The following is a 57,671-nucleotide window of genomic DNA, read 5'->3' on the forward strand; positions in this document are numbered from 1 at the left end:
CTGGCGATTGGTGCATATGGCTTAACTCAGGCGCTTTTGCAGATTCCCATGGGAATTCTGTCAGATAAATTTGGCCGTAAGCCAATTATTTTAATTGGTTTGGTTGTGTTCGCTATTGGTAGTGTTGTCGCGGCGATGTCTGAATCAGTTTATGGTGTAGTGTTAGGTCGAGCTTTACAGGGGATGGGAGCAATAGCGAGTGCCGTTTTAGCCTTAGCCGCAGATCTTACCCGTGAAGAGCAACGCCCTAAAGTTATGGCAACCATTGGCATGTTTATCGGTTTGTCTTTTACTGTTGCGTTAGTGGTAGGGCCTATTGTTGGTGAGAGTTACGGGTTAAGTGGACTTTTTTGGTTTACTTGTATTTTAACGATCATGGCAATGTTTATGATTCAATTTATGGTACCTAACTCGGTCCATAAAGCACCCAAAGGTGATAATGTCGCGGTTGTCACCCAACTAACCAGTTTAATTAAACACCCGCAGTTATTTCGTTTAAACATGGGCGTATTTATCCTTCATATGGCACTAACGGCGTGTTTTATCTTTTTACCGACGCGCCTACTCGCGAGTGGTTTAGTGCTAGAACAACATTGGCAACTTTATTTGCCGACCTTACTTTGTTCATTTTTCTTTATGGTGCCATTTATGATTTTCGCCATAAAAAAACAAAAAGAAAAAGAGATGTTTATGGCGGCAATTACCTTGCTAGCTATAGCTTTGATTATGTTTGCTACCTTACCGAATGACTTATCAACTTTAGTTGCGCTCGTGATGATGTTCTTTGTGGCGTTTAATTATTTAGAAGCAACTATGCCTTCTATTTTATCGCGTATTGCACCCGCGGGTGTAAAAGGTAGTGCTATGGGTATTTTCTCTAGCAGCCAGTTTATGGGAGCATTTTTTGGTGGCGCCATCGGTGGTTGGTTAGCAAACGATTTTGATCAAAATATGGTATTTATGGTGATGGCTGGCGCTGTAGTTATTTGGTTGATGCTAGCAAAAGGCATGAAACGCCATGCTAAATCAAAAAGTTTTAGTTTTAAAACGGCATTTGAGTCTGAGCAAGATGCGGATGTTGCCGCGGAAAAGTTAATCAATATGCCCGGTGTTGTTGAAGCTACACTAGTTTATTCCGAAGCGGTTGCTTACTTAAAACTTGATGATAAGGTTGCTGACATTAATGAAATTAAATCGTTGCTTCAGCCCTAACTACTAAGAAATAGTGCAGAGTATCGAAAAAACCACCGATAAATCAGGTGGTTTTTTTATGCGCTAGCTTAACGTGAAATATCAAAACTGTTATCTAATCAATTTTTAGTGTCACATCGTAGTTGTATTGGCGTGTTGATGCTAAATCTGTCACGCTAATTGACCCTATGCTTTTAATCAATTTTGCGGTTGTTTTCTTAGCACCATATTGCTCAGCAAAGCTAATTAAGTCTTGACCATTACACATCACATTCAGCGACATTAGTCGGTAGCTCCAATCATGTTTTTTCATGGTTGAGTGCATTTGGTGTAGTTGGTCTTTAGCTGCAGTTTTACATACTTTTACCAATCCTTTTTCAACGGTAGGTGTAAGGTAACTTCCTTCAGCCATCACTTGGCCACTTAATGAGATTGCTGCAATAGGTAATAGACACCTAGTGAATTTATTCATGTTTCTCTCCTTTTCTTCCTAATTACACCAACAGGCCTTAGTAGGAATTGTCAAGCGGTGTACAAACTGTCAATTGCCTGACTAAGGGGTTGGTACATTGTCGTGCATCCGTACTACTTGCTCTTCGACATGAGTAACTTTAATCGATAGTGACTTTAATACTTGATGAAAAGCGAATTGAAGCGATATGAAAAGCTGATGAAAATCTAATGGAATTTTAAAACTAATATTAACAATGCTTTATGTAGGGGTTAGACAGATATTTTTACCATTGTTTTGGCAATAACTTGGAAACGCTGTGGCTTGCCAAAACTCTAATAAGCCTAATTTTTTAACAAGTGCAGGAAAACGAGGGTGTTGTATTAGCTTTTCGCTATGCAAATTAATCAAAGAAAGAAAGTTAAATTGATAATTGTCGATTAAAGAAAGGGCTACATCATAGTATTTGTCAACTAAACCAAGCGAACCATACATAAAGAGCAATGTGCTTGCTAAAATTTCACCGTTTTCTGTGGCTTTTTCAAGTCGGCTTAACGCCAAGTAGTCGGGTGTTTTTTGTTGATAGAGTTTTTCTATATCTGATTGATATTGTATTGGAACCCCTAAATATTCATAACCCGACCAAACCAGTTGTTTTCCGCCATTTAAGTCGCCGAATTCAATGCATAGCTGTCCTAAAGCAATACCGTGAAATTGCCAGTTGTATGTCGCTTGAATTATATTAGTTTGTGCTAAGTAAGCTGCTTTGTGTTGACCTGACAATAGATAAAGTTGGGTCAGAGATAATAAGTAATAGCGATCTAATGGCTCATTTTGATGTGCATGCTGAAAATATGTAATTAACGATGGACTAGCCTGACCTGAGATCATTTTCATTTCGGCTTGCATATCGTCAAATCTATGATCAAGGTTTGCAATGCTTGATTGTGCTAAGGCGACGGTTTCACTTGCCGCGCTCCAGTTATACTGCAAAGCGTGAATTCTCATTAACAGTTGATACAGCTCAATGTCGGTTGGAGATATAACAGCAGCTTTTTCTAAAACCCGAATTGCTAAATTACTATATGGTAAGTTTTGATAACCTAAAGGCCACATAGTTTGAGTTAAAAAGCGTGCAAGTGCTTTAAGTGCAACAACCGATTCCGAGTCTATGTCGACAACAGCCTTGGCAACCAAAGTAATAATTGGTCGATGTTGCTGCCAGCTTTCTGCTGGGTTAAATAAAGCAGATGCTGATTCAACAATATAATTCACGTGTTCTTCGGTGTTATTGGCATACAAAGTGTTGCCCAACGTCGCAATAATGTCGGTCATGACTATTTGACTGCTAGTCATCAATGATTGTAGTTTTAGATTCAATTGCTTACTTAATAGAATATCGCCAGTTTGAGCATCGACAAGTTGCCACTGCAAAATGTCACGCGTTTGCGAATGCTTTATCTCTCCAGAAACAATAAATTTAGCCGAATATCTGGCACCTATTTCCCTGTTTGATAGGTGTATAGTGTTATCTAATTCACTTTCGGCCACGGTCGTATGATAAGGGTGATTAGCAACCTTTCTTCGTATTGCATTAGCCAAAGGTTGGTAATTTGAAAGCCCTTCATTTTTTGTTGCGAAAGGTAAAATAATAATTCGCTGTGCAGTTAGTGATGATGAAACTTGTAATGGTTGAGTTAACCAAAAGCTGAGTATCGTAATTAAGCAGAAAACAACGGCAAAACTTATGGTCGCCAACTTTGATGGCCATACTTTAACTCTTTTAGTTGCAGAGGGGGCATGTGGCCTATTCATGCATTCTTGCCCATCGATTGAGGGTTCTGTTTGAATTTGATTGCCTAGTCCATTACTTCTTATATTTTTCTCGGGTGCATCTATTTCATCAATAGTTAAATGAAAGCCTACTTTAGGATGCGTTTTGATTACCACATTAAGGTCGTGTTGCCTGAATATCTTTCTTAGCATGGCGATACAGCGATTTAAACTGTCGTCAGATACTGTCATGTTTGGCCAGACTGTGTCGAAAATGGTTTGTCGAGTAACCACCTGATTAGGAGAGATTGCTAGGCATTGTAGGACTTGACTGACTTTTCTTTCAATATGAATTTGTTCGCCAGATGACTTTAGATGAAGCTCGCCGATTTCGGCGTAGAAAACGATATCACCAAGGTCGTAGATAGCCGACTTAAGGTTGTCCGTTTTGTTCGTTTGGTGTAGTACTTTTCTATCCATACATAACCTTAAATTGCTTAATCCATTTTATTAAGCAATAGCGCTAAGTATAGTTAATAATGCAAAGTTTGCTGGTTTAACAAAGAGAAAATTATTACAAGTTATGTCAGTAAAAATAGCGTGCCTGATATTTGCTTATCTTTAAATGATAGCGGTTACATAACCGGATTGATTAGTGCCTGTATTTGTTAACAAAAAGTCATCGTCGATCGATTTTCCTAATAGTGCTTGGCATATCGGGGCGCTAGGTGTGATGACATAAATTGTTTTATTTTTAGAGAAAACTTGTATTCCTGCTCCGCTAGGTAAAATAAGAAAATGCTTAATTTCACCATCGTCATATTCAACGGAAACTAATGCACCTAACTCAATATTATCTGATGGATGAAGGGTGAGTTGTGATAATAGTGTGATTTGCGATTTAAGCGTTTCTATACGCCTGCTTTGACCTTCTGCTAAGTAAGCGGCTTCAATTGCTAGCGTATCGTATTGAGTTTCAGCTTTAGATTGATCGTCAATAGCAGCGTTGTGTGCGTTAGTTGCCGCCGTAATTGCTTGAGACAATTGGTTTTCTAACTCGCTTATAACAAGTGGTAATAAATCTTTCTTATTCATCAAGTTAGTATAACTTAAATTATAATTAATTATCGTTAAACCAAAAAACAATCTGACAGGTGTCAAAATTAACTTGAGTTTTGTTAGATCACCACGTATTTTATATAGTAATACTGGTTTGACCAATAGCATTTGGTTAAGTAAATAGGGCACACAATTATGACGACAGCAAATCCATATCCGCACCTTTTAGAGCCGCTAGATTTGGGCTTTACTACGCTAAAGAACAGAACCTTAATGGGTTCAATGCATACTGGTTTAGAAGAAGAAAAAGGCGGCTTTAAAAAGTTAGCTGCTTTTTACGAAGAGCGAGCCAAAGGCGGTTGTGGCTTAATTGTTACTGGTGGTGTAAGTCCAAATACTCGTGGTCGTGTCGCGCCTTTCGGTAGTGAAATGAGTCGATTCTGGCATGTAAATAAACATCGCGAGGTTACGGATGCTGTACATAAGCACGGTAGTAAGATTTGTCTGCAATTGTTGCATACAGGTCGGTATGCTTATCATCCATTTAGTGTTGCACCAAGTTCAATTAAGGCACCAATTAACCCTTTTAAACCGAAAGAAATGTCGACTAGGCAAATTTTAGGCACCATAAAAGATTATGCAAAAGCGTCGCGTTTAGCGCAAAAAGCTGGCTATGACGGCGTCGAGATTATGGGCTCTGAAGGTTACTTAATTAATCAATTTAGCTGTAAGCGCACCAACCATCGTACAGATGAGTGGGGTGGTTCGTTAGAAAACCGTATGCGTTTAGGTGTTGAAACTGTGCGTGCAACGCGTGAAAAGGTTGGACCTAACTTTATTATTATTTTCCGCCTATCAATGCTTGATTTGGTTGAAGGTGGCAACGAATGGCATGAAGTCGTAGAAATGGCTAAAGCCATTGAAGCGGCGGGCGCGACCATTATTAACACCGGTATAGGTTGGCACGAAGCGAGAGTACCGACTATTGCAACTTCAGTACCTCGAGCGGCCTTTACTTGGATCACTGAGCGTATGAAGAAGGAAGTCAATATTCCTTTAGTGACCACTAATCGCATTAACACCCCTGAAGTTGCCGAAGAAGTGCTAGCCAATGGTCATGCAGACATGGTGTCTATGGCACGTCCTTTCCTAGCCGATGCTCATTTTGTGAATAAAGCAGCGGAAAATAAAGCGGATGAAATTAATACATGTATTGGTTGTAACCAAGCGTGTTTAGATCATGTATTTATGCAAAAGCGTGCGTCATGTCTCGTTAACCCACTAGCTTGTTATGAGACAGAGTTAACTTTCAGTAATACCAAAAACCAAAAGAAAATTGCTGTTGTTGGTGCTGGCCCAGCTGGTTTGGCGTTTAGCGTTTATGCATCAGAACGTGGGCATTTAGTTGAAATTTTTGATGCATCGAACGAGATTGGTGGTCAATTTAACGTTGCAAAACAAGTACCGGGTAAAGAGGAATTTTTTGAGACGTTACGTTACTTTAAAGTTCAATTGGAAAAACTAAATATTCCTGTGCATTTAGGTAGTTGGCAAACAGCTGAAAGTCTTGCTGAAGCAGGTTTCGATGAAGTGGTATTAGCGACAGGTATTAAACCGCGTAAATTAGATATTCCAGGCATTGATAGCGATAAAGTAATGAGCTATTTAGATGTTCTACGAGATAAGAAGCCGGTAGGTCAGAAAGTTGCAGTAATTGGTGCTGGTGGTATTGGTTTTGATGTTTCTATGTACCTAACTGAGAAGGCGGGTCTAGTTGAAAACGTAGATGAGTGGTTAAAAGAGTGGGGCGTAGATCGCGATTATAAAGATGGCGGAGCGTTAGCACCAATGGAAGCGCATAAAGCTGAGCGCGAAGTCTACTTAATGCAACGTAAAACCACTAAAGTGGGTAAAGGATTAGGTAAAACTACCGGCTGGATCCACAGGGCGTCTTTACAGAAAAAGGGCGTCAATATGATTCCTGGATGTAGCTACAAAGCAATCAATGATGAAGGCATCGTCATTGAAACTAATGGCAAAGAGCAGCTAATTGAAGTAGATAATGTGATTATTTGTGCTGGTCAAGAGCCAAATCGTGACTTACAACAAGCGTTAATTAATTTGGGTCAATCAGTACACCTTATTGGTGGTGCAGATGTAGCAGCTGAGTTAGACGCAAAACGTGCTATTCGCCAAGGTGCAGAGTTGGCAGCTAGATTATAATTCTATTTAAGAGAATGAAAAAAGGCGCCAATTGGCGCCTTTTTATATTTGGCTACTTTCTATATAGGTCCCTATAAACAAGAAAGCGTTATTGATAAACACTGGCTCTAATAATGCGTTAATTAGCGACTACTAGTTCCCTAACCTTTAGCGATAAGTCGGTCTCTATTTTAGACACTCTATCCTCAATGTTTTTTGTAGAGAGATTTACTTGTATTAACTGATTGCTCAGCTTTGATAACTCTTTTGATAGTTCATCATTGTGTCGTTGTAATTGCTGATTTGAATTTATTAAAAATGCGAGTGAAATAATGATTAGCGCAAGGATAATAAATTGAAAGATGGTTGATATTTTCATAATAGCTCCTTTTAGAATACCTGCTAAATACAGTAGGTTAATAAGCGTGTAAAGTTCATTTTGCTCGAAGAATTTGTTATTGAGGGAGTGTTTGAGTTTCTACTTTTTGATAAGTGCTGGATGAAAAGTGGCAGGCAGGGCATTACAGAGTGTCAGATCATGAATATATTCATTTGAAGCAAACAGAGTAGAAACAGAAGAAAAGCGCCATCATGCTGAGAGTGTTGAAGCGTTGAAAAAGGTGAGTCTAGAGTACCTAAACTCACCTCAATGATGCAGAATTAATCACTATTAAACAATTTAACTAACTAGGCAAATATTGGTAACTTGCTTGTATGCCCAATGGAATACCCAACCACCAATACACCAATAAAAATAGCGTCCAGGCTATCATAAATATTAACGAATATGGCACCATCATTGCGGTAAGAGTGCCAATTCCAGCAGAAGTTACATAACGTTGGCAGAATACGACTACAAGTGGAAAATATGGCATTAATGGAGTGATAATATTCGTACTTGAATCACCTATTCTATAAGCGGCTTGTGCCAAATCAGGCGAAAACCCTAGGGTCATCAGCATTGGAATGAAAATTGGTGCAAGTAGCGCCCATTTAGCGGATGCGGAGCCGACAAATAAATTAATTAATCCGGTAAGAACAATAATGCCAGCAATGGTAACGCCACCAGGCAGCGCCATTGATTTTAAAAATTCAGCGCCTTTTAAAGCCAGCAGTACCCCTAAGTTCGATTGACCAAAGGCATAGATAAACTGTGCGATAAAAAACATGATAACTAAATAATAGCCCATGCCAGACATCGCTTTACTCATTCCTTCGACAAATTGTTTCGAGCTACGAATAGAGCCCACAATTAAGCCGTATACTAGTCCAGGTATAAGAAACAGTAAAAAAATAAGCGATACTATTGATTGCATCAGTGGTGCAGTAAATGCCGTAAGACTACCGTCACTTGCTCGCCAAGGAGAGCCTTCTACAATTGCGGTGACATATAATAATCCTAGACTTACTAGGATAGAAACAAGTGACCAGCGTAGAGCTATTTTTTCCTCAGGTTTAAGCGGCTCCATTGTTGGTAAGTCTGATAAATCGCCATCTAGTTTGTTTTCTTGAAGCTTTGGCTCAACAATTTTGTCGGTAATGAACCAAGCCAAACTGATAATGAGTATCGATGAAATCGCAGTAAAGTAGTAATTGTTTAACGGGTTAAGTGTTACTGATGGATCTAATAATTGTGCGCCAGCTTGTGAAATACCTTGCAACATCGGATCTAAAGCAGATGGAACGAAATTGGCAGAAAAACCACCTGAAACCCCAGCAAAAGCAGCTGCAATACCAGCAAGCGGGTGTCTACCAGCAGCATAAAATATTACGCCACCGAGTGGTATTACTAAAACGTAACCTGCATCTACCGCGGTATGACTTACAATGCCGACCAACACTATCATTGGTGTGAGCAACCATTTCGCAGTGACAGATAATAGCGCGCGTAAGCCGGTATTGATAAACCCTGAGTATTCCGCTATCCCAATGCCAAGCATAGCGACTAGCACTACGCCAACCGGATGAAAGTGGGCAAAATTAGTTACCATTGAAGAAAGTAACTGAGTAATTGCAACGCCAGACAGTTGGTTGTTGATTTGTAATGCCTGCCCACTACGAGGATCAGTTAAATTAAAATCAATGCCTGATAGTGCCCAAGACAACACCATAACTATCCCAAGCAGTAAAATAAATAATGCCGCAGGATCGGGAAGTTTGTTTCCCCATATCTCTATTTTGTTCAGTATGCGCTGAAATCGTACAGGTTGTTGCATGCTGGTTCCTTGTTATTATTTTAATGATATATTCCAGTGGATATAACAGCATAAATGAGTTCGTTTGTTAACATAACTTTCACTGCTTATTAACAAAAGTTTAGGGTTTTGTGGCTAATACAAACAAAAAAGCCAGCTATATAGCTGGCTTTTACTCTTATCAATTATATTTTAACCTACGTTAGATTCCATGGTCATTAATGACGCATTACCACCAGCAGCGGTAGTGTCGATGGTGATTGTTTTCTCTGTCACCATGCGATGGAATAAACTTTTGTTAGTATAAGCGGTAATGAGTGGCAAAATTGCCCCTGAGCGCGCGGCAATAGTTTCTCCAACAAATTTCTTAAGTGGGCTTTGGTTGTCAACCACAGCTCCTGCTAAGAAAGTGTGGTTAAGTACCGCAGGCAGATGGCCAAGTTTTGCTACTGTAAACACACCTTGTGGTAAACCAATATATTCAAGAAGTGCGGCAATGCTTTGTGTTTCCGATAAGTATTGCTCATCAACGACCGCGACTACACAGTTACCTGCGGCAAGTGCTGATATTGTCGAAATCAACCAGAAGTTAAAGCTTGTGTCAGTACAACGCAATGTCGCAACCGTACCACGAGATTCCAAGTAAAGAATGTTAGACTCCCCTGTTGGACCCGGTAATTCGGTTGGTTTTGCTAATGTTTTTTCTGCAAAAATTAATTGTGCTCTAGCATCTGTTAAGGTTTGCGCAAGGCTCACTTCTTGTTTTAATGCCACTTTATTTGATGCTAATTGAGCAAGTAACTGACGCAAATAAGACACGCGATCATTGAGTGACGTAAAGCTCCACTCAAGCTCTTTTCGCTTAACGTTAGCTAAGGCACTTGCCACTTCTGATACTGTTGACTTACCTTGTTCAAAAGTATTGTTTAGGGCAGTCGATTGTTCAGCTGTCATTGCCACATCAACGGTAGCTGCTTTTTCTTTTACTAATCGTGTTAAGTACATTGGGCCACCTGCTTTAGGGCCAGTACCTGATAATCCACGACCGCCAAATGGCTGGACACCGACAACCGCGCCAATCATGTTACGATTTACGTAAACGTTACCGGCTCTTGAGCGCGCTGCTAAGTATTTAGCTTTATCTTCGATACGCGTATGAATGCCCATAGTTAAGCCAAAACCTGTACCATTGATTTGGTCGATAACATTTTCAAGCTCGGACGCTTTGTAGCGAATAACGTGCACAACTGGGCCAAATACTTCTTTTTTCAATACCGATAAATCGCTGATTTCATATAAACGTGGTACGAAGAAGTTATGATCGTCTTCTTTGATGTTGGCAGCTAATTCTGGAGCTTTACATGCATAATGCAACGTGCCACGAGAATTTAAGTAATCGACATGTTCATTCAAGGCGTTTAATGCACGCTTGTCGATAACTGGGCCTACATCTGTCGTCAGTAATGCAGGGTCTCCGACATGTAGCTCCTGCATAGCACCTTTGATCATAGTGATGACTTTATCGGCAACATCTTCTTGCAAGAATAACACACGCAATGCTGAGCAGCGTTGACCAGCGCTTTGGAAACCTGATGCAACAACATCATCCACCACTTGCTCTGGAAGGGCTGTGGAGTCAACGACCATACAGTTTTGGCCGCCTGTTTCAGCAATTAGCGGTACTGGATCACCTGAGCGCTCTGCTAGTTTTTGAGAGATCCAAGTACCTGTTTCAGTTGAGCCAGTAAACATGATGGCCTGAACTCTCTCGTCTGGAACTATCGTTGCGCCTACTTTGCTACCACGAGCAATAACAGGCTCGACAACAGACGCCGGTAGTCCTGCTTGTTGCATTAACTCAATAGTACGCAGCGCAACTAAACTCGTTTGTTCGGCAGGTTTTGCCACTACTGTGTTACCGGCAACAATAGCTGCTGATACTTGACCTAAGAATATTGCTAGTGGGAAGTTCCAAGGGCTGATACATAGGACTACGCCACGAGATTCTAATGTGCCATCAGCAAGTAAAGTTTTAGCGCGTGCCGCGTAGTAGCGACAAAAATCAACCGCTTCCCTTACTTCAGCAACACCGTCAGGAGCTGTTTTACCTGCTTCTTTTGTACACATTGCTATTAATTCATCACGGTGTTGTTCTAATAAATCGGCAGTTTTAAGTAGTACTTCACTGCGTCTTTCAACACTGGTAGTTGACCAGCTTGCAAATGCGTTATGAGCGCGCTCAACAATATCTGTCATTTGTTGTTCGTTGGCATGCTCAATATATCCAAGTACTTCATTGTGGTTAGCTGGATTCGTTACCGGTTCTGCACCATCAACTGCTGCTATTGCTTGAGTAGTTTCAAACCACTTGTCCATGTTGTCACGCATCACGGTAACTTGGTCGATATCGGTTAAATCGATACCTTTAGAATTAAGGCGTTCTTCGCCGTATAACTCAATAGATTGAGGGATTTGCGGATTGTACTTATTCTGCCAACCTTGCACGACTTCAACTGGGTCAGTAAGCAAACTTTCAACAGGAATGTTGTCATCAACGATATTGTTAACAAAAGAGCTGTTTGCCCCGTTTTCAAGTAGACGGCGCACTAGGTAAGCCAATAAATCTGAATGTTCTCCCACTGGCGCATATACACGACAAGGTACTTTTTTGCCATTAACTACTTGGTCGAATAATGATTCGCCCATCCCGTGTAATCGCTGGAATTCAAAACCTTGTAAGTTGTCAGCCATTTCTAATATCGTGGCCACTGTATAGGCGTTATGTGTAGCAAATTGCGGGTAAATCGTATCACGATATTCAAGTAACTTTTTCGCACATGCTTGATAAGAAACATCGGTTGATGGTTTACGAGAAAACACCGGGAAGTCTTCAAAGCCTTCTTCTTGAGACAATTTAATTTCACTGTCCCAGTAGGCGCCTTTGACTAGGCGAACCATCATTTGACGGCCAACTTTTTGCGTTAATTCACGTACCCACTCAACCACGAAAAGTCCACGTTTCTGGTATGCTTGAACGGCAATACCAAAACCGTTCCAACCATCAAGATCTTTATCAGCAAAAACGGCTTCGATAATATCTAATGAAATATCTAAGCGATCTGCTTCTTCGGCGTCGACAGTAAAACCAATATCATACGCTTTGGCTGCCAACGCTAATTTTTTAAGACGTGGAATTAACTCATCAATCACGCGATCACGGTGTGAGAATTCATAGCGAGGGTGAATTGCTGAGAGCTTAATTGAAATGCCAGGACTACGTTGTGGTCCTTTATTATTTGCAGCACTGCCAATTGCATCGATAGCTGTCATGTAGGCATCGAAATAACGATCAGCGTCGGCCATCGTGCGAGCGCCTTCCCCGAGCATATCGTAAGAGTACGTATAGCCTTTTGCTTCTGTTTCTTTTGCGCGCTCAATTGCACCACCAATTGTGTGGCCCATCACAAATTGAGTACCCATAATTTTCATCGCGTAGCGAACAGCTTTGCGAATAACAGGTTCGCCTAAACGGCCAACCGTTTTTTTCAATAAACCAAATTGCTGAGTTTTCTTTTGATCAGAATAGTTCACCAACTTACCGGTAAGTAGTAAACCCCATGATGAGGCATTCACAAATAATGAATCGCTATTACCAATATGTGATGACCAATCGCCTTCAGCTAATTTATCGCGGATTAGACTATCAGCAGTTGCTTTATCTGGAACTCGAAGTAATGCTTCGGCCAAACACATTAAAACAACCCCTTCTTCTGTGGAAAGCGAAAATTCGTTTAACAGTGCATCTACACCGCCTTTACCAATTTGGTCTTTACGAATATTTACCACTAATTGACGGGCATAATCCCAAGCACGTGATTTAGCATCAACGCTTATTTCTGCAATCGGTAAAAGGTTTGCCAATACTTCATTTTCATCTGCACGATAGTGATCGCGAATGGTTTGGCGAATGGTACTTTCAGCTGTTAGTGAGCCAGTAAATAGCATATCGTCACCTGTGTAATAATCAAAGTTATATAGTTAGTTAGCACGATATTTTACGTAAAACATAGCAGTATTATTTGGCTTTATTTGTTAAAATGCAGAATAATCTACCGTTTAAATACAATAAAACCATAAAAGGTACTGTTTATGAGTCAGGGTAAGTCACGCACCTTAGATCGTATCGATTTAACTATTTTAGACACTCTTCAAAAAGAAGGACGAATTTCTAACGTAGAATTAGCTAAGAGAGTTAATTTAAGTGCTAGTCCGTGCTTGGATAGAGTGAAGCGTTTAGAAAGTGAAGGTTTCATTGAAAGTTATGGCGCTACATTAAATGCCGCTAAGCTTAGATATGGAATGTCTGCCTTTATTCAGGTCACGCTTGACCGCACTACCGCTGATGTATTCAACAACTTTCGCGATGAAGTCGTAAAAATCAAAGAAGTGGCTGAATGTCATATGATTGCTGGTGGTTTTGATTATTTACTTAAGCTTCGCTTTGAAAATATGGATGCTTATCGCCAAGTTTTAGGGATTATTGTTGAGCTGCCTGCTGTTGCGCAAACCCATACCTATGTTGTCATGGAGCATGTTAAACGGGATTCAGGCGTGCCGATAGATTAAAGCAGTAAGCCAATGTTAACGAAGCCAATGGAATAGTGAATGAAAAATGGCAGTTAGCGCATCAGCCACTCGGTGTAGTAGAGAGTAATTATTACCAAGAGTGTCCTTGGAATTACGAACCAAGTGCTCAGTCAGTAAATCAAGGGTTAAAACAAACTGTATTGTCTGTTGGCGGTAATGCAATGGACCTCGACCGTTGTTATAGAGATACCACATCAGGGAGGTGCAATATTTATTTGGAATGTGCGGCACAAGCTTATGTAGTTGAGCCATTTACGTCGCTTTATCGGTTAAATCTAGCGACTTATCTTATCAAATATAGCGTTTTCTTATGGGGCAATATATAGTGCTCCAGTCGTCTCATAATCATCAATAATTACTATGAAAAATTTTATGCTTAAGGCTCCTGTAGCCTTAATTTTAGCCGCTGGTTTAGTTGCATGTAACCAGCCAGCAGAGCAAGTCTCTACACCAACTTATCCTCAAGTTAACGAAAACAATATTAAAGCCCATGTAACTTTTTTAGCAGATGATACGCTAAAAGGGCGCGATACTGGGAGTGAAGGCTACCAAGTAGCAGCAAACTACGTTAAATCTTATTTTAAACAATATGGCTTAACGCCAATGGGTGAACATGACACTTTTGAACAAGACGTAACGTTTAGAAAAGCATTCTTGGAAGAAAATGGCGCAGGGTTAACAATAAGCACAGCAAGTGGTGAGCATTCATTAACGTTTCCTGAGCAGTTTATAGCAGGTGGCTCTGCACTTTCTACGGAATCTTCAGTTGATGCTGAAACTGTGTTTGTTGGCTACGGCGTAGTGAACAAAGAGTTTGGATTAAATGATTATGAAGGGCTAGATGTTAAGGGCAAAGTAGTTGTAATGCTAACTGGCCGTCCTGATGAATTACCTTCAGAAGAAGGCGCGCATATTGGTTCATCACGTGAAAAGGCCCGTCATGCTGCAGAGCAAGGTGCAGTGGGTATTATCAGCGTTCATACACCAAAACGTGAAAAAGTACGCAAGTTTACAGTGTCTGCAAAGTATGCTGATGGCCCTCGTTACAGTTGGTTGAAAAAAGATGGTTCGCCATTTGGAGCATATGCTGAAATTAAAGGTGGTGCTTATGTAAGTCATGAAGCCGCAGCGCCTTTATTTGAAAATGCCGCTCTTTCTTTAGAGGAAGTGTTTACGTTAGATACGGAGAACAAAGCAATTAAAGGTTTCCCTTTAGCGGCAAAAGTAAGCTTGTCGAACAAAAGTAGACATGAAGAAGTTACTAGTCCAAATATTGTTGCAGCAATTGAAGGGAGTGATCCTGTACTTAAAGATGAGTACGTCGTATTTAGCGCCCACCTTGATCACATAGGTGTACGTGAACATTCAGATCACGATGACAAAATTAATAACGGTGCCTTGGATAATGCCTCAGGTGTTTCTATTTTATTAGAAACCGCTCGAATGTTATCAAGCATGGAAAATAAGCCCAAACGCTCTATTTTATTTGTTGTAGTAACCGCTGAAGAAAAAGGGTTGTTAGGTTCTAGTTATTTTGCAAATAACCCAACGGTTCCTGCAACAAAACTCGTGGCAAACGTAAACTTAGATATGCCACTTATTTTATATCCGTTTGCCGATGTTATTGCTTTTGGTTCAACGCATTCAACATTAGGTCCTATTGTTGAAACTGCGGCGAAGAAAATTGATATTTCGCTTAGTGAAGATCCTATGCCTGAGCAAGCACTATTTACGCGTTCAGATCATTATAGTTTCGTAAAAGCGGGTGTGCCTTCGGTGTTTTTAATGACTGGTTTTCAGTCAAAAGACCCTGAAATTGATGGCGGTAAAATGTTCATGGAGTTTTTATCAACACATTACCATAACCATAGTGATGAAATTGACTTACCTATTCGTTATGACGCCGCAGCATCATTCGCTGAGGTTAACATGATGATTGGGCTAGAGATTGCTAATCAGGCAGAGCGTCCTATATGGAATGACGGTGATTTCTTTGGCAAAACATTCGCTCAATAGCGCCTAATTATTATTGAATGATTAAGGCGCACGTGATTGATTCCGTGCGCTTTTTTCTTTTCCAGTGTAAAGTGAATATCTTAAGCTTAGAATAAAGTTTATCTGCTAATTAGTAATAAGCACCTAAAGGATGTTAGTGATATGCAAGCTCACGATTATGCGATACAGGCAAATGGCTCTTTTGCGTTACCTGATGCCTGTTTTAAAGTGAAAGCGTTAATGGAAGATGAATCTTCTACAGTTGAAGATTTTGCCAATGTCATCAGTATTGACCCTTCTATGACTTCACGATTATTACAGATTGCCAATAGTGCAATTTATAGTTTTCAAGGTGAAATTAGTACCATTTCGCGTGCGATTACTATTATAGGTACTCAATCTATCTACAATATGATGTTAGTTGATGTAGCGGCATCAGCTTTTAAACGTTTCTCTAATGAATCAATTGACTTAAGACGCTTCTGGCGGATGAGTATCTATTGCGGTTTAGCGTCTAAGAACTTAGCAATTACCGCTAATATTCGTGATATCGAGCGATTATTTGTTGCAGGGCTTTTACAAAATTTTGGTGAGCTTATTGTCGCAAAAGTTTCACCTGAGACAGCTAAGCAATGTGAGCAATATGACGTTAGTTCTTTGCCTTGGCAGTTACAGGAAAAGACATTAGGGTTTACTTACACAGATGTCTCTGCCGAATTACTTAAAATTTGGCAGATACCAGAAAAAATCATTCTACCGATAAAACATTTTAATCAAGCACGTGATATTCAAATTAATAAAGACGTTAAAGTGCTCTATCTCGCCTCCCGGTTGGCGTTGGTTGATAGTCACCCTGAGCTTTATAGCTATGAAGATATTGTCGATGAAACAATGTGTAGTACGTTAAATATTAGCATTGATGAGTTAGCGGCAGCGGCAGAATTTGCTTACGATGAAGTCGACAATATAATGAAAATTATGGGGGCAAAATTTTATCAAAAACCGGAATGATAAAATTAATAAATGACGTTTTGATGAATCTACGAAAATCTTAGTTTGTTGTTTCCTAAGGGCTTTTTGATATTTGTATATCAAGCTGCCCAAATATGTATACAGTTTGCTTAAAAACCAGACATGCTAAGGGAAGACAAGAACAAAAAACCTTGCTAGCATCTGGCGGGTTAAAAATTACAACATGCGCCTTATCTAAGACTCAAATAAAAAAATCACATAACTCATTGCTTAGATAACTATAACTATAATCAAGGAAACTTATGACTGCGCCTAGAGAACATTTTAGCTCCCGTTTAGGGTTTATATTAGCAGCTGCAGGCTCTGCTGTCGGTATTGGTAATTTAGTGGGCTTCCCCGTAAACGCCGCCAAAAATGGTGGTGGTGCTTTTTTACTCGTTTATGCAATTTTTGTTTTTTTAATTTGCTTGCCTGTGATGATGGCGGAAATGGCGATTGGTCGCAAAACACAGAAAGAACCGGTTGGTGCTTATAAAGCATTAAATAATGGTGGTAACGGTTGGAATATTGCCGGCCTTCTAGGTGTGTTAACGCCGTTTATGATCGCCGTGTTTTACATGGTATTAACCGTTTGGATATTCGGTTATATAGTGATTACTTTAGGTGGTGGCTTAGATTATCTGGCAGGTCCTGTAGCATTTGGTGAATTTATCAATAGCCCATGGATCTTTGCCGCAATGATTATTGTTGCGGCAATCGTGTACTTTATTTTAGTTGCTGGTGTTAAGGAAGGTATAGAAAAAGCCGCGAAAACATTAATGCCAACATTGTTTGTTATGCTAGTGCTAATGGTTATTTTCGTGCTAACCCGCGAAAATGCGATGGCTGGTTTAAGGTTCTTCATTATCCCTGACTTTGACAAAATAACCCCTTCAGTCATTAATGGTGCTCTATCTCAAGCCTTTTTCTCACTATCATTAGGTATGGGGATATTAATTACGTACGGTTCATATATCAGCAATAAAACTGATATCGTAGGCTCCGCAAAATTAGTAGCAATCACTGATACTGCAGTTGCGTTTACGGCTGGTTTAATGATTTTACCAGCAGTATTTTCATTTAACCCAGATGTTAATCCTCAAGAGTTAAGCGATAGTTCTGTCAGTTTGATTTTCACTTTTTTACCTAAAATATTCTTGGCACTACAAACCTCACTTGGTTATGTAGCCGCAAGTGGTATTGCCGCATTTTTCTTTATCTTAGTATTCTTCGCAGCAATTACTTCGCTTGTATCAATTATTGAAGTACCGGTTTCTTATTTAGTGACTGAAAAATGTCATTCTCGTAAAAAAGCACTGCGTATTTTAATGATGACTGCTGGTGTATTAACTTTATTTGCTTCTGTGTCGTTTGGAATGGTGAGCTTTTTTACAGAATTTACTAGTTACGCAGGTGGAACGCGTTCGTTCTTTGATGTGGTTTATGATGTGTTCTATGACACTATCTTACCGTTGAATGGTTTGTTACTTTGTTTATTTGTTAGCTACCGCTGGAAGAAGCATAACCTTTCTGAAGAGTTAGCAACAGGTAATGACGGCTATAAAGGTTCGTTGTCTGAGAAGTATATTAACTTTTCACTAAGTACATTTATTCCAGTTATTTTACTGGGCATTTTCTTAAATACCGTTGCGGTGAAATTCTTTGGTATTAATGTTTTTGGCTAAATAGACTGAGCTAGAGAAAAAGGCGCATCGAGTGTATGATGCGCCTTTTTTATTGTCTGTAATAAATATGAAAGAACTCATTCAGCACATTAACTTTAATAACTTACAAGAAGCTCAGCGGTTATTTCATGGTCGTGGTCATGCCTACCCAGGCTATGAACAAATCTGTGTTGATTGGTTGTCACCTGTTGTATTAATTACGTTGTACAAAGAGGAATCATCTGAACACTTGGCGCAACTAGCGTCGCTACTGAATGATAATATCCCCCAATCGACTAGTGTGCAGGTACAACACCGTTGGCAGCCTAGAGCACCATTTGAACTACTATTAGGTGAAGACGTACGTCAAACACACGCGTTAGAATCTGAGTTGAAATATCATATTGAATTAGGAAATGCGCAAAATACTGGGCTGTTTCTTGATATGAAAAATGGCCGAGATTGGGTGCGAGAAAATGCTAAGCAATGCAATGTGCTGAACTTGTTTTCTTATACTTGTGCTTTTTCTGTTGCTGCAATAGCTGGCGGTGCTCAGCAAGTGGTGAATATTGATTTAAGTAAGGCTTCACTTGCAAAAGGGAGAGAAAATCATCGGCTAAATCAGCAAGCTACCGACAAGGTTATCTTTCAAGGTGTTGATATTTTTAAGTCGTTTGGTCGATTAAAAAAATTTGGTCCTTATCAAATGGTTATTGTTGATCCTCCATCATTTCAAAAAGGCAGCGTAAATATAGAAAAAGACTATGGAAAAATTCTCCGCCGACTACCTGAAATGGTAAGTGATAATGCTAAAGTGATGCTGTGTTTAAATAACCCTGACTTAACCGAGCAGTTTCTTTTCGACAAAGTGGCAGAGTATTGTCCACAGCTTGAATTTGTTGAGCGCATAGGAACGCCTAAGGTATATCAAGAAGCACAATCAGGCAGAGGCCTGAAAGTACTTGTTTTTTCTTATCAATAATTGAAGAAAGGCTAATTTAATACCACACGGGCAGCAAGCAGCACTAAGAAGCCACCGGTGACTTTATCGATAATGTGGCTGTTTGATTTTAGCTTGTTTAGGATAGGACCTCGTGTCAGCATAAAGGTTACTAAGCAGTACCAAAGTGCATCGATAATGCCAACCGTAGCTGTCATAATCACTTTTTGAGCGTTACTCGCATTAGCATCAACAAATTGGCTGAATAAGGCTAAAAAGAATATGGCTAATTTAGGGTTTAAAAACGCAATAAGAAAGCCATTGCGCCACCCATTGACAGTTTCTGAATTTGTCGCTTCTTGCTCGTTATCAGCTAGATCAAGTTGTTGTTTTTTACTCATTAACGCAGTAACGCCAAGATAAAGTAAAAAAGCGGCACCAGCGTATTGGATAAATGAAAACAGAATAGGCGATTGTACAAGAATGATGCCAATACCTGTTGTTGTGATACCAGCATATAAAGCTACACCCAGACCGTGACTTATTGAGCTGGCATAACCGGCTTTAGCTCCACCAGTTAATGTATTTTTAACGACTAGGGCTAGGCTTGGGCCTGGAGAAAGTGCACCCATAATACAGATCGCTACTAGCGACAGCCATAAATGTAATTCCATTAATCTACCTTTGCGAGTTGTCTAATTCGAAGAAAGCTTGCGAATCTTGGCACACCTTTACTTGTTTTGCCACTGTATTTGTAGGTGATTATACTGCCTATAGGTGGTGGATTTTCCCTTTCTACATCGCTAAAACCGGAACCAACTTTAAATATCAATCCATCATTTGTTTTAACTCTAAGTGCACCTAGCTTGTTTAAGTATTTTCCTTTACCTGGTAGATGAGCAATCACCAATGCTTCAGCATCATAAAACGGCTTAAGCTTCATAACATTGCGACTTCTTCCTTGTTTATAATAAGCCTGTGCTTTATGCAGCATAAGCCCTTCACCTCCAGCGCTAGTTGTTATTTCTAGCCATTTACCTAACTGTGCATTATCAGTAACTCGATATTGTTCAATCATCTGAAGGTGACGATTATTAGCGTTTAATACAATATTTCTCATACTTGTTATTCGTTCTGAGAAGTTACCTTTGTGGGTGGGTATGTCAAATAACATAAACTTCACTTTCTGCCATTCGTAATCTTTAGCCTGCATTTTATTGGCGATTGCTGCTATTTGTTCAAACTGGCCTCGATTTATCCAAAGTTCACCTTCTAATGCTTTATTTGGCCAGTTCTTAGTAAAGAAAGTAGGTAGGTTTATACGATGGCCTCTACGGGTATACATTTGGCTGCCATCCCAATAGCCTCTAACGCCATCGAGTTTTTCACTAACCCAGTATTGGTTAAAGTCAGCTTCTTGTTGGTAAGTCGTTGCCAATTGAATATTTAAAGGATTATTTTCTGCGGCAGTTGTTATAGGCGAGGCTATGGTAAAGGCCAATATTAATAACCAAAATATGTGCATTGATTGTTCCTCATTAGCTTGATGATATCCTTATCACTAGCTATAGGTTAGAAGAAAAGTGCGATATTTCAAGGCTGTACTATACTTTAGGCGGTATTATCTGGAACCAACCAAAAGGCTAAGGACAGTCAAATGTATTTAAAAACGTATACGCTCATCTTTATTGTTTTCTATTGCGTTAGCGCTATGGCTAATGCAGCAAAATGTGACAAGTACAAAACCAAGCTAGAGAAAATTCAGAGCCAACAGCGCCTCGCAAATAGTGTTAAAAAGAGTAACAAGCTTAAAGAACGTGAACTTAAAGCGTTCAAAAAGTGGCGTAAATGCCAACAAGGAAAATTAAAAAAGTAACCAAATGTTATGTTTTTTAACCAAAATAAATCAAAGGTAATTTGTAATGCATTGAAAAATATAAACTAAATATATTGGCGTTGTCTTTGCTTTATTCCTTTTGTTTTAACAAGAGGGAAGTGTATGTCGTCGCAAATTAGAAAGCTCATGATCACGATTGTTGGTGGATTCTTAGCGTTTATTGGTGTGGTATTTATACTCGTGCCAGGACCCGCATTCTTATTTTTGCCAATTGGTTTAGCAGTGCTTAGTTTAGAATATCCTTTGGCCAAAGACTGGCTAAGAAAGAGTCAGCGTTGGATGAGAACAGGTGCGGTGAAAATGGACGCTTGGGTAAGTCGTTTAAGAAGGCGTAAAAAATAAGGTCGATAATCACTAGGAGAACTACCGACCTTAGGAGAATTTGATTGCTAGTTATATACGCAAGCTAAGCAGCGTGGTGATAACTGGCTTTTGAGGCCATGTATTCTTCACTAATTTTACTGATCGTGTCGCTGCAATATGGGCGGAGTCCGCTCAGTACCATATGTTTTTCACCACGGCCAATCTGTTTACCATCACTGAATAGGTTGAAGGCTAAACATGCATTGCCGCGCTTACCGTCAATAGTGAGTGTTGATTCAGATAGTTCAAGCGAAACATCTTCGGCACTAATATCAAACATTTCAATACTCATGCTTTCATACATTACCATTGGTCTCGCTGGGTTAATCATGACATCATTTTTTGCCATTAGGTCACATAAAATATGTGGGAATGTATGCCCAGAAAATCCAACGTAAGCTTTAATAAGAGACTCTATTAGTGTCGTGTTTTTGGTGCACGTGCCTTGAGAGTTAATTGTTAGGTATTGTTTTTCATTAGCATCGGTAATGACATCTTCGTTGGTAAGTTGCTCGGGAAAATTTAGGGCGATGCCATCGGTAACCATACCCGAAAATTTAAATGCCATTTTTTCACATAAGCCGGCTTTATTTAAGATTACAGCAAATAATAAGTCGCCAGGAACACAGAAACGCTTAGCATCTACGTTATGTAATGGATTGAAGTCATCAGCAATTTGTTTAGCGAAATCACTTGCTTGTTTGCGTGTAAACTCCACTTTATTATCAATTTGATTGAAAAACTTTTCTACGAACATAAATTAACCACTTAGATCTTAAATCGGCGCGCATTCTATCAGGTGTTGTTGTATAAATCTAAAGCAGAATGACAAAGCAGACCAGTAAAAATAAGGCTTGAGCGTACAGGTGTAGTGCTAACTCTCTTTCGAATCATTATAGTTGGCGACTAATTTTTCTTTTTGTAGTTTTGAAAGTTTTTTAATGGCGTATTCTCGTTGATAAGCAAGCTTTTTATTGTCGCAAACCTCTTGATATGCGAGTGTTACCGGACGCCTTACGCGTGTATACTTAGCGGCAAGGGTATTTGATTGATTATGTTCGTCTACTCGTCGACTTACATCTATTGTCACACCACAATAAAGGCTATTGTCTATACATCGTAATAAGTATACGTACCACTGTTGTGACATTTTTATCATTATATTGGAGTTAATTGTGGAAGATATTATTGAAGTTGATCGCTATTGTCACCTGCGAATCAGTGATATAGAGTTTTCTGCGATCCGAGCACAGGGTGCAGGTGGTCAACACGTAAATAAAACTTCAACTGCGATACATCTTAGATTTAATATTCAAGCGTCTCAACTACCGGATAAGACCAAACAAAGGTTATTCGAGATAAAGGACCAACGATTGTCAAAAGACGGTGTTATTATCATTAAGTCACAAGATAGTAGAAGTCAGGAACAAAACAAGCTTGACGCTATCCAAAAGCTAGTGAAGTTAATTCAAAGTGCAAATAAGGTTCAGAAAGTTAGAAGGGCGACTAAGCCGACAAAATCTTCTATAAAGAAACGCTTGGAAAGCAAAAGTAATCGTAAGCAGTTAAAACAACAACGAAAAAGAGTCGTGATATAGAGGGCACATGAGTACAGAAATTGGCGCATTAAGCAAAATGAAGGCGCAACGTTTAGACAATGGAGAGATTCAATATCAACTACCTATTGGTGATCAACGTATTGAACTGAACCCGTTAATTGGCAAGGAATTGACGCTGATTTATCACAATGAGATACGCTGTTGTCATTGCAATAGAAAAACTAAAAAGAGTTACTCTCAAGGTTATTGCTATCCATGCATGCAAAAACTAGCGCAATGTGACATGTGCATTATGAAACCCGAAACATGCCATTTTGAGCAAGGTACATGTCGAGAGCCTAGCTGGGGGGAAAGCAATTGTATGATCCCTCACTACGTTTATCTTGCTAATACATCAGGCTTAAAAGTTGGAATTACTCGTCATACACAATTACCTACTCGATGGATTGATCAAGGGGCAACTCAGGCCTTGCCTATTTTTAAAGTAAGCACTCGATTGCAGTCAGGCTTAGTGGAAATTGCATTAGCAAAATTTATCGCAGATAAGACTAATTGGCGAGCAATGTTAAAAGGTAGTGCTAATGCAATTGATCTCAAGCAAAAAGCTAATGAGTTGGTACCTGAAATAGATGCAGCATTAGCCGATATTCGCTTGAAGTATGGTGAAGAATCGGTTGAGCTTCTAGATGAGCCTGTGGTAGATTTGCATTACCCTGTTATGCAGTATTTAGATAAAATAAGCTCCTTTAATTTTGATAAGCAGCCGATCATCTCGGGTACCTTGCTTGGTATTAAAGGGCAGTATTTAATTTTTAATACGGGTGTGATTAATATGAGAAAATTTACCTCATATCATATAAGTGCAGATTTTAATTAAAAATTCTTGTTTTTTATTGATTGCTACTATAATTGCTGTAATGGACCTTGCTGTTCAACCAGTCGCTTTTTTTGCAATGTAGTTGGTTGATAAAAAACTAGTTTTTATTTTTCTAAACGAAACACCAGCATTATTGAGTTAGATTAGGATCGCATTGTATGAAAGCTGTGGAATACGCCGAAAAAGCGAATGAGATTTTTGTTTTATCAGATTCGTTTTTACGTATTAAAGAATTGATAGACGATGAAACTTCAACAATAGATGATATTGCTGAGGTCATTCTTATTGATCCTGCGTTAGCGGCGACAGTGCTCAAACTAGCTAATAGCTCTTTTTTCAATTACCCAGGAAAAATAGATACTGTTTCTAAAGCCGTATTGGTTTTAGGGATCACTGAAGTTTATAACTTGGTAATTGCTTACTTTACTGGTGAAGCATTTAAGTCGTTAGATGCAGATAGTGCCTTTTTGGAAGACTATTGGGAGTCTAGCGTTGATGCGGCGTTGCTAATTAAAGCGCTGGGCGAATTACTTGATGTACCCAATGCCGAACGTTTGTTTATTTTAGGGTTGCTTCATAACTTAGGTGAATTAGTTGTAAAACAGTTTTTACCTGAAGCTATTGACGTTTGCCAAGTGAGTAATTTAAATCAATTACCTTGGGAAGTTCAGAAGGAAAAGATCGGCTTTACCTATGGTGAATGTACAGCGGAACTGCTAAAAATTTGGCAATTACCATTTTCTTTAATAGAGCCAATTCGATACCAAGATGACGATAATCTTCCTGAATTACCACCTGAAACTCGAATGTTATATCTGGCTAAACGTGTAATGTGGCACAACGGTAAATTTCCAAGAGAGCCTTTAGCTAAATTGATTTCTGATGAAGAATTGGAAGAGTTAGGTGCTACCCATCATATGATTAATTCTGCAGTTAACTACTGTAATATGGAACGTTTAAGTGTGTTATCAGTGTTAAAGCCCAGTTCATTAATGATTTATTAAAATTAAAATAATTATAAAAAAGTCAGCAATAGCTGGCTTTTTTATTGCTTTTTATAAGATAGATTTCGTAACTGCAAAAGTTAACAAGAAATTAGGACGTTGAATTATTGCCATTTTGGTGAGGGCTCTTTCTTGAACTAACTAGACTGGCAACCAATACAGCTAAATAAAATTGTCCGAAAACTGCTTGGAAATAAACTAAGAAGCGTGTAATTGGTAGGTTTGGTGATATATCCCCAAACCCTAACGTTGTTAATGTAACAAAGGAAAAATAAACAAAATCAGGAAATGCTATATACCATTGGGTGGCTTCAGGCATTCCATTAAATGCTTGGCCGAAATATAGTTGAGATAAGGTATAAAGTAATGCCCAAATCAATCCAAGTAGCATATAGAGACAAATAGCACCTAGTATTTTGTTGCCATTGATCTCTCCAGAAAAAATAACTTGTCGGGCTGTTTGGTAGGCGGTACTAACAAAAAATATAAGCATTAAAATTAGGTGTGTAAATTCTAACCCGAACTCGTCAAGATAAAACCCTGCAAAAGAAGTTAATATAATAGCTACTGGAAATATAAAGGCCTTAGCTAATAAAAACTCATCTTTTTTTATCCCCCAAACAGCTACAAGTAAGGTGATTACAGTTGTAGATTGAACAAAGCGTTGTGCCGAAGGTTCAAAAAATTGCTGAGCAATTGCTGTACTTAATAGTAATAAAACTAGCGCAAATGTTAGATAGATAAAATTGTCGTGATGACTAATTCTTTTTAAATGGGCGCGCATTGTAAGCCTTAGCCTTTACCGCTTTCTCATTATTGTTGACAACAATTTAACGAATATTACTGATAAAAACAAAACTATTATTGTGCCAATATTGTGCTGCTCTAGATTGGCGCACTGTTTCGATGCGAACAAAAAATAAATGCGCACCAACTTGGTGCGCTGCGTTACATCTACTCTACCTGTTTCTTGTTAAGTTACTGATATTTAATGGTTAAGCTTTTTTGGCACAAGGCTTGTTTTACTTTTAATCAAATAACGATAGGGGAATAAACATGAAGTTAGTAAACGCAATCATTAAGCCGTTTAAGCTCGATGATGTACGAGAAGCTATCTCGGAAATTGGCGTAGAAGGTTTAACGGTAAGTGAAGTAAAAGGTTTCGGTCGTCAAAAAGGGCATACAGAACTATATCGCGGCGCAGAATACCAGGTAGATTTCTTACCAAAAGTAAAACTGGAGATTGCTGTTAATGATGATGTAGTAGAGCGTTTGGTTGAAGCGATCACTAAAGCTGCTTATACGGGCAAAATTGGTGACGGTAAAATCTTCGTATACAACTTAGAACAAGCTGTGCGTATCCGTACCGGCGAAAATGACGTAGCGGCGCTGTAGGGGATAATCATGGAACAAAATATTTTTCACCTTCAATATGCAATGGACACATTCTACTTCTTAGTATGTGGTGCATTGGTTATGTGGATGGCAGCAGGCTTCTCAATGTTGGAAGCAGGCCTTGTTCGTTCAAAAAACACAACAGAAATTTTAACTAAGAATATCGCGTTATATTCCATTTCGTGCATCATGTACTTAGTTGTTGGTTACGACATCATGTACGGTGGTGGCGTTTTACTTTCAGGTATCGAAACTGTCGATGCAGACGCTGTACTTAAAGACTTTGCTGCTCGTGAAGATGGCTTTACTGGTGGTGCAATTTACTCTTCAGCTTCTGACTTCTTCTTCCAAGTAGTATTTGTAGCAACAGCAATGTCTATTGTGTCGGGTGCAGTAGCAGAGCGAATGAAGCTTTGGGCATTCTTGGCATTTACAGTGGTATTAACTGGTTTCATCTACCCAATGGAAGGTGGCTGGACTTGGGGTGGTAACGCTGTATTTGGTTTATACACGTTAGGCGACCTTGGTTTTTCTGACTTTGCAGGTTCTGGTATTGTACATATGGCAGGTGCTGCTGCAGCATTAGCTGGTGTGTTATTACTAGGTGCTCGTAAAGGCAAATATACTGCTGATGGCCGTGTAAATGCTATCCCAGGTGCAAACTTACCATTAGCTACTTTAGGTACATTTATTTTATGGATGGGGTGGTTCGGCTTCAACGGCGGTTCTGTATTGAAACTTGGCGACATCGGTAACTCTCATTCAGTAGCAATGGTATTTTTAAATACTAACGCAGCAGCAGCAGGTGGTGCAGTTGCAGCACTAGTGCTTGCGAAAATCTTATTCAAGAAAGCTGACCTTACTATGGCATTGAACGGTGCGTTAGCTGGCTTAGTTGCTATTACGGCAGAACCTTCAACACCAACAGCATTGCAAGCTACTATCTTCGGTGCGTTAGGTGGTGTTATCGTCGTATTCTCAATTATTGGCTTAGATAAGCTACGTATTGATGACCCAGTAGGCGCTATCTCTGTGCACGGTGTGGTTGGTTTATTCGGTTTATTATTAGTACCGGTAACTAACACTGGCGCAAGCTTCTCAGGACAGCTAATTGGAGCGGCAACTATTTTTGGTTGGGTATTCGTCACTAGCTTTATCGTATGGTTTGCACTAAAAGCAACTATGGGAATTCGTGTTAGTGAAGAAGAAGAGTACGAAGGCGTGGATAAGTCAGACTGTGGCTTGGAAGCATACCCAGAGTTTACTCGCGGCTAATATTTTCTAATAACAAGTATAAAAGCTCAACTTATTTAAGCAGCCTTCGGGCTGCTTTTTTTGTGTTAATATTTAGACATGCAAAATATTGATCTATAAAGCATTCAATCAATATTTTTTTGTGTACAATTGGTAAAAACAGTTAATTGGTTAGTAAAGACTATGGCAAGAGAACAATTTGGTATTTGCGCAGAGCCTAATTTACATGGGACATATTTAATATTTAATGCGATGGATGATAAAAATGCCTTTATTAGGCAGGCTTTATCCCGCATTCCCACGATGTTTGAACATTATGCTGATCAATTTTCAGAAGCTAATTTAAATGGTGTAGTCGCAATAGGTGCTAATTTTTGGGATGAGTTTTGTCCTGATGGACGCCCCAAGTTACTTGCGCCATTTCCTATGATGCAAAGTGATGACCGAATTGCTCCTGCCACGAGTGGTGACTTGTATATCGAAGTACGCAGTGATCGTGCTGATGTCAATCATATTGTGAGCTCCAAAGTCGTAGAGCTGTTAGGCGATAGCGTTGAGCTTATCGAGCAAACTCGGGCATTTCGCTACTTAGATGGTCGTGACTTAACAGGCTTTGTTGATGGTACTGAAAATCCACAAGGTCGTCATCGCCGAGAAGTAGCGCTAGTAAAAGAAGCTGATGATGCTGATTTCTCTGGTGGTAGCTATTTACACATCCAGCGTTATCGTCACAATTTGAAGCTATGGAGTATGTTGAAAGAAAAAGCTCAGGAAGATATTTTTGGTCGAACAAAGTTAGAAAATGTTGAATATGCTTCGCAGGACAAGCCATTGACAGCACATACTAAACGTACGGCGCTGAAAGATGACGATGGAAATAGCATCGAAATTTTAAGGCAGAGTATGCCATATGGCGACATGAAAATGCAGGGGCTATTTTTTGTGTCATATGGGCGATCACCAGAGCCGTTTACGATTATGCTTAAAAGCATGATTCAAGGTGATAGTGAGGGGCACTTCGACCATATGCTTAAATACACTGAGGCTCAAACAGGTGTCGCGTTCTTTGCTCCAAGTTTAAATTTCTTAGCATCTTTAGCTGATTAACTATTTCAATGAATAAAAAAGGGCTGCAATTGCAGCCTTTTTCATTCTGTCATATACAACTCAAATCGCTTTATTTTAATTTGATGCCATTAGGTTCGATAGATATTTTCTTTTGTTTAAGTAAGTGACCTACTGTGGCCTTAAACGCTTTTTTACTTACGCCAAAAGTTTTGCTGATTTCTTGAGGTGAAGACTTGTCATGTAAAGGACAAAAACCTTCATTGTCTTTTAAATACGCCAATAATTTATCAGTGAAATCAATCACCTTACCCTTGCCGGCACGAGAAAGGGATAAGTCAATTCGGCCATCCTCTCGAACATTCTTTATATAGCCAGTTATTTGCTGGCCAGTAAAAATTTTCTGGTGAACTTCGCTGAAGAAAATTAATCCCCAGTGTTGGTTATTAATAATGGCTTTAAAGCCTAGATCTGTTTTACCGCCAATGGTTAGGTTTACCGCTTGACCCGCCTCATATTCCGCTGGCCAAATATCAAGATATTTGTCTAATTTGCTTGAAGCAACTAAGCGTTCTGTACGCTGATCGAGAAAGACATGCACTAAGTAGCGTTTACCTACTTCCATCTTACTATGCTGAAGATTATGTGGAACGAGTAAATCTTTGGGTAAGCCCCAATCTAAAAATGCGCCAAGTTTATTCACTTGTTTAACATTAAGCGAAGCAAAACCACCTACTTCAACATAAGGTTTGTCGGTTGTAGCAACTAAACGGTCTAAAGAATCGGTATAAAGAAAAACGTCTACAAGATCATCTAGTTCGCAGTTTTCAGGTACATAGCGATTAGGTAATAAGATTTCGCCAAGTTCACCGCCATCTAAATAAGCGCCATTAGCCGTGTGCGCTATGACTGGAAGTTCGTTAAATTTACCTATATCGGCCATAATAATCTGTTTGTTTGAAATTTGCCGCTATTTTAACTGACTTGAGTGATGATTACGACGACTGATCTTGAGCGTTGAGTGCATTAGTTTTCGCTTGCATGTACTCATTGTGACGAAGGTGGAGCAAATCAGCTATTTTACGAATAATATGTTGTTCAACGGCAGCAAGTTCACCATCTGCTAAAGCCAGTTGCCAGAGAATCTCAACCATATGAACTTTTTGCTCAGGACTGTATTGCTTATTTATCGTTGAGGTAAAACGGTAAAAATCATTGGCGTTTTCACTTAATTCGATGGCAGCATTGATTAAATCATCTACTTCAATAGGTGTTAAAGGAAAGTGTTTTGTCAGCACGGTTGCTACATGTTGTTGCTCTTCATTGGTAATTAAACCGTCTGCTTTCATTACCTCGACAAGTAAAACCGCACAGGCAATATCCAAGCTTAATTCATCAGAACTTACTTGTTCATTGGCTAAGATATCATCAAAAAATCGTTGTATTTTATTCAGCATAGCGTATTTGGCATAACTTCAGGTATTACAGAGTGATTAATGATGATAGTAATCGCTTAGCTGATGATGGCAAGTAAATTAATGTCATTTAATGTGTCGACGTTTTTCATCAGCATTGATAATTGCTATTTAACCGCTAGCTGATTATCATATGACAACGCTGTCAATTGAAGGTTTAATAAGTGTTCCTATGGTTACATCAGCACCAGAGAAAAAGCGGTTATTATCAGTAGATGCCTTACGTGGTTTCGATATGTTTTGGATTATGGGGGCGGAAGGCTTTTTTGCAGCTTTGTTCATTATTACAGGGTGGTCAGTATTCGAGATTTTTGATCATCAAATGAAGCATGCTGTTTGGCATGGATTTACGGCCTATGATTTAATTTTCCCGCTGTTTATATTTCTTTCAGGCGTAAGTATAGGATTGGCAGCTAAGCCTATTAAGCACTATAGCGCCGATAAGCGAGCTGGTTTATATCGACATGCTTTTACGCGGTTATCGTTATTGATATTACTGGGTATTGTATACAACCATGGTTGGGGAGTTGGAATTCCTGCCGATATTGACCAAATTCGCTATGTTAGTGTTTTAGGGAGGATTGGCATTGCCTGGTTTGTTGCGATTATGTTGGTTTGGCATTTGTCGATAAAAAACCAATGGCTAATTTCAATATCAATTTTATTGGGTTATTGGCTATTACTTGAATGTGTCACCTTAGGCCAGTTTGGCGGTGGGAATTATAGCCCTGACTTAGCGCTAAATGTATGGTTTGATCAGCATATGTTGCCTGGCATCACTTACCGCAATGCACCAATGGATCCCGAAGGCATTCTTTCAAATCTTCCGTCTATTGTTAATGCTATGGCTGGCGTATTTGTCGGTCGCTATATCAAAGCTACACAGCATCAAGCACAACGACTTTTTGTTCATCTATTTGCTGCAGGTATCTTAATTTTGGTAGTTGGTTATTTATGGGGCAGAATCATGCCAATAAATAAAAGCTTATGGACCAGCAGTTTTACTTTAATAACTATTGGCTATAGTACGTTGTTACTTGCTTTGTTTTATTTAGTCATTGATGTATGGCGAATCCAAACTTGGGCCAAAATTTTTGCTGTAATTGGTATGAATTCAATTGTTATATATTTAAGTACCAGCATTTTTAATTGGCAATATTTGGCTAACAGCATCTTTGGAGGGCTGGTAAGTTCAGTACCAGAAGGGTGGAGTAGTTTGTTATTAATTGCTGCAACACTATTGTTACAGTGGTTGTTCTTGAATTGGTTATATAAACGAAATATTTTTATAAAAGTTTAATAGTTGGTAAATTTCACCAAGAAGAATCTTGATAATAAAATTTGTGCTTAAAATAAAGCTGCCTGTGTGCAGCTTTTTTGTTTTTTAATCCTTTGTTATTAAAGAAAAAATAATGTTTTCTTATTTTTTTTGTGCTTTTGTGCATAGTCGGCGCGTATTTTGTAATAACCGTTTACATCTTTCACCATTTTTATTGCTAATAATTCGTTAACATTTACAAATATTAATAAGTGTTACGTGTTTTACACAATTGAGGACAGCGCAGTGACAAGGAAAAAACAAATAATTGTACCTATTATCGTTCTGCTTACCGGTATTTTAGTTTTTGTTGCTCTATCGAGTATGAAAAAACCACCTGCAGAAAAACCTAAAGTAGATAACACACCTATTGTTGCAGTAGAACCAGTTTCAGTTGGTACTATGCACTTAACCGTAGGTTCTTACGGTGTAGTTAAACCTAAATATGAAACCGAACTTGTAGCACAAGTTAATGGTCAAATAGTTGAGCTTTCGGAAACATTTGTTCGAGGCGGTTTCGTTTCTAAAGGGCAATTGTTAGCGAGAATCGATCCGAATGATTATGAGGCGGCGCTTATCGATGCCGAAGCAAGTTTGGCTTCTGCTATTGCTTCGTTAGAAACTGAACGAGCGCAAGGTAAAGTGGCTGAACGCGAGTGGAAGCGTATCACTGATGCCTCTCCGACTGAACTTAGCTTACGTAAACCTCAGCTAGCTCAAGAGTTAGCTCGTGTAAAGGCGGCTGAAGCGACAGTTTTAAGAGCTAAACGTAATTTGGAGCGTACTGAAATCAGGGCGCCTTATGATTCAATGATTGAATCGCGCACAATTGGTTTAGGTTCTTACGTTGGCACTGGTAGTCAAATAGGTAAGTTATTGGGTACAGATATCGCCGAAGTTCGTTTGCCTGTTGCGGATAACCAATTGAAGTTCCTAGAGCAGCACGGTGAAAATGCCTCGGTTTCACTTAAAGGTGTATTTGCTGGCAATGAGATTAATTGGAATGCAACGGTTGCTCGCAGTGAGGGTGTAGTTGATAACAAAAGTCGTATGAGCTACTTAGTTGCTCAAATTAATGACCCATACAACCTTAACAATAGTGACAAGCAACCGTTACGTTTCGGTTCGTACGTAAATGCAGAAATTTACGGCATCACTTTAACACAAGCTACTTCAGTAGCTCGCTACTTAATAGAAAATGGCCGTATTGCGGTATTAGATAATGATTCGAAATTACGTTATGTAGCCGTTGATGTTGCTCGTCAAGATGGTGCAAACGTTATTGTTTCTGGCGGTTTGCATGAAGGTGACCGCATCATCGTATCAGCATTGGATTATCCTGTTGATGGTATGAGCTTGGCTTTGGAAGGCGCTAAATCACAAGAAGATACAGACCCAGAAGCAACAAAAGCTGAGACGCAAGTTGCGAGTGTAGGGGAGTAGTATCATGTCACAGTATACTGAAGAACAAATCGCAGATACGCATAAAGGCATTATTGCCTGGTTTGCTCGCAACTCTGTTGCAGCAAACTTGTTGATGGTGTTCATTTTAATTGGTGGTTTGTTAACAGCTGGCACCATTAGTAAACAAATGTTCCCACAAATTAAAAGTAACTGGATTTCATTTGGGGCTGTCTACCCTGGTGCTGCACCGCAAGAAGTCGAAGAAGGAATTACAATCAAGGTAGAAGAAGCGTTAGAGTCTGTTCAAGGCTTAGATCGCGTTATTACCTATTCAAATCGTAACCGTGCGCATGGCTGGTTTAGAGTCGATGAAACTTATGATCCACTAGTCGTTCTTGACGAAGTGAAATCACAAATTGACTCGATACCAAGCTTTCCTGATGGTATGGAACGTATAAAAGTTGAGCGAGAGCAATACCGTCAAGAAGTCATGTACATTAGCTTGTATGGTGACCTTACGTTTAAAGAATTAAAAGCTCTAGGTAAGAAAATTCATGATGAAATTCAGCAATTACCATTGATTAATATTTCAGAATTTTTTGGTGGCTTAGATTACGAAATTTCAGTTGAAGTCAGTAAAGACAAACTGCGTGAATACGGTTTAAGTTTTAATGATGTTGCGCGGGCAATTCGCAGCTATTCTCGTAATATGTCTGCTGGTCAAATTCGTGCTGAAAATGGCTATATTAATTTGCGTGTTGAAAACCAAGCGTATCGTGGCCATGAGTTCGAGCAAATCCCAGTGGTTACCTTGGCTGATGGTACTAAAATTTTCTTAAGTGATATTGCGACAATAGATGATGGCTTTGAAGAAGGCATGCAATATTCAAAATTTAACGGGAAAAATTCTGTAACCTTTTTCGTTGGCGCGGCAGGTGAACAAAGCATTACTAGCGTTGCCAGAGTAATGAACGAATTTGTTGAGCGTAAACAAAAAGAATTACCAGCCAGTGTTAAATTGGAAACATGGGTAGATTTAACTTACTACCTTGAAGGTCGTCTAGACATGATGTTAGACAACATGAAAAGCGGTGCTGTCCTTGTATTCTTAATGTTAGCGCTGTTTTTACGTATTCGTTTAGCGTTTTGGGTAATGATGGGCTTACCAGTTTGTTTCTTAGGTACGCTTTTAGTTATGCCGATGGAGTTTGTGAATGTCACCATTAATATCATGAGCTTGTTTGCCTTCATCTTAGTCTTAGGTATCGTCGTTGATGATGCAATCGTGATGGGAGAAAGTGCTCATGCTGAAATTGAAGATAAAGGACATTCAGCAGAAAGCGTTATTCGTGGTGTGAAACGTGTTGCTATGCCTGCTACATTTGGTGTTTTAACCACCATTGCAGCGTTTGTTCCATTAGTATTAGGTGATGGCCCTGAATCAGCATTTGGTCAATCCATCGGTTTCGTTGTTATCTTTTGTTTATTATTCTCATTGGTGGAATCTAAGTTAATTTTACCCGCGCATTTAATCAGCATGAAGATTAAACCGGATAACCCTAAAAACCCTATGCACCGTATTCGTAGCGCGATAGACAGTGGTATGAAATACACTATTGAAAACTACTACCGTCCAACGCTGACAACCCTCTTAAATTACCGCTATGGCGTAATGATGTTTTTTGTCAGTATCTTATTAGTTAGTGCAGGGTTATATGCTGGTGGGCTAGTACGCTTTATTGGCCAACCTAAAGTACCTCATGACTTTCCTCGTATATCGATTGAAATGAATACCGACACTGCTGAAAGTGCAACATTAAATACAGTGTTAAAGGTAGAGCGCATTATAAAACAAGTAGATAAAGACATTGAGCAAGAATTTGGTCAACCAATGATTGCTGATATGCAAGTAGATTTACGCAGCCGTATCAGTGCTCGTATCATGGTTAAATTGGTTGAACCAGAGTTTCGCCCAATGAATACCTTTGAATTGTCAGACAGGTGGCGTGAAGCTATTCCTAGTTTGCCAGGTGTTAAACAGTTCTCAATTGATGACAACTTATTTGGTGGTGGACGAGAAGATGGCGATATAAGCTTTAGATTAGAAAGCCAAAATGACGAGCAGTTATTAGCAGCAGCCAAAGAGTTAAAGGCTAAACTTAATAGCTTGAAAGGTGTTGGTGATGTTAATGATAGTCGTCAAACGAGTGCAAAAGAGGTGCAATTTACCCTTAAGCCGCTAGCGTACAGTTTGGAGTTAACATTGTCGGATATCGCTTCACAAGTTGGCTTTAGTTTTTATGGCCTAGAAGCACAGCGAATCTTACGTGATAGTGAAGAAGTTAAAGTAATGGTTCGTTACCCGCTTGAGCAGCGCAGTGCCGTCGGCCATGTAGAAGATGTTATGATCCAAGCGCCTAATGGAGCAGAACTACCGCTATCTGAACTTGCTGAAATTAGCTTAGTTGACGGAGTTACTAGCATTCGACGTGAAAATGGTAATCGCACAATTAATGTTTGGGCGAGTATTGATGCTGCACAAATAGAACCTTATGAAGTAACCAAGGAAGTTCGTGATAACTTTGTTCCTGAGTTACTGCGTAAGTATCCACAAGTGAAAAGTGAAGTTTCAGGCCGTATTCAAGAAGAAATGGAAGGTCAAGCTAAACAGTTAAGAGACTTTGTTTTATCGTTAATGGTAATTTATACATTGCTAGCCGTGCCGTTGAAATCATATTCACAACCGCTAATGATCATGTCTGTAATCCCTTTTGGTATTGTTGGAGCCATGATTGGCCACATGATTCTAGGTATGGATCTTAATGCGCTTTCGATGTTTGGTATTATTGCTGCCGCAGGTGTGGTGATAAATGATTCCTTAGTGATGGTCGATTATGTCAATAACTCACGAAAAGAAGGCATGGCGTTAAAAGATGCTGTGATTTATTCAGGTTGTCGCCGCTTTAGGGCAATTATGCTGACCTCTATTACGACGTTTATTGGCTTAGTGCCAATCTTGATGGAAACGAGTATGCAGGCGAAAATGGTTATTCCAATGGCTGTATCTCTAGCGTTTGGCGTGTTATTTGCCACTATAGTTACATTGGTGATGATCCCATCATTATATTTAGTAATGGAAGATATTCGTGGCTTATTCAAGCGTAAGAAGAAAATGAAAGATGATCAGGATTTAACACAGGCAAAACCGCTTGAAGTAAATTAAATAAATCAATCACTTCTATAGTAAAAGAAGAAAAGGAAGGGGAATATAATTATTCCCCTTTTTTATCGTTTAGTGTAAAAAGATCAAAAGATATCATTAGTGATAAAAAATTTGTCACAAATTACCCCACTCATGCATCTTAAAGGAAAAACAGGAATTTATGAGTAAACAGGGATTTGGCCAACAATTGAGTGAACAAGATTTTATTTTGCTTCAAAAAGGGAAGCAAAATGGGTTTGTTGCCGCTTATAAAATGTATGCCGATCATGTTTATTCGCTGAGTTTACACTTAGTGTGTGATGAAGAAATTGCTGCTGATATTTTGCAAACTATTTTTGAAAATTTAATACAGAAAAAGAAGCAGCTTAAAGGCGCAGATAGCTTAGGTGCTTGGTTAAAGCGTTGCACCATTAATGCGTGTATGGAATATTTTAGGCGAGTTAAGCGTGAACATTCTTTTCGCAGTTTGGAAGGGGAAGCTGTAAATGTCGCTGACGAGATAGCTAATAATTCAACTTATCAAGAAAGTGAAGTTGCACAATTAATTAACCAGTTACCTGAGGCGCAACGCTCAATCGTGTATTTGCATGCGGTGCAAAATATGAAGCACAGGGAAATTGCGAAAAGTTTAAATGTTAATGAAGATGCAAGTCGGCAGTCATACCGTCGAGCAATTCAAAAACTTAAGTCATGGCTGACGAAGGCGAACTAATATGAGTACATTTGACGAGCAGTTAAAATGGCGAATAGAGACAGCTGATTCTGCAATGGTGCTGTCGGAAGCGCCCGATTTCGCCAATGATATCTGGCGAAGGCATCAAGTTAAGCAGTTAACTAAGGTTGTATCCGTAACGGTATGTAGTGCGCTTATTGCAATAAGCGGCTGGATGTACAATATGAGCCAATCACCTGTCGCTATGCCAGCATATATCGTTCAAAGTCATCAATACGAGCAACAACTTGCTAATTACGCACAAGTGCAACTTTCTGATACTCATAGCGCCATTATTGCTAATTGGCATCATGAACTGTCAGTAATTGATCAGACGTTAGAGCGAGGTAAAGGGAATTTGTATAATGTTGAACTTTGGCAGCGTCGTACTAATCTATTAAAAATGATGGTTGATTTTTATACTAAACCAATTGATTTATATGAAATTTGAGGATTCATAATGAAGTATTTGTTTGTCGTTTTATGGCTTGCAAGTCTCAGCGTTTATGCCAATGAATTGAAGTCAGAGCAATCTAAACAGATAGCAGAACAGCTCATTAGGACTATCAACCAGAAAGTTGCTGAGATAACGGCTTTAGAGTTGGCTGCGGGAGTGCCTATCAAAGATATTTCAATTAATTTGAGCCAGCATAAACGTTTTGATACAGGTCGATTTGGAGCAGTACTTGATGCTAACCAACCAGGTCTTATAGTTTCAGTAACCCCGCGGAGTCAGGCGAGTGAACTTGGTATTCAAAGCGGTGATATTATTAAGACAATTAACGGCACAAGTTTTGTTGAAAGCGCGCAATCCGCTTTTAGAAACTTGCAATATTTACCTAATGATTCAAAGGTTTCCGTTATCGTTGAAAGGCTAGGTAAAGAGTTAACCTTGTCAGCACTATTAAAAGCTAAATATATTCCTCAATGGCAATTAGATAGTGCGGAATGGTTAGGCAATGACACAGGCCTAAATGCAAGCCATGTCCCTTATTGGCATGACGATACTAATGCACCTATATTTTCAAGTGCCCTCGAGCAAAGAGTAGCTGAAGTTGTTGGCACGAAAGCTTGCGGACGAGTGATTCTAGTTAATAGTTTATCGATTTCTCCACCTAAATATAGTGGATTGAAGACAACGACGGTAATTAAAGAAATAGACGGTATGCCTTGGCTGCAAGATAAGTCTCGTGTCAGGGTTAGTGTTGGTGCGCATCAGCTTCGCATTGGCAATAAGTATGATCTGCCAAAAGAGTTTCGAGATTTCACTATTAACGTGTTACCTAACACTAATTATTATGTTGCATATGTGAGAAACAAGCAGTGGTTTGACGATAAAGGTAACGAGTTAAGCTTAGGCAAGTACACTGGCCCTGTTATTTGGAAAACGGCAGAGCAAGCATGTCAGAAGTAACTAAACTGTAGCGACAACTCAACGCTTTATCTACAAAAAAGCCAGAGCTTAACAACTCTGGCTTTTTTATTAACGGCTAGGTGTTTTCTACATAACCCCAAGTTCTTTTAATCTTTCATCAAGGTAGCTGCGTTGCGTATGTCTCTCAGACAGAATAACTTCGTCTCTAGGGTGTAAAAACAGAGGCAAAGAAATTCGCGACTTGCTTGATGCTTTTCCGGTAGGGTTAATTACCCTGTGACTGGTTGATGGAAAATATCCGCTGCTTGCTTCTTGTAACATGTCACCAATATTAATGATCAGGTTGCCAAAATCACAAGGTACATCAGACCATGTGCCGTCTTTTAATTTCACTTGTAAGCCAGGTTCATTAGCAGCAGGCAAAATAGTTAGTAAATTAATATCTTCATGCGCTGCTGCTCGAATTGCACCGGGTTCTTCGTCACCGTTTAGAGGTGGGTAATGTAAAACACGAAGTAATGTATTTGGCGTGTCCTTAATCATATTGGATAGCGCCTCTGAATATTTAGCAGCAACATCGGTTGGGCTATATTTTTCAACCCAATCCAGCAATTCGGCTGCTAAATCAGACGCTAGCTGATAATACGCCATGATTTCATCTTTCAAAGACTGTGGAATTCTTCCCCATGGATATACGTGATAGTACTCTTTAATGTCTTTTTTGGTATGACCTTTAGCGGTTTCAGAAATCTCTGGAGCAAAATAGCCATCCTGCGTTTTAGGATCATAAGCGAAAGATTCTTTTTCATCGCTCATAAAAAAGTTATACCAATTTGTATAAATTGACTCGACAATTTCTTGCTTGATCGGGTGGTTGGTGAGGACACCAAAGCCTGTTTCTCGCAAGCTTTTAACAAATTGCTCAGGTGCGTTAGGTGATTGATAATCAACGACTTGAACTTGCATGACTCTCTCCTACTAGGCATTATTTTGATTAACTATAATAGTAAATCAATAATAGCATAACCTAACCAAATGGTCAGTTTTTATTTATCTATGCGAGATCAAATTAGCTAGTTATAATGTTTTTAAATAATATTTAGAATGATTATTAACAATATGACTATAAAATCTATCTTGACGTTAAATTGTCTGGCAGTACTCTCAATGGCAGGTTGTGCAACAAGTGATAACGCTTGTAAAGATGTAACACTCGCCTCCGAACAAGTTCAGCAATGCCAGTCTTTACAGCGTCAAATTGCTCAAGCGAAAGACAGACCAATAATTCGAACTGAATTAGAGCGTCGTTATGAGCAGGACTGTATTGAGGTTCGTTATTACCGAGATGATAAGCAAGAAGCTATCTGTGGTAGTGAAGATAGAAAGAAAGAAGCCGTAGAATCATTTAAAAAGGATAATCAGTAAACATCAGGCTTATCACATATACTTATTGTATGTATAAACATGAAGATGTAATGAAAGTATGACGAAGTCACGTAGCAATGGCGCTGATAATGATCAAACTAACGAGCTGCAACAAGCCGACGACGTTAGTTTGCTGCGTGACGCTTACCTTAAATTACAACAACGACACACAGCCCTATTCAAGCTAAACCAACTCTCCCAAGAATGTGCTGAACTGAGCTCATTCTATGCGCAAGTTCATCAAGTGATTAAATCGATCATGATCGCGGAAAATTTCTATATCGTGATGTATGACCAAACATTGCAGACTTTAGAATTTGTATACCACCAAGATGAAGAAGACGATGCCCCACAAGGATTAATTCCTTTTACAAGCTTTCGCGGTTCAATGACCAGTTATGTCATTGAAAGTCGCAATGCATTGCTTGCGACGCCAACTATGATAAACGAAATGGTTGCTGATGGGGTGCTGAATAATATTGGCGCCGCAGGTATGGATTGGTTAGGGGTTCCATTAATTCATGATGGCTTTGTAATTGGTGTAATGGTGGTTCAAAGTTATAACGAGCACACACGCTATAGTGAACAAGACAAAGAACTACTAATATATACCGCCCAGCATGTAGTCTCTGCGCTATTGCGTTTGCAAGATACTGAGCAATTACAAAGAGCAGTTACCTCTAGAACCACCGAATTAATGGAGCAAATACGGGAGCGTGAAAAAGCGGAATTATTACAAGAATCTTTATATCGGATTTCTGAATTAACAAACCGTGTTGGCGTAGAGATAGACGACTTTTATGCGCAAGTGCACAATATTATTGGTCAGCTGATTAACGCCGAAAACTTCTTCATAGCTAAGTACGAAAGCGAAAGTGACACCATAGATTTTGCTTATTATGTCGACCAAAACTCTCGTAATACTGCAGAAGACTTCTTGCCACAAAAATCTTCTGACTTGTTTACTGCGCTTGTTGTACGGCGCAAGGAAACTTGTCTTTTATCGTATGATGATATGTATGAGCTGTATCGGCAAGGTGAGACCAAAAAACCTCAGAAAGAAACCAATTCTTGGCTAGGTGTTCCGCTTATTGCTGATGATGAAGTTATTGGTGTGTTGGTGGTTCAAAGCTATCAAGACGGTATTGTTTTCCAACAGCAAGACGCTGAATTACTTAATTTCGTTTCTCATCATGTTACTACAGCGCTAAAGCGTCGTGAAAATGCCGAATACGAGCGCCGATCTCATGAAATGTTAGAGAGACAGGTGAAATTACGCACAGTCGCGCTAGAAGAAGAAATTCGCCAACGTAAGCAAGTCGAAAAAATGTTAAAGCATAGTGCATCTCATGACGCTTTAACGAGCTTACCCAATCGAACGGTATTTCTTGATTTACTTAATCGTGCAATTGCTGCCCTAAAGCGTAGGCCTGAAAAAGAATTTGCCGTGCTGTTTTTAGACTTAGATCGCTTCAAAATGGTTAATGACAGCCTTGGACATTATGCTGGCGATATTTTGCTTAAAACAGTAGCGAAAGAACTTAAGGTTATTGTTAGGGCGAGCGATACTGTCGCTCGTATCGGTGGCGATGAATTCGTAATTCTTATTGAAGATATTGATAATAAAAAAGAAGTTTATGAGATTGCACAGCGAATTACATCTGCATTAGCGCAACCTTTCACCATAGAGGGGCAGTCTGTATTTATCGGCACCAGTGTTGGTCTATTGTTTAGTGATAGACGCTATGATTCGGCGGAGACAATGCTACGAGATGCCGATACCGCAATGTACCATGCAAAGGATGGCGGTAAAGGGCGCTATGAAGAATTTGATGCTAGTATGCATCAAAAAATTGAAGAGGAATTGGCGCTAGAAACTGATATTCGAAAAGCGATTGAGGAAAGTGAGTTTACTCCTTATTTTCAACCGATAGTAAAGCTAAGAGATAAAAGTATTATTGGCTTTGAAGCTCTGGCTCGTTGGCATAACGACAAACGTGGCTTAGTTATGCCGAATGATTTTATCCCCTTAGCAGAAGAAACAGGACTTGTGGTTGATATTGACCTTCAAATTTTAAGGAAGTCCTGTCGTCAACTAAAAGCGTGGCAAAAAAGCGGTCTTTGTCATAAACACTACGTCAGCTGTAACCTTTTTGGTAATCACTTTTATAGCCCAACATTACCTGATGAAATTTCAACGATTCTTGCCGAAGAGGGGCTTGAACCTCATCATCTACGAATTGAGCTAACTGAGCGTATTCTATTAGAAGAAAACGATTTGGTATTGGCCAATATGAAAGCATTAAAGCAGCTTGGCATAAAGCTGCTACTTGATGACTTTGGCACTGGCTATTCGAGTTTAAGTTATTTACATCGCTTACCTTTAGATGTGGTTAAAATTGATCGTTCCTTTATTACCGATGCGCATAAAAGATCAAGTAACCGCGCGATTATCAAAACCATTGTAGATTTGGCGACTAATCTGCAAATGGCGACAGTGAGTGAAGGCATTGAGTGTATAGAAGAAGCCCAATTACTTAATAGTATGGGATGTATGTTCGGACAAGGATATTATTTCGCTAAGCCAATGCCGAGTGATGCATTAGCAGAACTATTAAAAAATCCAATTAGTTAGCAGAGCAGCAAACGCTATTAAAAACGTATTGAATTAGGTATATTGTAATACTAACTAGTTAACTTATTTATTGGATTAATGACTTTACTTTTAATCTACTTAGCCATAGCAATAGGCGTTTCATTTCTTTGTTCTATTTTAGAGGCTGTTCTTTTATCTGTGACGCCAAGTTTTGTAGTACAAGCCCAAAAAGATAAACCTATAGGCGGCAAGGTCTTAGCGAAAGTGAAAGACAATTTAGATCAGTCTATCTCGAGCATACTCATTCTCAATACTTTTGCGCATACAATGGGGGCTGCAGGTGTTGGTGCTCAAGCTATAAGAGTATTTGGTGAACAAAAAGAAACCTTAATTGCTTTCTTGCTTACATTAGCGATTTTATATTTTTCTGAAATAATTCCTAAAACACTAGGTGCCACTTTCTGGCGTACCTTTGCTATTCCATCGGCATACATTATTAACTTCTTAGTTAAATTAGTGTATCCGTTAGTTTGGTTGTCATCACAACTCACTCGATTATTTAGCCAAGGAAAGAACGAAGTTATTAGCCGAGAGGAAGTACTAGCTTTGGCGGCATTGAGCCATAAAGACGGTGCTATTGTTGGGCAAGAAAATCAGTTGGTGGAAAATATTTTGCAGCTGAGAGAGGCGAAAACAGAAGATATTCTTACACCGCGAAGTGTTGTTCACGCGCTTTCTGAGGAGATGACGGTAAGTGAAGCATTGAGCGCTGAGCAAACGACAACATTTACGCGTATGCCAGTATATAATGAATCAATCGACAATATTACAGGTGTTGTACTAAAAGCACATTTATATGAGAGTGAACGCCAAGGCAAAGGTGATGTTGCCATAAGCGAAGTCGCTATGCCTCTTTATCGAATTTCAGAAAGTTTCCCCGTACTCAATTTATTGGATGTATTTATTAAACGCCATGAGCATATTTTTTTAGTAGAAGATCACTTTGGACAAACGGCCGGCATTGTTACGTTGGAAGATTGCGTAGAGACTTTGCTAGGGAGGGAAATTGTTGATGAAAGCGATCAAGTTGAAGATATGCAGAAACTAGCTAAAGCTAACTATCGTCAGCGATTAAAAGAAAAATTTTCAAATAGTGAACCTAAGTCATAGCAAATAATGACACGACAGAAGCTACAACAATCACCTAATTCAGCAAAAAAAGTTAAGCCGCCTTTCTTACGCTGGTTATTCATTACTTCGTTAAAATTGGTATTGCTAACACTTTGCTTTTTAGTGATTTATGTCATTTATTTAGACGCAAAAGTTCGAGATAAGTTTGAAGGTGAGCGTTGGCAAATACCTGTTCAAGTATTTAGTAAAGTGGAGCGTATCTCCATCGGCGACGCTTTATCATTACCTATACTTGCGCAAATGTTAGAGCGTTCAGGCTATCAAAAAGTGACGAAAGTGTGGCGATCAAACCAGTTTGCTTTATCGTCAACACGGCTCATTATTTTTCGAGCTGCATTTGACAGTACAGACCAAGAGTTTGAACGAGCAAAATTAACCATAGATGTTTCAAATGCTATTGTCTCCAAACTTCATCAAGATAATCGACCGGTCAAGCATGTACTCATTGAACCACAATTGATAGCCAGAATTGTACCTGAAAGCAAAGAAGACCGTGTGTTGGTTGGCTTGGAGTCAGTACCTGAATCTTTATTGGATACCTTATTACTAGTGGAAGATAGAGACTTTTACTTCCATAAAGGTGTTTCACCACTTGGCATTTTAAGAGCGCTATATCAAAACCTTGTCGCTGGCCGCACGGTACAAGGTGGTAGTACGTTGACTCAACAACTGGTTAAAAATATGTATTTAACCAGAGAAAAGACCCTTATTCGCAAAGTTAATGAAGCTATAATGGCGCTGCTATTGGAGTATCGATACAGCAAAGATCAGCTTTTGGAAGCTTATATTAATGAAGTCTATTTAGGACAGCATTACGCGAATGGTATATATGGCATGGGTTTGGCGTCAGAGTTTTATTTTGGCCGTGATATTAATCAACTGTCAGCGGCTCAAATGGCATTGTTAATCGGTGTTATTAAAGGACCTAGTTACTACGATCCGTGGCGAAAACCTGAGCGAGCAAAAAAACGAAGAGACTTAGTGCTAAGATTAATGTTTGAACATCATCTAATTGATGTTGGCACCTTTGAATCTTCCGTTGAGTCTGATTTAGCAATTCGAGATTCCCGCCGTCTTAAAAAACAACATTTTTACAACTATATGCAGCAGGTAAAACGTGAACTACCTGCATTGTTGTCTGGCTATGAACAAAGTGCAGGTATCAAGGTTTTTACTGGCTTCTCGATGAAGGCCCAATTGATGCTTGAACAGGTTACTGCGAAAACGTTGACCAGCCTTGAGAGCAAATATCAACAGCAGGGTTTGCAAGCTGCGGCTATAGTCACAGATAAAGCAACAGGTGAAATAAGGGCAATTATTGGTGATAGAAATCCGACAAATAATGGTTTTAATCGCGCATTAGATGCTAAAAGGCCAATCGGGTCATTAATTAAACCAGCAATTTATCTCCCTGCTTTAGAACAATATCAACAGTTTAGTTTCGCAACGCTAATTGAAGACAAGCCGATCACCATGGGCTCTGATCAAGGGAAACAATGGCAGCCTAAAAATTATGATGGTAAGTTTCGAGGTCAAGTACCCCTAATCGATGGTTTAACTCAATCACTTAATATACCAACGATTAACTTAGGCATGATGTTAGGGTTGGATACTATTGGTCAATCAATAGAAATGCTCGGTTATCAGGAATCTATAACGCTTAGGCCTTCAATGCTACTCGGTGCCGTTAATATGTCGCCATTTGACGTCACTCAAATGTACATACCTATTGCTAACCAGGGGTATTATGAACAGGTGCATGCAATTACCCATATTGTTTCTCATTTAGAAGAAACCTTATGGCAATATCAGCCGAGAATTGAGCAACGAATCTCGGCACAGGGCGCCTATTTACTTAATTATGCTTTGCAAGGTGTTACAAAAAGCGGCACGGCAAAGTCGCTTTCTTGGCGACTGAAAGGCAAGCAAGTAGCAGGTAAAACAGGCACTACTAACGATCAACGAGACAGTTGGTTTATTGGTTATGATCAGCAACATCTTATGACAACATGGATTGGTCATGATGATAATAAGCCGACTAAGTTAACTGGCAGTAGCGGTGCATTAGTGCTGTTTGCCGACTATATGAAGTTAGCTGGTACTAAGAATCTTAATTGGCAAGCGCCTGATTATATTGCAATGACTGATTTTGAACGGTCAACTGGCAATGCAGTCAAAGAAAAGTGCCAGCAGATAGATAAATACCCCGCGATAACGACAGAGCTTTTATATTCAAATTGTATGGCGGCCGTTAAAGAGGAGCGTTCGTGGCTAGAAAAACTCTTTGGTGGAGATTAAGTTGTTATTTAGTGGCTACTTAGTTAACCTAAAACCTAGGTTGAAATAAATAATCTAATTGAAACAAAGGCATGGAGCGCCAATATATCATAACTTGATAGGCTTTTGTGCTAATGATGTAGTAATAAAAAAGGAACTTTATATGGAACCATTATCCAATCAAAACTCAGCTACTCAAGTGGCGCCTCAACAAGTCGGCTTTAAGTTTCATGGCCGAACAGGAGAGTTTTTCGGCATTTGGATTGTTAACGTATTACTTAGTATTCTAACTCTAGGTATATATTCTGCTTGGGCAAAAGTAAGAACTAATCGATATTTCTATGGAAATACTGAACTAGATGGCCATCGTTTTAGTTATTTGGCAACACCATTACAAATACTTAAAGGTCGAATTATCGCAGTAGTGCTGTTTGGCGCCTATTATCTTGTTACTAGCATGTTCCCAGTAGCTGGTGTGATACTTTCGATAGCGATGATATTTCTATTCCCATTCTTGATTTGTTCGAGCTTGCGCTTTAATTTGCGTATGAGCAGTTATCGCAATGTGCGCTTTAACTTTACTGGTCGATATGGTCAGGCACTGCTTAACCTATTTATTTTACCAATAGTTAGTGTTTTTACACTTTACTTACTAATGCCATGGACGCTGAAACGTATCGATAATTTCTTAGTTTCTAATACGCAATACGGCAATAAAACGTTCGAACCTTCATTATCTACTGGCAAATATTACGGCGCAGCTATTGCTACTGTACTGCTTGGCATTATCGCGTTAGTACTTGTAGCATTAGTTACAGGCATGTTAGGTGTAAACCTTCTGGCTACCGGTGAAGAGGCTAATGTAGCGCCAGAGTTTACCTTTTCAATGTTAGGGATTATGGCGGTATATTTGGTTGCTTTCTCTTTTGTTGGCGCGCTCTACCAATCAATGATTCGTAACCACATCTTTGAAAACACAGAGTTAACTAAAGTTGCTAAATTTGGTTCTAGTTTTGAATTTACAAGCCTTGCAATACTTAATGTGACGAACTTAGCTGCATTAATCTGTACTTTTGGTTTAGCATATCCATGGACCAGAATTCGAAAAGCTAGGTATGTGGTAAATAATACTCAAGTGTTTGCATCACCTGACAAAGAGCAAGTAATAGATAATATTGGTGAAGGCGAATCAGCAATTGGTGATGAAGTTGCTAATGCTTTTGATGTTGATATCGCATTAACTTAAGCCTAAGGCCTTAAATGCAAAATATTTACCCTGCAACATTATACGGTGCTGGCTCTAGTCAAGCTAGCACTGTAAATCTATTGATTTCTGAGCGCGATGTTACTGTGCTTGATGAGTCTAACCAAGCGTTATTGAGCGCCAAAATTGGAGAAATCAAAGTAACGCCACCACTTGGGAAGTTACCATACGAAATACAATTTTCTAGCGGCGAGAAGTTGGTAGTTAGTGCGGAGTACCCTATAGCTTCAGATCTTAACCACTCAGGTTACCAAAGTACCATTTCTGTCATTGAACAACATAAGGGCATGTGGCTTTTAGCCACTCTTCTTGTTCCTTTATTAATGTACTTTTTAATACAAGTGGTAATTCCCGGTTCAGCCAAGCTGGTAACACCTCTAGTGCCAAATACTGCACTTATGCAGGTAGATAAACAAGTTCTGACCATTTTAGATAAAACGTCCTTAGATACTTCTAAGTTAAGTGAAGAGCAACAAGAAGCGATAGATAAGCAATGGCAACAGGTAATTGAACAGCTTGATCTTCAGTTATCAGATATGACATTAAATTTTCGCGCGAGCGAGCTTTATGGTGCCAATGCTTTTGCTCTACCAGGCGGAAATATAGTTGCGACGGATGACTTAATCGCATTACTAGGTGAGCAACCTGATGCGTTAACGGCTGTTTTACTTCATGAAATTGGTCATGTAGTTCATCGCCATGGTATGCAAATGGTGGCAGAATCAGCGGGTACTGCTTTACTAATGACATACTTTTTCGGTGATTTAGAAGGAGTAGCTGAAGTTTTTTCTGGTACTGCGTTAACCGTTATTCAAAATCAATTTTCACAAGACTTAGAAAGAGAAGCTGACGATTTTGCCATCGCCCACTTAAAACGATTAGGTATTTCGCCTAAGGCGCTAGGAGATGCTTTATCGGCGTTGAGCCAAGACCATGGTGAATTTTCTAAATTGGAAAAATACTTTAGTACCCACCCTCAAATCCATGAACGGGTGAAGAAAGCAATGGAACATCAATAAATAGGAAAATAAAAAGCGGCTAACTTTCATTAACCGCTTTTATATATTTTGCTTTTCTAATTCAAGGATTAGCGTTTATAGCTTGGCAAAACTGCGCTCTGCTGCTGCTAATGTTTTTTCAATGTCTTCATCAGCATGTGCTGTTGAGAGAAAACTTGCTTCAAATGCAGATGGTGCTAAGTAAACACCTTCATCTAACATCAAGTGGAAGAATTTCTTAAACTTTTCACCGTCACATGCAGTAGCTTGCGCATAACTGGTGATCTTTTCTTCTTTAGTGAAGAAAAAGCCAAACATTGCACCAACATAATTAATGGATAAATCTACGCCGTGCTTATCAGCTGCCGCTTTAAAGCCCTTTGCTACTTTTTCAGTGTTAGCAGCTAATTGTTGATGCTTTTCGCCTTGGCATAGCTCATTGAGTGACGCTAAACCTGCCGCCATGGCAATAGGGTTACCAGATAATGTACCTGCTTGATAAACAGGGCCTACTGGTGCGATGTAGTCCATAATCGCTTTTTTACCCCCGAAAGCGCCTACAGGCATACCGCCGCCAATGACTTTTCCTAATGTAGTTAAATCAGGTGTAATACCGTAGTGAGCTTGGGCACCACCTAGTGCCACACGAAAACCAGTCATAACTTCATCGAAAATTAGTACACTGCCATGTTCGTCACATACTTCGCGAAGTCCTTCTAAAAAGCCTTCAACCGGAGGAATGCAATTCATGTTACCGGCTACAGGCTCAACAATAATACAGGCGATTTGGTCACCAATATCTGCAAATACTTGTTTCACTTCGTCAATATTGTTGAAGCTTAACGTTAGTGTGTGCTTAGCGAAGTCTTCTGGGATACCAGGCGAATTTGGTACGCCCATTGTTAATGCGCCAGACCCTGCTTTAACTAATAATGAGTCAGCATGGCCATGGTAACAGCCTTCAAATTTTAATATTTTATCTCGACCGGTATAACCTCGGGCTAGACGAATCGCACTCATCGTAGCTTCAGTACCAGAGCTCACCATACGTAGGCTTTCCATAGAAGGCACGACTTCACGTACCTTTTCCGCCATTTCTATTTCAAGGGCAGTTGGCGCACCAAAGCTTAAACCATTCTCAACCGCTTTAAGTACAGCGTTGCGAATTACAGGGTGATTGTGACCTAAAATCATAGGGCCCCAAGAACCAACATAATCAATGTATTGTTTGTTGTCAGCATCAAAAATATAGGCGCCATCTGCTTTTTCGATAAAGCATGGTGTGCCACCAACACCGTTAAATGCTCTAACTGGAGAATTTACACCGCCTGGTATAATGGTTTTTGCTTGTTCAAATAGTTGCTCAGACTTTTGCATATATTTTCCTATTTAATTTTTATTAGTAAACCAGGTCACTGGCTTCTCATAATCGGTTAATTTATTATCTACACCCAGCGTTAAAGCAAATAATGCCATGCGCACTAGCACGCCATTTTGTGCTTGGCGGAAAATCGCTAAATTAGCTAACTCATTGAGGTCAGTATCTAGCTCATTTGCTTCAGGGCGAGAATCTCGTGGCAATGGATGCATTATCACAGTGTGATCTTTACAGTATTGCTGGTAAATCTGTTTGTTTAAACTAAAGTGACCGCGATATAAATCTGCTTCGTCTTTACTCGCGAACCGTTCTTGCTGAATACGAGTTTGATAAATCACATCACAAGCAAGGTTGCCGGCAATCTGATCAGTAACTACTACCTCATGACCAGCGTCAACTAACGTCGATATTACACCGTCTGGCATTTGCAACGCCTTTGGTGAAACCATGGTGACTTTAATATTGTTATAAAGGCTTAACAATTTAGATAGTGAATGCACAGTACGGCCATGCTTTAAATCGCCCATTAACACAATATTTAGCTTATCGAGGCTTTTACCAAAACGAAGCATTTCAGATTGTATGGTAAATAAATCCAGTAACGCTTGCGTTGGATGTTCATTTGCACCATCGCCGCCATTTATTACTGGTACGCTAGAACCTTCTGCAAATTCTGAAACTGAATGCATTTTAGGGTGGCGCATTGCAATAACATCAGAATAACCGCTAATAACTTGAGCGGTATCGTATAATGACTCGCCTTTACTTAATGAAGAATTTTCTTCTCCAACGGTTTCTCTTACAAAACCACCAAGCAAGTTAAATGCGGTGCCGAAGCTTACTCGAGTGCGAGTACTAGGTTCGAAAAATAGGTTATTAAGAATCGCTCCGTCTAAGACATGACATCTTTTTAGTCGAGAAGCGTAAGGAGCCATTTGCGCCGAAACGTCAAGAATTCTTGCTATAGCATCGCGATCAAATTGCGAAACAGAAAGGATGTGACTACCTTGGAATTTCATCATATTACATACCTAGCGATATAAGGCGTGTTTACCTTGAAAATAATCGCGCGAATATAGCATATTTGCCTAAACAAATGAATGTGTTTCATCCATTAGCTATACTGAGATCAAGGTTTTCATTTTTGGTTGCAAAATGCTGATTATACGTAAGCTTATTTTGCTCTTAGTATTTGGTTGCTTCTGCCAGTTGGCGCTAGGCCAGCAAGTGGTGCGGTATAATATCTCCTTGAAGTTTACTGACAGTAAGCAGTCGTACTATATTGATTTACTTGAACTTGCCTTAAAAAATACGGTTGAGGAGTTTGGTGCATATAAGCTTGAACCTGTTGTTATAGAAATGCCGCAAGGTCGTACAGCTATTATGGTAGAGAAAAGTGATTTAATTGATGTGACCTGGCGAATGACATCTCAAGAGCTAGAGCAAAGTTTGTCTGCTATTTATTGGCCATTGCTGAAAGGGTTGATGGGGTATCGGGTATTTATTATTGGCAAAGATAAGCAGGAACAGTTTAGTCAAATTTCAGTGGAAGAGCAGCTAAAAATATTAATTGCCGGACAAGGGAGTGATTGGCCGGATGCCGACATACTTCAAGCAAATGGCTACAATCTAATGAGAAGTCCTGCTTCGGGTTTATTAAATATGTTGGAAAAAGGGCGATTAGATTATTTTCCACGAGCACTTCATGAACCTTGGGTAGAAATAGCGGAGCGTGATCAATTTTCTGTAGAGAAACACATAATGCTACGTTATCCAGCGCCAATGTTCTTTTTTGTGAATAAAGAAAATCATCTATTAAGAGATAGGTTATCGTTAGGGCTTCAACGAGCGTTTGAGCAGGGTGACTTTGAAAAGCTTTTTCAACACCATCCGATCACCAAAAACGTCCTTGAACGGGCAAAAATTGATGAACGCATAGTGTTTGAATTAACTAACCCGTTACTTAGTGAGCGAGCATTAGCATCAATAGAAAAAATTCAACCTTATATAACTCACTAAAACACTTACATTGGTTTAATGTACGCTAGAATCACAACAGCAAATAAAATGAGAACTGGGATTTCATTAAAAATTCGATAAAATTTCGTTGAGCGGGTATTACGATCTTGCTTAAATATTTTAAGTAATTTGAAGCAATATATGTGGTAAGCAAATAAGATAATTACTAACACTAATTTGTAATGAAGCCACTTTGCGGCAGCAAACCATTCACTACCGTAATTCATAATAATAGCGATACCAAAACCAAGCGTTAGAAAAGCAAACGGTGTGACAAAATAAAGTAAGCGTCTTTCCATACCTTTCAATCGCTCAATAACTTCAGGGCTATCGGTTTCGGCGTGATTGACAAAAAGTCTAGGTAAATAAAATATGCCAGCAAACCAAGCTACCATAAATATGACGTGAAATGCTTTAAGCCATAATATTGTCATCATTAACTAATTTTTCCTTCCAGCAAGTAACTGCGAATTTGTTCAAAGGTGATTATGCCGACGATATTATCAGGCAATTTGTCGTAAATATAGACTGCACCGCATCGTTGCTCATTTACTGCCCAATATGCTTCTGCCAAGGTATCTTTACTGGAGATTGCGGTTAACTTGTGCTGCCTAAAGCGCTTAGTTTGATGCTGATTACCTGTTATTTCATTCCAATAATATTCACCGTCTTTATACATAATAAGAAAGTCATCTTGCTCTATCATAGTTTCGATTGCTTTATCGGCGAGCTGGGCGTCAAAAACGCTAATATTTGTTTTCATCGCACCGAGTACACCAATACGGTGAAGCGAGTCTTCCAATGGCGGTTTCCGATAGGCAAGCTTTTGCATATTTAATTGCATAATAAAGATAGAGCGATTTCTAAAAAATTGACCTGAGCATAAGCAAGAGGCCGAAATTACTAGCATCGCAGGTACAATAATGTCTAGTTGATTGGATAGCTCAACGACTGCAAGTAGTGCGGCAAGTGGTGCATTAAGAGTCGCTGCCATAAAACCGGCCATCCCCATTAACGCAAAGTCACTGGTCATTTGATTGTTTAAACCATCAACTCCCATCACGCCTGCGGTAACTGCTCCTGCAACTGCGCCAATACCCAAAATAGGGCCAATAATACCGCCAGGGATACCCAACCCGATAGCCGTTATGGTTAATGCACATTTGGCAATTAATAACGCAACAAGCATAAGCACATGTGAGTCGTTGCCCATAATATAATTAATAGCGCTCAGATCTGTGCCCATAGCATGAGGTATAGCAAAGCCAATAATACCTGTAATTAAACCTGCGATTAGGAATCGCTTTACTATATGAATGTGTTGGACTTTTCTAAGTAACTCGACCAAGTAACGATTAAAGATAGAGGCAAGAGCTCCTAAAGTAGCGCCGAGTACAACTACCCAAGGGTAGTGTTCGTAATCTAAGGCAATGTTACTGAAAAATTCAAATTCATGTGCTGGACCAAATACAGTGCTAGTAACCATTGAACCAACGATTGCTGCCAGCATGATAGGGATAAACATATGAACTTTATATTCGCGCAATATTACTTCCATCACAAAGATTACTGCGGCAATAGGAGTATTAAAACAGGCAGCGATACCTGCTGCTACGCCGCAAGCCGATAGTGTTCTGGTCGCATTTGAAGGTAAATTTAGCTTACTGCCTAAGTAACCACTGCATGCTGCACCTAAATGTACTGCTGGTCCTTCTTTACCAACCGAGAAGCCACTAGCTAATGCGACGATACCGCCAAAGAATTGATTAATAGTATTACGCAATGGAATAACGCCATACGCTACTTTCAATCGATGTAACACAAATGGAATCCCGGTACGCACATATTTATAACCGGTGATCCATGCAATAACTAGTAACATCATTGCGCCAAAAATGGGTAATAGAAAACGACTTAATTCACTTAAGCTGGTATAGTGGTCGAGATCTACAAGTAGTAGACGCTGAATGGTGTTAATCGCACCGATAAATAAAACAATTAAAAACGCAGAAATTAAACCACCAATAATTGCCAATAAGCATAGTTGCCATGAAGTGCGAGGCATGGCGAGTCGAATGCGTATTGCTATATCAATGTTGGCAATAGTGTCTTTTATAAACGTTTTATTTATCAATGATGTAGTTTTTTAGTTGTAATAATTACTTTTAATAATACTTTATAAATGAATTGGTTAGCAAAAATAAATCTGCCGGTTGTCGTTAGACGCCTTGGGGCGTTTAAATCCGCATTACTGCTATTTTCGACAGTGGCCCTTTGCCTGTTTGTTGGTTATCGCATAGGAAATTATTTCCATGGCTATCAAAACCAGACAATAGCGCAACAAAAGCAACGCTTAGACGAGTTGTATCAATTACAAAATGATAGCTTAAAACGTGTTCATACACTTGAAGTCGAGTTGGAAGTTGAAAAGCTAGCAAATCAACGTGCTCGTAATGCCATTAAAGAAATGGAGACTGTGCATTTTGACGTTAAAAAGGAGCTAGCCTTTTATCAAAAAATTATGGCACCGGAAAAACAAGCTGATGGCCTAACAATTGATATTGTGGATGTACAAGCAACAGAAAGCCCAAATCATTATCGCTTTAGCGTTACGCTAGTACAGCAAACGCTTAAGAAGCGTTTTGCCAAAGGTAATATCGACTTAACCGTGCTTGGCAGTCAAAATAATAAACCTAAAAAATTAAAATTATCAAAAATCAGCCAGCTTACTAAAGAACAATTGTCTTTTAGTTTGAAATATTTTCAACGTATAGACGGTGATTTCACCTTGCCTGAAGGTTTTGTGCCTGAGTCACTTGAAATAAAAGCGGTATTGCCAAAGAGCAGGTGGCAAAAATTCAACGAATTAAATCAAAGCTTTGCATGGAACAAGGTACTAACTAGCCCTTAATAGTAAAGATAAAGTCGATAGAATTACTGACAAATACTTGATTAAATCAGTCAGGTTTAAGATAATTCGTACCCAGAAATTTAGCCTTGAGATGTACTGATAATGTCAAACCCAGATTTACCGATCCAATTCACCGATGCGGCAGCGACGAAAGTGCTTGCGTTAGTAACGGAAGAAGAGAATCCTGCATTAAAATTGCGTGTATATGTCACTGGCGGTGGGTGTTCAGGATTTCAATATGGCTTTACCTTTGATGAAAAAGTCAATGAAGGTGATATGACAATTGAAAAACAGGGCGTTACCATGGTGGTTGACCCTATGAGTTTGCAATATCTTGTTGACGGTGAAGTTGACTATATTGAAGGCTTGGAAGGTAGTCGCTTTGTAGTGACTAACCCGAATGCGACTACAACATGCGGCTGTGGTTCTTCTTTCTCAATGTAAGCTAATACATTAATGACTATATAAAGCCTGCTTATTGTGAAATAAGCAGGCTTTTTTGATTACATAATTAAACAAGTTATTTGATCTAATTAGATTCAAAAACCGTTAACATAACAGGCTATTAGCTAGTTATTAACATTTTGTAGCATCCTGATTTTTGATCCTGACTATCGAGTCAGGTAAACTACTCAGTATACTTTTTGATTTTTTATACCATAGAGATAAAACATGTTGAACCGACGATGGTTAGCTGAACGTCCATATGTTTTGGCAGCTGTAATTGCTAGTGTACTTGTGTTGTGGATGATGTCTGGCATGATGCAGGCAGAAGAAGTAACGTCCGAAACAGAATCAAAGCACCATGAAGTACCAGTGCCAAAAGTAAAAGTAGAAACGCTTTATGCACAGCCTGTCTTTGATAGCGTTGAGCTATATGGCCGAACTGAACCAGATAGAACGACAACACTTAAAGCTGAGATCCCTGGCAGAGTAGTTGAAGTACTTGCAAGGCGTGGTGCCCGAGTTAAAAAAGGTGATGTGATTGCGCGTATAGCAATAAATGATTTAAATGCGCAATTGGCAAAGAGCAAAGCGTTGTTAGTTCAACGTGAAATGGAATATCAAGGCACGCTAAAATTAAATCAAGATGGTTATCAAGGTAAGGTTCAATTATCTCGTGCCGAAGCTGATCTAGAGTCGGTAAAAGCAGAAATAAGTCGCCTAGAAATCGACATTGCTAATACAGTGATTCGAGCACCATTTAATGGTGTAATGAATACACGATATATCGAAGTAGGGGATTACGTTAAAAACGGTGACAAAGTGGCGATGATCGCTGATTTAAACCCCTTAATCGTGCGTGCTCATGTCACTGAAAATCAAATTAATCAACTTCAACGTGGTCAAAAAGCTGATATCAAGCTATTAAACAGCCAACAGGCACAAGGTGAAATTCGTTATATTGCTAGCGTAGCAGATGATGCAACGAATACTTTTAAAATAGAAGTCGCTATCGACAACAGTGACTTCCAATTGCTCGCAGGATTAAGTGGTGAAGTTAATATTCCTTTGACACAAGTAGATGCGATTAAAATATCGCCAGCATTACTAGCATTAGATGAGGTAGGTAACGTTGGTGTGAAGACGGTTAATGAAAACACCGTTGTTTTTACTGGTATCGATATTGTTAAAACAGAAAGTGATGGTATTTGGTTAACAGGCTTAGGGCAACAGGCTGATATTATTACTTTAGGGCAGGGCTTCGTTCGTGATGGCGATACCGTGCAAGCTGTTTTTCCTGACCTAGAAAGTAAATAAGGTAAGTAGCACATGTTATCTATGATTGATGCTGCATTAACCCGCACTCGCTCAGTGCTCATGATATTTATTCTTTTGCTTATATCAGGGGCAATTACCTATGCGAATATTGCCAAAGAGTCAAATCCTGACGTAACCATTCCGTTTATATATGTATCGATGGTACATGATGGAATTTCACCGGAGGATGCTGAGCGAATGCTTGTACGTCCGATGGAAAAAGAATTGAAGTCTATTGCTGGCGTAAAGGAGATGAGCGCAAACGCTAGTGAAGGTCATGCCTCTATTACTTTGGAGTTTATAGCCGGTCAAGATCCTAAAGAAGCGCTAGCCGATGTGCGCGATAAAGTAACCCTAGCTAAAGCTAAGCTACCTTCAGAAACTGAAGAACCGGAAGTACATGAAGTGACTATGGCTAACCAAGAGCCAGCGGTTACGGTTATTTTGTCAGGCCCTGTAACTGAGCGAGGATTAGTAACTATTGCTCGTGACTTACGTGACAAAATTGAAGGCTTGCAAGAAGTCTTGGAAGTAGAAATTGGCGGTGATCGCGAAGATATGGTGGAAATCATCGTCGATCCACTATTAATGGAAAGTTACGGTTTAGATCAAAATGACATTTATAATCTAGTAGAGCGTAACAACCGATTAGTTCCAGCGGGAACAATGGATACTGGTAAAGGTCGCTTCGCGGTTAAGGTGCCCTCTGTTTTCGAGACAATTCAAGATTTGCTAGAGCTACCTATCAAGGTGAATGGCGATCGGGTTATTACTTTCCAAGATGTTTCAACGGTAAGACGTTCGTACAAAGATCCTAATTCATTTGCTCGCCTTGACGGTGATCGTTCAATTTCATTAGAAGTAAAAAAACGCTCTGGTGAAAACATAATTGAGACCGTAAACAAGGTTAAAGGTTTAGTGGCTGAGGCCAAAGAAAAGTGGCCGAATCAGGTACTAGTGAATTACGTAGGTGATCAATCACTTGAAGTAAAAGATACCTTAAACGATTTACAGAATAATGTCTTTTCAGCAGTACTGTTAGTTGTCATTGTGGTGATCGCTGCACTAGGTACTCGTAGTGCAATGCTAGTCGGTTTTGCGATACCTGGGGCATTTTTAACCGGTATCTTGGTGATCGCCATCGCAGGCCTTACCGTCAATATTGTGGTGTTATTTGGTTTAATTATGGCCGTAGGTATGCTGGTAGACGGCGCCATTGTGGTCACTGAATTCGCCGACCGCCAGATGAGTGAAGGTGTAGAACGAGTTAAAGCATATGGCATGGCTGCGCGTCGTATGGCATGGCCAATTATTGCTTCTACAGCGACAACCTTGGCTGCTTTCGCACCACTAATGTTCTGGCCGGGTATGATGGGTGAGTTTATGAAGTACTTGCCATTCACTTTAATTGCTGTACTAACGGCCTCTTTGGCCATGGCATTAATTTTCGTACCAACTTTAGGCGCTGTATTTGGTAAGTCTCGTACAATTAGTGCTGATGAAAAAGCACAGATGATTGAAGCTGAAGATGGTGATTTAACTAAACTACACGGCTTTACTGGTAAGTATGTCTCGGTTTTGTCGAAAGCGATTCGTCATCCTAAGAAAGTATTGGCGTTCACAATAGCTGTAGCAATATTGGTGATGTGGTCGTATGGAAAATCGGGACTAGGCGCCATATTCTTCCCTGATGTAGAGCCAACAAGTGCAACGATGATGGTGCGTTCTCATGGCGATTTATCGATTCATGAAAAAGACACCATTATGCGCGATATTGAAAACCGTATTTTAGATATCGACGA

General features: G+C 39.4%; 51 protein-coding genes (2 of these 51 running past the window's edge). 33 read left to right on the forward strand and 18 right to left on the reverse strand.

Annotation, left to right across the window (positions count from 1 at the left end; translation table 11 throughout):
- Positions 1 to 1,212 carry the 3' portion of an MFS transporter gene (locus tag HII17_RS09775; RefSeq protein ID WP_169075190.1) on the forward strand. 153 nt of this gene lie to the left of the window's left edge, so 1,212 of the gene's 1,365 nt are visible here — the last part of the coding sequence; its start codon lies beyond the left edge, outside the window; the stop codon is at positions 1,210 to 1,212.
- Positions 1,213 to 1,306: 94 nt separating this feature from the next.
- Here HII17_RS09775 and HII17_RS09780 read toward each other — a convergent pair whose 3' ends face one another.
- From HII17_RS09780 to HII17_RS09790, 3 genes are all read right to left on the reverse strand, one after another.
- Entirely contained in the window at positions 1,307 to 1,663 is a 357-nt protein-coding gene (locus HII17_RS09780; protein WP_169075191.1) for a DUF3718 domain-containing protein, read from the reverse strand.
- Between the two features lie 240 nt (positions 1,664 to 1,903).
- A complete protein-coding gene (locus tag HII17_RS09785) occupies positions 1,904 to 3,895 on the reverse strand; it encodes a winged helix-turn-helix domain-containing protein (RefSeq protein ID WP_169075192.1) in 1,992 nt (663 codons plus the stop codon).
- 141 nt (positions 3,896 to 4,036) lie between these two features.
- Positions 4,037 to 4,510 (reverse strand): GreA/GreB family elongation factor, encoded by a 474-nt coding sequence (locus HII17_RS09790; protein ID WP_169075193.1) that lies wholly within the window; start codon positions 4,508 to 4,510, stop codon positions 4,037 to 4,039.
- Between the two features lie 159 nt (positions 4,511 to 4,669).
- Between HII17_RS09790 and HII17_RS09795 the strand changes: the two genes are divergently transcribed.
- Positions 4,670 to 6,697, forward strand: a complete 2,028-nt coding sequence (locus HII17_RS09795) for an oxidoreductase (protein WP_169075194.1) — start codon at positions 4,670 to 4,672, stop codon at positions 6,695 to 6,697.
- Positions 6,698 to 6,815: 118 nt separating this feature from the next.
- Here the strand turns inward: HII17_RS09795 and HII17_RS09800 are convergent, their stop codons facing one another.
- From HII17_RS09800 to putA, 3 genes are all read right to left on the reverse strand, one after another.
- Positions 6,816 to 7,055, reverse strand: a complete 240-nt coding sequence (locus HII17_RS09800) for a hypothetical protein (RefSeq protein WP_169075195.1) — start codon at positions 7,053 to 7,055, stop codon at positions 6,816 to 6,818.
- Between the two features lie 304 nt (positions 7,056 to 7,359).
- Positions 7,360 to 8,892 carry an AbgT family transporter gene (locus tag HII17_RS09805; protein WP_169075196.1) on the reverse strand — a complete coding sequence of 511 codons (1,533 nt, stop codon included), beginning with the start codon at positions 8,890 to 8,892 and terminating at the stop codon, positions 7,360 to 7,362.
- Between the two features lie 171 nt (positions 8,893 to 9,063).
- A complete protein-coding gene (gene putA / locus HII17_RS09810) occupies positions 9,064 to 12,876 on the reverse strand; it encodes a bifunctional proline dehydrogenase/L-glutamate gamma-semialdehyde dehydrogenase PutA (RefSeq protein ID WP_169075197.1) in 3,813 nt (1,270 codons plus the stop codon).
- 144 nt (positions 12,877 to 13,020) lie between these two features.
- Here putA and HII17_RS09815 point away from each other — a divergent pair, with 144 nt between their 5' ends.
- The 6 genes from HII17_RS09815 (at position 13,021) to HII17_RS09840 (ending at position 19,170) form a co-directional block, all read left to right on the forward strand.
- Complete coding sequence (locus tag HII17_RS09815; RefSeq protein WP_169075198.1) at positions 13,021 to 13,497, forward strand: winged helix-turn-helix transcriptional regulator; 477 nt, start codon at positions 13,021 to 13,023, stop codon at positions 13,495 to 13,497.
- Positions 13,498 to 13,532: 35 nt separating this feature from the next.
- Positions 13,533 to 13,844, forward strand: coding sequence for a hypothetical protein (locus tag HII17_RS09820; protein WP_169075199.1), 312 nt, complete (start codon positions 13,533 to 13,535; stop codon positions 13,842 to 13,844).
- A 46-nt stretch (positions 13,845 to 13,890) separates the two neighbouring features.
- Positions 13,891 to 15,534: a M28 family metallopeptidase gene (locus HII17_RS09825; protein WP_235938703.1), complete on the forward strand. Its 1,644-nt coding sequence runs from the start codon at positions 13,891 to 13,893 to the stop codon at positions 15,532 to 15,534.
- Positions 15,535 to 15,675: 141 nt separating this feature from the next.
- On the forward strand, positions 15,676 to 16,524 hold the full coding sequence (locus HII17_RS09830; RefSeq protein WP_169075201.1) for an HDOD domain-containing protein: 849 nt from the start codon (positions 15,676 to 15,678) through the stop codon (positions 16,522 to 16,524).
- 263 nt (positions 16,525 to 16,787) lie between these two features.
- A complete protein-coding gene (locus HII17_RS09835) occupies positions 16,788 to 18,209 on the forward strand; it encodes a sodium-dependent transporter (RefSeq protein ID WP_169075202.1) in 1,422 nt (473 codons plus the stop codon).
- Positions 18,210 to 18,276: 67 nt separating this feature from the next.
- Positions 18,277 to 19,170: a class I SAM-dependent methyltransferase gene (locus tag HII17_RS09840; protein ID WP_169075593.1), complete on the forward strand. Its 894-nt coding sequence runs from the start codon at positions 18,277 to 18,279 to the stop codon at positions 19,168 to 19,170.
- Positions 19,171 to 19,181: 11 nt separating this feature from the next.
- Here the strand turns inward: HII17_RS09840 and HII17_RS09845 are convergent, their stop codons facing one another.
- On the reverse strand, positions 19,182 to 19,802 hold the full coding sequence (locus HII17_RS09845) for a LysE family translocator (RefSeq protein WP_169075203.1): 621 nt from the start codon (positions 19,800 to 19,802) through the stop codon (positions 19,182 to 19,184).
- Entirely contained in the window at positions 19,802 to 20,653 is an 852-nt protein-coding gene (locus HII17_RS09850; protein ID WP_169075204.1) for a DNA ligase, read from the reverse strand. The genes HII17_RS09845 and HII17_RS09850 overlap by 1 nt, the downstream gene beginning before the upstream one ends.
- A 132-nt stretch (positions 20,654 to 20,785) precedes the next feature.
- On the opposite strand from HII17_RS09850, the gene HII17_RS09855 reads away from it, so the two are divergent.
- A complete protein-coding gene (locus HII17_RS09855; RefSeq protein ID WP_169075205.1) occupies positions 20,786 to 21,004 on the forward strand; it encodes a hypothetical protein in 219 nt (72 codons plus the stop codon).
- A 123-nt stretch (positions 21,005 to 21,127) separates the two neighbouring features.
- The gene (locus tag HII17_RS09860) at positions 21,128 to 21,367 is read left to right on the forward strand and encodes a PGPGW domain-containing protein (RefSeq protein WP_169075206.1); all 240 of its coding nucleotides are present in this window, start codon (positions 21,128 to 21,130) and stop codon (positions 21,365 to 21,367) included.
- A 64-nt stretch (positions 21,368 to 21,431) separates the two neighbouring features.
- On the opposite strand, the gene HII17_RS09865 is transcribed toward HII17_RS09860, so the two are convergent.
- A complete protein-coding gene (locus HII17_RS09865) occupies positions 21,432 to 22,145 on the reverse strand; it encodes a DUF3581 family protein (protein ID WP_169075207.1) in 714 nt (237 codons plus the stop codon).
- A gap of 117 nt (positions 22,146 to 22,262) precedes the next feature.
- Positions 22,263 to 22,538, reverse strand: coding sequence for a GIY-YIG nuclease family protein (locus tag HII17_RS09870; protein ID WP_235938704.1), 276 nt, complete (start codon positions 22,536 to 22,538; stop codon positions 22,263 to 22,265).
- A gap of 25 nt (positions 22,539 to 22,563) precedes the next feature.
- Here HII17_RS09870 and arfB point away from each other — a divergent pair, with 25 nt between their 5' ends.
- From arfB to HII17_RS09885, 3 genes are all read left to right on the forward strand, one after another.
- Positions 22,564 to 22,986 carry an alternative ribosome rescue aminoacyl-tRNA hydrolase ArfB gene (gene arfB / locus HII17_RS09875; RefSeq protein WP_456243351.1) on the forward strand — a complete coding sequence of 141 codons (423 nt, stop codon included), beginning with the start codon at positions 22,564 to 22,566 and terminating at the stop codon, positions 22,984 to 22,986.
- Between the two features lie 7 nt (positions 22,987 to 22,993).
- Entirely contained in the window at positions 22,994 to 23,824 is an 831-nt protein-coding gene (locus HII17_RS09880) for a DUF2797 domain-containing protein (RefSeq protein WP_169075209.1), read from the forward strand.
- Positions 23,825 to 23,982: 158 nt separating this feature from the next.
- Positions 23,983 to 24,828 carry an HDOD domain-containing protein gene (locus HII17_RS09885; RefSeq protein ID WP_169075210.1) on the forward strand — a complete coding sequence of 282 codons (846 nt, stop codon included), beginning with the start codon at positions 23,983 to 23,985 and terminating at the stop codon, positions 24,826 to 24,828.
- A gap of 91 nt (positions 24,829 to 24,919) precedes the next feature.
- Here the strand turns inward: HII17_RS09885 and HII17_RS09890 are convergent, their stop codons facing one another.
- Positions 24,920 to 25,612 (reverse strand): potassium channel family protein, encoded by a 693-nt coding sequence (locus tag HII17_RS09890; RefSeq protein WP_211185325.1) that lies wholly within the window; start codon positions 25,610 to 25,612, stop codon positions 24,920 to 24,922.
- Between the two features lie 272 nt (positions 25,613 to 25,884).
- On the opposite strand from HII17_RS09890, the gene glnK reads away from it, so the two are divergent.
- The 3 genes from glnK to HII17_RS09905 all read left to right on the forward strand — a co-directional run bounded on the left by glnK (position 25,885) and on the right by HII17_RS09905 (position 28,584).
- The gene (gene glnK / locus HII17_RS09895; protein ID WP_116001763.1) at positions 25,885 to 26,223 is read left to right on the forward strand and encodes a P-II family nitrogen regulator; all 339 of its coding nucleotides are present in this window, start codon (positions 25,885 to 25,887) and stop codon (positions 26,221 to 26,223) included.
- A gap of 9 nt (positions 26,224 to 26,232) precedes the next feature.
- Positions 26,233 to 27,498, forward strand: coding sequence for an ammonium transporter (locus tag HII17_RS09900; RefSeq protein WP_169075211.1), 1,266 nt, complete (start codon positions 26,233 to 26,235; stop codon positions 27,496 to 27,498).
- A gap of 162 nt (positions 27,499 to 27,660) precedes the next feature.
- Positions 27,661 to 28,584 carry a Dyp-type peroxidase gene (locus HII17_RS09905; protein WP_169075212.1) on the forward strand — a complete coding sequence of 308 codons (924 nt, stop codon included), beginning with the start codon at positions 27,661 to 27,663 and terminating at the stop codon, positions 28,582 to 28,584.
- Positions 28,585 to 28,654: 70 nt separating this feature from the next.
- Here the strand turns inward: HII17_RS09905 and HII17_RS09910 are convergent, their stop codons facing one another.
- Positions 28,655 to 29,485 carry a CvfB family protein gene (locus HII17_RS09910; RefSeq protein ID WP_169075213.1) on the reverse strand — a complete coding sequence of 277 codons (831 nt, stop codon included), beginning with the start codon at positions 29,483 to 29,485 and terminating at the stop codon, positions 28,655 to 28,657.
- A gap of 52 nt (positions 29,486 to 29,537) precedes the next feature.
- Positions 29,538 to 29,999, reverse strand: a complete 462-nt coding sequence (locus tag HII17_RS09915) for a tellurite resistance TerB family protein (protein WP_169075214.1) — start codon at positions 29,997 to 29,999, stop codon at positions 29,538 to 29,540.
- Between the two features lie 151 nt (positions 30,000 to 30,150).
- On the opposite strand from HII17_RS09915, the gene nagX reads away from it, so the two are divergent.
- The 6 genes from nagX to HII17_RS09945 all read left to right on the forward strand — a co-directional run bounded on the left by nagX (position 30,151) and on the right by HII17_RS09945 (position 38,088).
- Positions 30,151 to 31,317, forward strand: a complete 1,167-nt coding sequence (gene nagX, locus HII17_RS09920; RefSeq protein WP_235938705.1) for a transmembrane glucosamine N-acetyltransferase NagX — start codon at positions 30,151 to 30,153, stop codon at positions 31,315 to 31,317.
- A gap of 264 nt (positions 31,318 to 31,581) precedes the next feature.
- Entirely contained in the window at positions 31,582 to 32,778 is a 1,197-nt protein-coding gene (locus HII17_RS09925) for an efflux RND transporter periplasmic adaptor subunit (protein ID WP_169075215.1), read from the forward strand.
- A gap of 4 nt (positions 32,779 to 32,782) precedes the next feature.
- Entirely contained in the window at positions 32,783 to 35,962 is a 3,180-nt protein-coding gene (locus HII17_RS09930) for an efflux RND transporter permease subunit (RefSeq protein WP_169075216.1), read from the forward strand.
- Between the two features lie 160 nt (positions 35,963 to 36,122).
- Entirely contained in the window at positions 36,123 to 36,674 is a 552-nt protein-coding gene (locus HII17_RS09935; protein ID WP_169075217.1) for an RNA polymerase sigma factor, read from the forward strand.
- Between the two features lies 1 nt (position 36,675).
- Positions 36,676 to 37,125 (forward strand): hypothetical protein, encoded by a 450-nt coding sequence (locus tag HII17_RS09940; RefSeq protein ID WP_169075218.1) that lies wholly within the window; start codon positions 36,676 to 36,678, stop codon positions 37,123 to 37,125.
- A 9-nt stretch (positions 37,126 to 37,134) separates the two neighbouring features.
- Entirely contained in the window at positions 37,135 to 38,088 is a 954-nt protein-coding gene (locus tag HII17_RS09945) for a PDZ domain-containing protein (RefSeq protein ID WP_169075219.1), read from the forward strand.
- Between the two features lie 87 nt (positions 38,089 to 38,175).
- Here the strand turns inward: HII17_RS09945 and HII17_RS09950 are convergent, their stop codons facing one another.
- Positions 38,176 to 39,015, reverse strand: a complete 840-nt coding sequence (locus tag HII17_RS09950; RefSeq protein WP_169075220.1) for an isopenicillin N synthase family oxygenase — start codon at positions 39,013 to 39,015, stop codon at positions 38,176 to 38,178.
- A 201-nt stretch (positions 39,016 to 39,216) separates the two neighbouring features.
- Here HII17_RS09950 and HII17_RS09955 point away from each other — a divergent pair, with 201 nt between their 5' ends.
- From HII17_RS09955 to HII17_RS09980, 6 genes are all read left to right on the forward strand, one after another.
- Positions 39,217 to 39,474: a hypothetical protein gene (locus tag HII17_RS09955; protein WP_235938706.1), complete on the forward strand. Its 258-nt coding sequence runs from the start codon at positions 39,217 to 39,219 to the stop codon at positions 39,472 to 39,474.
- A gap of 58 nt (positions 39,475 to 39,532) precedes the next feature.
- On the forward strand, positions 39,533 to 42,109 hold the full coding sequence (locus HII17_RS09960; RefSeq protein WP_169075222.1) for a sensor domain-containing phosphodiesterase: 2,577 nt from the start codon (positions 39,533 to 39,535) through the stop codon (positions 42,107 to 42,109).
- 78 nt (positions 42,110 to 42,187) lie between these two features.
- Positions 42,188 to 43,240 (forward strand): CNNM domain-containing protein, encoded by a 1,053-nt coding sequence (locus HII17_RS09965; protein WP_169075223.1) that lies wholly within the window; start codon positions 42,188 to 42,190, stop codon positions 43,238 to 43,240.
- Between the two features lie 6 nt (positions 43,241 to 43,246).
- Complete coding sequence (gene mrcB, locus HII17_RS09970) at positions 43,247 to 45,559, forward strand: penicillin-binding protein 1B (RefSeq protein ID WP_169075224.1); 2,313 nt, start codon at positions 43,247 to 43,249, stop codon at positions 45,557 to 45,559.
- A 142-nt stretch (positions 45,560 to 45,701) separates the two neighbouring features.
- Complete coding sequence (locus HII17_RS09975) at positions 45,702 to 46,784, forward strand: YjgN family protein (protein WP_169075225.1); 1,083 nt, start codon at positions 45,702 to 45,704, stop codon at positions 46,782 to 46,784.
- Between the two features lie 14 nt (positions 46,785 to 46,798).
- Positions 46,799 to 47,821 carry a M48 family metallopeptidase gene (locus tag HII17_RS09980; RefSeq protein ID WP_169075226.1) on the forward strand — a complete coding sequence of 341 codons (1,023 nt, stop codon included), beginning with the start codon at positions 46,799 to 46,801 and terminating at the stop codon, positions 47,819 to 47,821.
- A 75-nt stretch (positions 47,822 to 47,896) separates the two neighbouring features.
- Here HII17_RS09980 and hemL read toward each other — a convergent pair whose 3' ends face one another.
- On the reverse strand, positions 47,897 to 49,177 hold the full coding sequence (gene hemL, locus HII17_RS09985; RefSeq protein ID WP_169075227.1) for a glutamate-1-semialdehyde 2,1-aminomutase: 1,281 nt from the start codon (positions 49,175 to 49,177) through the stop codon (positions 47,897 to 47,899).
- A 12-nt stretch (positions 49,178 to 49,189) separates the two neighbouring features.
- Positions 49,190 to 50,197: an aspartate carbamoyltransferase gene (locus tag HII17_RS09990; RefSeq protein WP_169075597.1), complete on the reverse strand. Its 1,008-nt coding sequence runs from the start codon at positions 50,195 to 50,197 to the stop codon at positions 49,190 to 49,192.
- Positions 50,198 to 50,333: 136 nt separating this feature from the next.
- Here HII17_RS09990 and HII17_RS09995 point away from each other — a divergent pair, with 136 nt between their 5' ends.
- Positions 50,334 to 51,197: a hypothetical protein gene (locus HII17_RS09995; protein WP_169075228.1), complete on the forward strand. Its 864-nt coding sequence runs from the start codon at positions 50,334 to 50,336 to the stop codon at positions 51,195 to 51,197.
- Positions 51,198 to 51,202: 5 nt separating this feature from the next.
- On the opposite strand, the gene HII17_RS10000 is transcribed toward HII17_RS09995, so the two are convergent.
- Together HII17_RS10000 and HII17_RS10005 are read right to left on the reverse strand one after the other, a co-directional pair.
- Positions 51,203 to 51,634 carry a CopD family protein gene (locus HII17_RS10000; protein WP_169075229.1) on the reverse strand — a complete coding sequence of 144 codons (432 nt, stop codon included), beginning with the start codon at positions 51,632 to 51,634 and terminating at the stop codon, positions 51,203 to 51,205.
- Positions 51,634 to 53,331: a chloride channel protein gene (locus tag HII17_RS10005; RefSeq protein WP_235938707.1), complete on the reverse strand. Its 1,698-nt coding sequence runs from the start codon at positions 53,329 to 53,331 to the stop codon at positions 51,634 to 51,636. Before HII17_RS10005 ends, HII17_RS10000 begins: the two co-directional genes overlap by 1 nt.
- 48 nt (positions 53,332 to 53,379) lie before the next feature.
- Here HII17_RS10005 and HII17_RS10010 point away from each other — a divergent pair, with 48 nt between their 5' ends.
- The 4 genes from HII17_RS10010 to HII17_RS10025 all read left to right on the forward strand — a co-directional run.
- Complete coding sequence (locus HII17_RS10010; RefSeq protein ID WP_169075230.1) at positions 53,380 to 54,108, forward strand: DUF6776 family protein; 729 nt, start codon at positions 53,380 to 53,382, stop codon at positions 54,106 to 54,108.
- 102 nt (positions 54,109 to 54,210) lie between these two features.
- Positions 54,211 to 54,552, forward strand: coding sequence for an iron-sulfur cluster insertion protein ErpA (gene erpA, locus HII17_RS10015; RefSeq protein ID WP_169075231.1), 342 nt, complete (start codon positions 54,211 to 54,213; stop codon positions 54,550 to 54,552).
- A 228-nt stretch (positions 54,553 to 54,780) separates the two neighbouring features.
- Positions 54,781 to 55,869, forward strand: coding sequence for an efflux RND transporter periplasmic adaptor subunit (locus HII17_RS10020; protein WP_169075232.1), 1,089 nt, complete (start codon positions 54,781 to 54,783; stop codon positions 55,867 to 55,869).
- Between the two features lie 12 nt (positions 55,870 to 55,881).
- Positions 55,882 to 57,671 carry the 5' portion of an efflux RND transporter permease subunit gene (locus HII17_RS10025; RefSeq protein WP_169075233.1) on the forward strand. The gene runs 1,351 nt beyond the window's last position, so the window shows 1,790 of its 3,141 coding nt (coding positions 1-1,790); its start codon is at positions 55,882 to 55,884; its stop codon lies off the right edge, out of view.

This window comes from Thalassotalea algicola (genome assembly GCF_012932965.1).
In the GTDB taxonomy this organism is placed as follows: Bacteria; Pseudomonadota; Gammaproteobacteria; order Enterobacterales; family Alteromonadaceae; genus Thalassotalea_F; species Thalassotalea_F algicola.

Coding starts and splice junctions, on each gene's coding strand:
- HII17_RS10020 (WP_169075232.1), top strand. CDS start 54,781: ATGTTGAACCGACGATGGTTAGCTGAACGTCCATATGTTTTGGCAGCT.
- HII17_RS09790 (WP_169075193.1), bottom strand. CDS start 4,510: ATGAATAAGAAAGATTTATTACCACTTGTTATAAGCGAGTTAGAAAAC.
- HII17_RS09950 (WP_169075220.1), bottom strand. CDS start 39,015: ATGCAAGTTCAAGTCGTTGATTATCAATCACCTAACGCACCTGAGCAA.
- HII17_RS09785 (WP_169075192.1), bottom strand. CDS start 3,895: ATGGATAGAAAAGTACTACACCAAACGAACAAAACGGACAACCTTAAG.
- HII17_RS09900 (WP_169075211.1), top strand. CDS start 26,233: ATGGAACAAAATATTTTTCACCTTCAATATGCAATGGACACATTCTAC.
- nagX (WP_235938705.1), top strand. CDS start 30,151: ATGACAACGCTGTCAATTGAAGGTTTAATAAGTGTTCCTATGGTTACA.
- HII17_RS09830 (WP_169075201.1), top strand. CDS start 15,676: ATGCAAGCTCACGATTATGCGATACAGGCAAATGGCTCTTTTGCGTTA.
- HII17_RS09945 (WP_169075219.1), top strand. CDS start 37,135: ATGAAGTATTTGTTTGTCGTTTTATGGCTTGCAAGTCTCAGCGTTTAT.
- HII17_RS09845 (WP_169075203.1), bottom strand. CDS start 19,802: ATGGAATTACATTTATGGCTGTCGCTAGTAGCGATCTGTATTATGGGT.
- HII17_RS09860 (WP_169075206.1), top strand. CDS start 21,128: ATGTCGTCGCAAATTAGAAAGCTCATGATCACGATTGTTGGTGGATTC.
- HII17_RS09780 (WP_169075191.1), bottom strand. CDS start 1,663: ATGAATAAATTCACTAGGTGTCTATTACCTATTGCAGCAATCTCATTA.
- putA (WP_169075197.1), bottom strand. CDS start 12,876: ATGCTATTTACTGGCTCACTAACAGCTGAAAGTACCATTCGCCAAACC.
- HII17_RS09975 (WP_169075225.1), top strand. CDS start 45,702: ATGGAACCATTATCCAATCAAAACTCAGCTACTCAAGTGGCGCCTCAA.
- HII17_RS09835 (WP_169075202.1), top strand. CDS start 16,788: ATGACTGCGCCTAGAGAACATTTTAGCTCCCGTTTAGGGTTTATATTA.
- HII17_RS09930 (WP_169075216.1), top strand. CDS start 32,783: ATGTCACAGTATACTGAAGAACAAATCGCAGATACGCATAAAGGCATT.
- HII17_RS09880 (WP_169075209.1), top strand. CDS start 22,994: ATGAGTACAGAAATTGGCGCATTAAGCAAAATGAAGGCGCAACGTTTA.
- HII17_RS09980 (WP_169075226.1), top strand. CDS start 46,799: ATGCAAAATATTTACCCTGCAACATTATACGGTGCTGGCTCTAGTCAA.
- HII17_RS09905 (WP_169075212.1), top strand. CDS start 27,661: ATGGCAAGAGAACAATTTGGTATTTGCGCAGAGCCTAATTTACATGGG.
- HII17_RS09815 (WP_169075198.1), top strand. CDS start 13,021: ATGAGTCAGGGTAAGTCACGCACCTTAGATCGTATCGATTTAACTATT.
- erpA (WP_169075231.1), top strand. CDS start 54,211: ATGTCAAACCCAGATTTACCGATCCAATTCACCGATGCGGCAGCGACG.
- HII17_RS09910 (WP_169075213.1), bottom strand. CDS start 29,485: ATGGCCGATATAGGTAAATTTAACGAACTTCCAGTCATAGCGCACACG.
- HII17_RS09935 (WP_169075217.1), top strand. CDS start 36,123: ATGAGTAAACAGGGATTTGGCCAACAATTGAGTGAACAAGATTTTATT.
- HII17_RS09965 (WP_169075223.1), top strand. CDS start 42,188: ATGACTTTACTTTTAATCTACTTAGCCATAGCAATAGGCGTTTCATTT.
- HII17_RS09840 (WP_169075593.1), top strand. CDS start 18,277: ATGAAAGAACTCATTCAGCACATTAACTTTAATAACTTACAAGAAGCT.
- HII17_RS09990 (WP_169075597.1), bottom strand. CDS start 50,197: ATGAAATTCCAAGGTAGTCACATCCTTTCTGTTTCGCAATTTGATCGC.
- HII17_RS09805 (WP_169075196.1), bottom strand. CDS start 8,892: ATGCAACAACCTGTACGATTTCAGCGCATACTGAACAAAATAGAGATA.
- HII17_RS09940 (WP_169075218.1), top strand. CDS start 36,676: ATGAGTACATTTGACGAGCAGTTAAAATGGCGAATAGAGACAGCTGAT.
- HII17_RS09915 (WP_169075214.1), bottom strand. CDS start 29,999: ATGCTGAATAAAATACAACGATTTTTTGATGATATCTTAGCCAATGAA.
- glnK (WP_116001763.1), top strand. CDS start 25,885: ATGAAGTTAGTAAACGCAATCATTAAGCCGTTTAAGCTCGATGATGTA.
- HII17_RS09870 (WP_235938704.1), bottom strand. CDS start 22,538: ATGTCACAACAGTGGTACGTATACTTATTACGATGTATAGACAATAGC.
- HII17_RS09795 (WP_169075194.1), top strand. CDS start 4,670: ATGACGACAGCAAATCCATATCCGCACCTTTTAGAGCCGCTAGATTTG.
- HII17_RS10010 (WP_169075230.1), top strand. CDS start 53,380: ATGAATTGGTTAGCAAAAATAAATCTGCCGGTTGTCGTTAGACGCCTT.
- HII17_RS09800 (WP_169075195.1), bottom strand. CDS start 7,055: ATGAAAATATCAACCATCTTTCAATTTATTATCCTTGCGCTAATCATT.
- HII17_RS09885 (WP_169075210.1), top strand. CDS start 23,983: ATGAAAGCTGTGGAATACGCCGAAAAAGCGAATGAGATTTTTGTTTTA.
- HII17_RS09855 (WP_169075205.1), top strand. CDS start 20,786: ATGTATTTAAAAACGTATACGCTCATCTTTATTGTTTTCTATTGCGTT.
- HII17_RS09995 (WP_169075228.1), top strand. CDS start 50,334: ATGCTGATTATACGTAAGCTTATTTTGCTCTTAGTATTTGGTTGCTTC.
- HII17_RS10000 (WP_169075229.1), bottom strand. CDS start 51,634: ATGATGACAATATTATGGCTTAAAGCATTTCACGTCATATTTATGGTA.
- HII17_RS09890 (WP_211185325.1), bottom strand. CDS start 25,612: ATGCGCGCCCATTTAAAAAGAATTAGTCATCACGACAATTTTATCTAT.
- mrcB (WP_169075224.1), top strand. CDS start 43,247: ATGACACGACAGAAGCTACAACAATCACCTAATTCAGCAAAAAAAGTT.
- HII17_RS09850 (WP_169075204.1), bottom strand. CDS start 20,653: ATGCACATATTTTGGTTATTAATATTGGCCTTTACCATAGCCTCGCCT.
- HII17_RS09955 (WP_235938706.1), top strand. CDS start 39,217: ATGGCAGGTTGTGCAACAAGTGATAACGCTTGTAAAGATGTAACACTC.
- HII17_RS09960 (WP_169075222.1), top strand. CDS start 39,533: ATGACGAAGTCACGTAGCAATGGCGCTGATAATGATCAAACTAACGAG.
- HII17_RS09865 (WP_169075207.1), bottom strand. CDS start 22,145: ATGTTCGTAGAAAAGTTTTTCAATCAAATTGATAATAAAGTGGAGTTT.
- HII17_RS09825 (WP_235938703.1), top strand. CDS start 13,891: ATGCTTAAGGCTCCTGTAGCCTTAATTTTAGCCGCTGGTTTAGTTGCA.
- hemL (WP_169075227.1), bottom strand. CDS start 49,177: ATGCAAAAGTCTGAGCAACTATTTGAACAAGCAAAAACCATTATACCA.